At 64.2% G+C, this 54,487-nt stretch carries 57 protein-coding genes (1 of these 57 running past the window's edge); 33 read left to right on the forward strand and 24 right to left on the reverse strand.

Annotation, left to right across the window (positions count from 1 at the left end):
• Both ACVIIW_RS11310 and ACVIIW_RS11315 read right to left on the reverse strand, forming a co-directional pair.
• Positions 1-611, reverse strand: the 5' portion of a protein-coding gene (locus tag ACVIIW_RS11310) for a LysR family transcriptional regulator (protein WP_456700813.1). 328 nt of this gene lie to the left of the window's left edge; 611 of the gene's 939 nt are visible here — the first part of the coding sequence; the start codon lies at positions 609-611; its stop codon lies off the left edge, out of view.
• A 197-nt stretch (positions 612-808) separates the two neighbouring features.
• On the reverse strand, positions 809-985 hold the full coding sequence (locus ACVIIW_RS11315; protein WP_456700814.1) for a hypothetical protein: 177 nt from the start codon (positions 983-985) through the stop codon (positions 809-811).
• 167 nt (positions 986-1,152) lie between these two features.
• Between ACVIIW_RS11315 and ACVIIW_RS11320 the strand changes: the two genes are divergently transcribed.
• The 7 genes from ACVIIW_RS11320 to ACVIIW_RS11350 all read left to right on the forward strand — a co-directional run bounded on the left by ACVIIW_RS11320 (position 1,153) and on the right by ACVIIW_RS11350 (position 6,463).
• Positions 1,153-1,881: a LuxR family transcriptional regulator gene (locus ACVIIW_RS11320; RefSeq protein ID WP_456700815.1), complete on the forward strand. Its 729-nt coding sequence runs from the start codon at positions 1,153-1,155 to the stop codon at positions 1,879-1,881.
• A gap of 88 nt (positions 1,882-1,969) precedes the next feature.
• Positions 1,970-2,629 (forward strand): acyl-homoserine-lactone synthase, encoded by a 660-nt coding sequence (locus ACVIIW_RS11325; RefSeq protein ID WP_456700816.1) that lies wholly within the window; start codon positions 1,970-1,972, stop codon positions 2,627-2,629.
• A gap of 1 nt (position 2,630) precedes the next feature.
• On the forward strand, positions 2,631-2,849 hold the full coding sequence (locus ACVIIW_RS11330; protein WP_456700817.1) for a hypothetical protein: 219 nt from the start codon (positions 2,631-2,633) through the stop codon (positions 2,847-2,849).
• A 289-nt stretch (positions 2,850-3,138) separates the two neighbouring features.
• Complete coding sequence (locus tag ACVIIW_RS11335; RefSeq protein WP_456700818.1) at positions 3,139-4,056, forward strand: branched-chain amino acid ABC transporter permease; 918 nt, start codon at positions 3,139-3,141, stop codon at positions 4,054-4,056.
• On the forward strand, positions 4,053-4,997 hold the full coding sequence (locus tag ACVIIW_RS11340) for a branched-chain amino acid ABC transporter permease (protein ID WP_456700819.1): 945 nt from the start codon (positions 4,053-4,055) through the stop codon (positions 4,995-4,997). The genes ACVIIW_RS11335 and ACVIIW_RS11340 overlap by 4 nt, the downstream gene beginning before the upstream one ends.
• Positions 4,990-5,757 carry an ABC transporter ATP-binding protein gene (locus ACVIIW_RS11345; protein WP_456700820.1) on the forward strand — a complete coding sequence of 256 codons (768 nt, stop codon included), beginning with the start codon at positions 4,990-4,992 and terminating at the stop codon, positions 5,755-5,757. The genes ACVIIW_RS11340 and ACVIIW_RS11345 overlap by 8 nt, the downstream gene beginning before the upstream one ends.
• Positions 5,750-6,463: an ABC transporter ATP-binding protein gene (locus ACVIIW_RS11350; RefSeq protein WP_456700821.1), complete on the forward strand. Its 714-nt coding sequence runs from the start codon at positions 5,750-5,752 to the stop codon at positions 6,461-6,463. The genes ACVIIW_RS11345 and ACVIIW_RS11350 overlap by 8 nt, the downstream gene beginning before the upstream one ends.
• A gap of 118 nt (positions 6,464-6,581) precedes the next feature.
• Here the strand turns inward: ACVIIW_RS11350 and ACVIIW_RS11355 are convergent, their stop codons facing one another.
• Both ACVIIW_RS11355 and ACVIIW_RS11360 read right to left on the reverse strand, forming a co-directional pair.
• Positions 6,582-8,018 carry a glutamine synthetase family protein gene (locus tag ACVIIW_RS11355; protein WP_456700822.1) on the reverse strand — a complete coding sequence of 479 codons (1,437 nt, stop codon included), beginning with the start codon at positions 8,016-8,018 and terminating at the stop codon, positions 6,582-6,584.
• 74 nt (positions 8,019-8,092) lie between these two features.
• Positions 8,093-9,451 (reverse strand): aromatic ring-hydroxylating dioxygenase subunit alpha, encoded by a 1,359-nt coding sequence (locus tag ACVIIW_RS11360; RefSeq protein ID WP_456700823.1) that lies wholly within the window; start codon positions 9,449-9,451, stop codon positions 8,093-8,095.
• Between the two features lie 112 nt (positions 9,452-9,563).
• Between ACVIIW_RS11360 and ACVIIW_RS11365 the strand changes: the two genes are divergently transcribed.
• A complete protein-coding gene (locus tag ACVIIW_RS11365; protein ID WP_456700824.1) occupies positions 9,564-10,349 on the forward strand; it encodes an IclR family transcriptional regulator domain-containing protein in 786 nt (261 codons plus the stop codon).
• A gap of 228 nt (positions 10,350-10,577) precedes the next feature.
• Positions 10,578-11,717 (forward strand): amidohydrolase/deacetylase family metallohydrolase, encoded by a 1,140-nt coding sequence (locus ACVIIW_RS11370; RefSeq protein WP_456700825.1) that lies wholly within the window; start codon positions 10,578-10,580, stop codon positions 11,715-11,717.
• 6 nt (positions 11,718-11,723) lie between these two features.
• Here ACVIIW_RS11370 and ACVIIW_RS11375 read toward each other — a convergent pair whose 3' ends face one another.
• The 3 genes from ACVIIW_RS11375 to ACVIIW_RS11385 are packed head-to-tail and all read right to left on the reverse strand — an operon-like array spanning position 11,724 to position 13,204.
• On the reverse strand, positions 11,724-12,308 hold the full coding sequence (locus tag ACVIIW_RS11375) for a TlpA family protein disulfide reductase (protein ID WP_456700826.1): 585 nt from the start codon (positions 12,306-12,308) through the stop codon (positions 11,724-11,726).
• A complete protein-coding gene (locus tag ACVIIW_RS11380; protein ID WP_456700827.1) occupies positions 12,301-12,762 on the reverse strand; it encodes a DsrE family protein in 462 nt (153 codons plus the stop codon). Before ACVIIW_RS11380 ends, ACVIIW_RS11375 begins: the two co-directional genes overlap by 8 nt.
• 16 nt (positions 12,763-12,778) lie before the next feature.
• The gene (locus ACVIIW_RS11385) at positions 12,779-13,204 is read right to left on the reverse strand and encodes a DoxX family protein (protein WP_456700828.1); all 426 of its coding nucleotides are present in this window, start codon (positions 13,202-13,204) and stop codon (positions 12,779-12,781) included.
• A 103-nt stretch (positions 13,205-13,307) separates the two neighbouring features.
• On the opposite strand from ACVIIW_RS11385, the gene ACVIIW_RS11390 reads away from it, so the two are divergent.
• A complete protein-coding gene (locus ACVIIW_RS11390) occupies positions 13,308-14,189 on the forward strand; it encodes a LysR family transcriptional regulator (RefSeq protein ID WP_456700829.1) in 882 nt (293 codons plus the stop codon).
• Positions 14,190-14,296: 107 nt separating this feature from the next.
• On the opposite strand, the gene ACVIIW_RS11395 is transcribed toward ACVIIW_RS11390, so the two are convergent.
• Positions 14,297-15,022 carry an alpha/beta fold hydrolase gene (locus tag ACVIIW_RS11395; RefSeq protein ID WP_456700830.1) on the reverse strand — a complete coding sequence of 242 codons (726 nt, stop codon included), beginning with the start codon at positions 15,020-15,022 and terminating at the stop codon, positions 14,297-14,299.
• Positions 15,023-15,148: 126 nt separating this feature from the next.
• On the opposite strand from ACVIIW_RS11395, the gene ACVIIW_RS11400 reads away from it, so the two are divergent.
• The gene (locus ACVIIW_RS11400; protein WP_456700831.1) at positions 15,149-16,129 is read left to right on the forward strand and encodes a helix-turn-helix domain-containing protein; all 981 of its coding nucleotides are present in this window, start codon (positions 15,149-15,151) and stop codon (positions 16,127-16,129) included.
• 6 nt (positions 16,130-16,135) lie between these two features.
• Here ACVIIW_RS11400 and ACVIIW_RS11405 read toward each other — a convergent pair whose 3' ends face one another.
• Positions 16,136-17,281 (reverse strand): acyl-CoA dehydrogenase family protein, encoded by a 1,146-nt coding sequence (locus tag ACVIIW_RS11405; protein WP_456700832.1) that lies wholly within the window; start codon positions 17,279-17,281, stop codon positions 16,136-16,138.
• Between the two features lie 138 nt (positions 17,282-17,419).
• On the reverse strand, positions 17,420-18,364 hold the full coding sequence (locus ACVIIW_RS11410) for an SDR family NAD(P)-dependent oxidoreductase (RefSeq protein WP_456700833.1): 945 nt from the start codon (positions 18,362-18,364) through the stop codon (positions 17,420-17,422).
• A 72-nt stretch (positions 18,365-18,436) separates the two neighbouring features.
• On the opposite strand from ACVIIW_RS11410, the gene ACVIIW_RS11415 reads away from it, so the two are divergent.
• Together ACVIIW_RS11415 and ACVIIW_RS11420 are read left to right on the forward strand one after the other, a co-directional pair.
• Positions 18,437-19,093, forward strand: a complete 657-nt coding sequence (locus tag ACVIIW_RS11415) for a TetR/AcrR family transcriptional regulator (RefSeq protein WP_456700834.1) — start codon at positions 18,437-18,439, stop codon at positions 19,091-19,093.
• Between the two features lie 64 nt (positions 19,094-19,157).
• Positions 19,158-19,835, forward strand: a complete 678-nt coding sequence (locus ACVIIW_RS11420) for an alpha/beta hydrolase family protein (RefSeq protein WP_456700835.1) — start codon at positions 19,158-19,160, stop codon at positions 19,833-19,835.
• A gap of 3 nt (positions 19,836-19,838) precedes the next feature.
• On the opposite strand, the gene ACVIIW_RS11425 is transcribed toward ACVIIW_RS11420, so the two are convergent.
• Positions 19,839-20,813, reverse strand: a complete 975-nt coding sequence (locus ACVIIW_RS11425; RefSeq protein WP_456700836.1) for a ketopantoate reductase family protein — start codon at positions 20,811-20,813, stop codon at positions 19,839-19,841.
• Positions 20,814-20,964: 151 nt separating this feature from the next.
• Between ACVIIW_RS11425 and ACVIIW_RS11430 the strand changes: the two genes are divergently transcribed.
• Positions 20,965-21,768, forward strand: a complete 804-nt coding sequence (locus tag ACVIIW_RS11430) for an enoyl-CoA hydratase-related protein (RefSeq protein WP_456700837.1) — start codon at positions 20,965-20,967, stop codon at positions 21,766-21,768.
• Positions 21,769-21,799: 31 nt separating this feature from the next.
• On the opposite strand, the gene ACVIIW_RS11435 is transcribed toward ACVIIW_RS11430, so the two are convergent.
• On the reverse strand, positions 21,800-22,684 hold the full coding sequence (locus ACVIIW_RS11435; protein ID WP_456700838.1) for a LysR family transcriptional regulator: 885 nt from the start codon (positions 22,682-22,684) through the stop codon (positions 21,800-21,802).
• A gap of 110 nt (positions 22,685-22,794) precedes the next feature.
• Between ACVIIW_RS11435 and ACVIIW_RS11440 the strand changes: the two genes are divergently transcribed.
• From ACVIIW_RS11440 to ACVIIW_RS11455, 4 genes are read left to right on the forward strand one after another with little or no spacing between them, the layout of a single operon-like run.
• Complete coding sequence (locus tag ACVIIW_RS11440) at positions 22,795-24,159, forward strand: FAD-dependent oxidoreductase (protein ID WP_456700839.1); 1,365 nt, start codon at positions 22,795-22,797, stop codon at positions 24,157-24,159.
• Positions 24,160-24,192: 33 nt separating this feature from the next.
• Positions 24,193-25,197, forward strand: coding sequence for an ABC transporter substrate-binding protein (locus ACVIIW_RS11445; protein ID WP_456700840.1), 1,005 nt, complete (start codon positions 24,193-24,195; stop codon positions 25,195-25,197).
• 11 nt (positions 25,198-25,208) lie between these two features.
• Entirely contained in the window at positions 25,209-25,982 is a 774-nt protein-coding gene (locus tag ACVIIW_RS11450) for an ABC transporter ATP-binding protein (RefSeq protein ID WP_456705134.1), read from the forward strand.
• Positions 25,975-26,796 (forward strand): ABC transporter permease, encoded by an 822-nt coding sequence (locus tag ACVIIW_RS11455; RefSeq protein WP_456700841.1) that lies wholly within the window; start codon positions 25,975-25,977, stop codon positions 26,794-26,796. The genes ACVIIW_RS11450 and ACVIIW_RS11455 overlap by 8 nt, the downstream gene beginning before the upstream one ends.
• 124 nt (positions 26,797-26,920) lie before the next feature.
• Here the strand turns inward: ACVIIW_RS11455 and gtdA are convergent, their stop codons facing one another.
• Positions 26,921-27,961, reverse strand: a complete 1,041-nt coding sequence (gene gtdA, locus ACVIIW_RS11460; protein WP_456700842.1) for a gentisate 1,2-dioxygenase — start codon at positions 27,959-27,961, stop codon at positions 26,921-26,923.
• Between the two features lie 169 nt (positions 27,962-28,130).
• On the opposite strand from gtdA, the gene maiA reads away from it, so the two are divergent.
• Together maiA and ACVIIW_RS11470 are read left to right on the forward strand one after the other, a co-directional pair.
• On the forward strand, positions 28,131-28,763 hold the full coding sequence (gene maiA / locus ACVIIW_RS11465; RefSeq protein ID WP_456700843.1) for a maleylacetoacetate isomerase: 633 nt from the start codon (positions 28,131-28,133) through the stop codon (positions 28,761-28,763).
• Positions 28,753-29,265: a MarR family winged helix-turn-helix transcriptional regulator gene (locus ACVIIW_RS11470; protein ID WP_456700844.1), complete on the forward strand. Its 513-nt coding sequence runs from the start codon at positions 28,753-28,755 to the stop codon at positions 29,263-29,265. Before maiA ends, ACVIIW_RS11470 begins: the two co-directional genes overlap by 11 nt.
• Before the next feature lie 24 nt (positions 29,266-29,289).
• Here the strand turns inward: ACVIIW_RS11470 and ACVIIW_RS11475 are convergent, their stop codons facing one another.
• The 3 genes from ACVIIW_RS11475 to ACVIIW_RS11485 all read right to left on the reverse strand — a co-directional run bounded on the left by ACVIIW_RS11475 (position 29,290) and on the right by ACVIIW_RS11485 (position 31,757).
• Positions 29,290-30,447, reverse strand: coding sequence for an FAD-dependent monooxygenase (locus tag ACVIIW_RS11475; RefSeq protein WP_456700845.1), 1,158 nt, complete (start codon positions 30,445-30,447; stop codon positions 29,290-29,292).
• 194 nt (positions 30,448-30,641) lie between these two features.
• A complete protein-coding gene (locus ACVIIW_RS11480) occupies positions 30,642-30,851 on the reverse strand; it encodes a hypothetical protein (RefSeq protein ID WP_456700846.1) in 210 nt (69 codons plus the stop codon).
• A 90-nt stretch (positions 30,852-30,941) separates the two neighbouring features.
• Complete coding sequence (locus ACVIIW_RS11485) at positions 30,942-31,757, reverse strand: cysteine rich repeat-containing protein (protein ID WP_456705135.1); 816 nt, start codon at positions 31,755-31,757, stop codon at positions 30,942-30,944.
• On the opposite strand from ACVIIW_RS11485, the gene ACVIIW_RS11490 reads away from it, so the two are divergent.
• Complete coding sequence (locus ACVIIW_RS11490; RefSeq protein ID WP_456705360.1) at positions 31,654-31,938, forward strand: hypothetical protein; 285 nt, start codon at positions 31,654-31,656, stop codon at positions 31,936-31,938. The genes ACVIIW_RS11485 and ACVIIW_RS11490 overlap by 104 nt on opposite strands.
• An 8-nt stretch (positions 31,939-31,946) precedes the next feature.
• Here ACVIIW_RS11490 and ACVIIW_RS11495 read toward each other — a convergent pair whose 3' ends face one another.
• Positions 31,947-32,948 carry an NADP-dependent oxidoreductase gene (locus tag ACVIIW_RS11495; RefSeq protein WP_456700847.1) on the reverse strand — a complete coding sequence of 334 codons (1,002 nt, stop codon included), beginning with the start codon at positions 32,946-32,948 and terminating at the stop codon, positions 31,947-31,949.
• A 211-nt stretch (positions 32,949-33,159) separates the two neighbouring features.
• Between ACVIIW_RS11495 and ACVIIW_RS11500 the strand changes: the two genes are divergently transcribed.
• Both ACVIIW_RS11500 and ACVIIW_RS11505 read left to right on the forward strand, forming a co-directional pair.
• Entirely contained in the window at positions 33,160-34,455 is a 1,296-nt protein-coding gene (locus ACVIIW_RS11500) for a dicarboxylate/amino acid:cation symporter (RefSeq protein WP_456700848.1), read from the forward strand.
• A 12-nt stretch (positions 34,456-34,467) separates the two neighbouring features.
• Positions 34,468-35,382, forward strand: coding sequence for an amino acid ABC transporter substrate-binding protein (locus tag ACVIIW_RS11505; protein ID WP_456700849.1), 915 nt, complete (start codon positions 34,468-34,470; stop codon positions 35,380-35,382).
• Between the two features lie 46 nt (positions 35,383-35,428).
• Here ACVIIW_RS11505 and ACVIIW_RS11510 read toward each other — a convergent pair whose 3' ends face one another.
• On the reverse strand, positions 35,429-36,229 hold the full coding sequence (locus ACVIIW_RS11510) for an ATP-grasp domain-containing protein (RefSeq protein ID WP_456700850.1): 801 nt from the start codon (positions 36,227-36,229) through the stop codon (positions 35,429-35,431).
• Between the two features lie 371 nt (positions 36,230-36,600).
• Here ACVIIW_RS11510 and ACVIIW_RS11515 point away from each other — a divergent pair, with 371 nt between their 5' ends.
• Complete coding sequence (locus ACVIIW_RS11515) at positions 36,601-37,374, forward strand: ferredoxin--NADP reductase (RefSeq protein ID WP_456700851.1); 774 nt, start codon at positions 36,601-36,603, stop codon at positions 37,372-37,374.
• A 205-nt stretch (positions 37,375-37,579) separates the two neighbouring features.
• On the forward strand, positions 37,580-39,289 hold the full coding sequence (locus ACVIIW_RS11520; protein ID WP_456700852.1) for an FMN-binding glutamate synthase family protein: 1,710 nt from the start codon (positions 37,580-37,582) through the stop codon (positions 39,287-39,289).
• A 113-nt stretch (positions 39,290-39,402) separates the two neighbouring features.
• On the opposite strand, the gene ACVIIW_RS11525 is transcribed toward ACVIIW_RS11520, so the two are convergent.
• From ACVIIW_RS11525 to ACVIIW_RS11550, 6 genes are all read right to left on the reverse strand, one after another.
• Positions 39,403-40,701, reverse strand: a complete 1,299-nt coding sequence (locus ACVIIW_RS11525; protein ID WP_456700853.1) for a hemolysin family protein — start codon at positions 40,699-40,701, stop codon at positions 39,403-39,405.
• 102 nt (positions 40,702-40,803) lie between these two features.
• Entirely contained in the window at positions 40,804-42,117 is a 1,314-nt protein-coding gene (locus tag ACVIIW_RS11530) for an ABC transporter ATP-binding protein (RefSeq protein WP_456700854.1), read from the reverse strand.
• A 13-nt stretch (positions 42,118-42,130) separates the two neighbouring features.
• Entirely contained in the window at positions 42,131-43,864 is a 1,734-nt protein-coding gene (locus tag ACVIIW_RS11535) for an ABC transporter permease (protein ID WP_456700855.1), read from the reverse strand.
• 29 nt (positions 43,865-43,893) lie between these two features.
• Entirely contained in the window at positions 43,894-45,849 is a 1,956-nt protein-coding gene (locus ACVIIW_RS11540) for a carbohydrate porin (protein WP_456700856.1), read from the reverse strand.
• Between the two features lie 434 nt (positions 45,850-46,283).
• Positions 46,284-46,547, reverse strand: a complete 264-nt coding sequence (locus ACVIIW_RS11545; RefSeq protein WP_456700857.1) for a hypothetical protein — start codon at positions 46,545-46,547, stop codon at positions 46,284-46,286.
• Positions 46,548-46,686: 139 nt separating this feature from the next.
• Positions 46,687-47,493, reverse strand: a complete 807-nt coding sequence (locus tag ACVIIW_RS11550) for a creatininase family protein (protein ID WP_456700858.1) — start codon at positions 47,491-47,493, stop codon at positions 46,687-46,689.
• Positions 47,494-47,624: 131 nt separating this feature from the next.
• Here ACVIIW_RS11550 and ACVIIW_RS11555 point away from each other — a divergent pair, with 131 nt between their 5' ends.
• From ACVIIW_RS11555 to ACVIIW_RS11590, 8 genes are all read left to right on the forward strand, one after another.
• Positions 47,625-48,647: an ABC transporter substrate-binding protein gene (locus ACVIIW_RS11555; RefSeq protein ID WP_456700859.1), complete on the forward strand. Its 1,023-nt coding sequence runs from the start codon at positions 47,625-47,627 to the stop codon at positions 48,645-48,647.
• 11 nt (positions 48,648-48,658) lie between these two features.
• Positions 48,659-49,474, forward strand: coding sequence for an ABC transporter ATP-binding protein (locus tag ACVIIW_RS11560; RefSeq protein WP_456700860.1), 816 nt, complete (start codon positions 48,659-48,661; stop codon positions 49,472-49,474).
• On the forward strand, positions 49,471-50,289 hold the full coding sequence (locus ACVIIW_RS11565; RefSeq protein WP_456700861.1) for an ABC transporter permease: 819 nt from the start codon (positions 49,471-49,473) through the stop codon (positions 50,287-50,289). The genes ACVIIW_RS11560 and ACVIIW_RS11565 overlap by 4 nt, the downstream gene beginning before the upstream one ends.
• Complete coding sequence (locus ACVIIW_RS11570; protein ID WP_456700862.1) at positions 50,289-51,278, forward strand: 2-hydroxyacid dehydrogenase; 990 nt, start codon at positions 50,289-50,291, stop codon at positions 51,276-51,278. The genes ACVIIW_RS11565 and ACVIIW_RS11570 overlap by 1 nt, the downstream gene beginning before the upstream one ends.
• Entirely contained in the window at positions 51,278-51,970 is a 693-nt protein-coding gene (locus tag ACVIIW_RS11575) for an AprI/Inh family metalloprotease inhibitor (RefSeq protein WP_456700863.1), read from the forward strand. The genes ACVIIW_RS11570 and ACVIIW_RS11575 overlap by 1 nt, the downstream gene beginning before the upstream one ends.
• Positions 51,971-52,133: 163 nt before the next feature.
• On the forward strand, positions 52,134-52,541 hold the full coding sequence (locus ACVIIW_RS11580) for a YciI family protein (protein ID WP_092233222.1): 408 nt from the start codon (positions 52,134-52,136) through the stop codon (positions 52,539-52,541).
• 31 nt (positions 52,542-52,572) lie between these two features.
• The gene (locus tag ACVIIW_RS11585; protein WP_456700864.1) at positions 52,573-53,853 is read left to right on the forward strand and encodes an RNA polymerase sigma factor; all 1,281 of its coding nucleotides are present in this window, start codon (positions 52,573-52,575) and stop codon (positions 53,851-53,853) included.
• Between the two features lie 228 nt (positions 53,854-54,081).
• Positions 54,082-54,387, forward strand: a complete 306-nt coding sequence (locus ACVIIW_RS11590) for a YMGG-like glycine zipper-containing protein (RefSeq protein WP_092233215.1) — start codon at positions 54,082-54,084, stop codon at positions 54,385-54,387.
• Positions 54,388-54,487: the final 100 nt, after the last annotated feature.

Below are 54,487 nucleotides of genomic sequence, written 5' to 3' on the forward strand. Positions count from 1 at the left end.
ATCCGGCCGTAAGGGTCGTTGGGATCGATGCCGATCAGAGGGTAGCGGGTGATCTCGGCAGCCGAGACCTGCTTGCGCCCCGCCAGCTCGTGGCCCGGCGGCACGACGCAATAGAGCTCGCCCGAAGCGAGCGGCATGAAGTCGAGCCCGGAATGGTCCAGCCGGTAGCTCATGGCGACGCACTCGCCGCGGCCGAGCATGAGATAGTCGATTGCTTCCTCAAGCTTCAGGATGTTGATGTCGATGCCCAAATCAGGATAGCGGCGGCGCACGCGTTCGATCGCGCGGGGCACCATCACCTGCGAGATGCTCGGCACCGAGCCGATGCGCAATTCCGACAATCCGCCGCGGCCGATCTTGGAGATGAGCTCGGAGAGGTCGTCGACCTTCTTGTAGACGCCGTTGATCTGCTCAAAGATGTTCTCGGCTTCCGGCGTCGGGAAGTAGCGGCCGTTCCGGCGCTGGAAGAAGCGGATGCCGAGTGAGCGCTCGGTGTATTTGACCAGCCGGCTGATCCCCGGCGCCGACACGTTCAACAGTTTCGCCGCGCCGCCAATGGTGCCCGTCACCATCACGGCACGGATCACTTCAACCTGGCGCAGCGTCATCATGGTCTTGGCATCCGAGAGAGCTCGTGGCGACGATCATCTCACGAGAGCCGGGATGTCATCCAGCGGCAAAGTGAGGCTGGGGCGGAGCAGGGCGAGAAGTTTCGCGGCGGGGGTGTTTCGACCAAAATCGGCGCGTTCACAGGGAAGGGCATCGTCGGGCGGTCCATTGCATCGGGCCGTCTGCCGCAGCCTGGGTCTCAGCTCGAAGGTCCTTCCGGCGAAACGCTGCCGGGCCGCTCCGCACGCTCGCTTTGCAGCACGTCGCGCCCGTACTCGATGATTTTCTGCTTGTTCGCGATATCGCGGACGGCGAAAAACACGCGGTTCAATTCCAGGCCGAGCACGCTGTTGAGGGCGATGTTCTCGTCTTCCATCGTAGCTTCTCGCTCTTGACGCCTCAGGCGTAACTGGACGTTAGTTCCTCCACAAGTAGATTAAATCTTCGATGCCAGCGCCACACCGGGGAATTACAGAGGGCAGTGAATTGAGGCACCCCCCTAAGACGTGCTATATCGAGCCGCGAGTGGCAGGGAATGCACAAATGTCCGCCGTAGACTATGGCCGGGAAGCGCTGGACTTCATTGAAGGGCTGGGAGCCTATGACAGGGTCCCGGACACAATGGATGCGCTCGCAATCGCGTTCGGCCGCTACGGCTTCGAGCACATCATCGTCACCGGTTTGCCGAATCACGATCAGCGCTTTTCCCAGATGGTGCTGGCCAAGAAATGGCCGGCTGAATGGTTCAGCCTCTATACCGAAAAGAGCTATGACCGCGTCGATCCCGTGATCCGGAAGTGCCGGCACACGGTCAATCCGTTCGAATGGTCGGAAGCGCCTTATGACGTGAAACTCGAGCCAGGCGCGGTGGAGGTGATGCGCCGCGCCGCCGATTTCCGCATGTCGCGCGGTTTTGTCGTGCCAATCCATGGCCTGACCGGCTATGAAGCCGGCGTCTCGCTCGCCGGCGTTCATCTCGATCTCAACGTCCGCAGCAAGCCCGCACTGCATCTGGTCGCGATGTACGGCTTCGATCACATTCGCCGCTTGCTTGCGCCCTCGCCGCATCCGTCGGCGCGCCTGACCCCGCGCGAGCGCGAGGTGATCGCCTGGGCGTCGCAGGGCAAGTCTGCCTGGGAGATCGGCGAGATACTGAACATCACGCAGCGAACGGCGGAAGAGCATCTGGCTACCGCTGCGCGCAAGCTCGGCGCCGTCAACCGGACGCATGCGGTCGCGATCGCGATCCGCCAAAAAATCATCACCCCCTGAAAACTTCGCCTACTGGGAAATTTCCCAATAGTCGATTTGGCCTTTTTCGCTGACGTTCCCCCGCATTTGCACACGATGGGGGAGTTTCATGATTCACGTTATTTCTGCTGTTAACCGGCACCTCTACGAAGACGTGCTCGACCAGCATTTTCGGATACGCCACGAGATTTTCGTCGAAGAACGGAAATGGGAGGAACTGCGCAAGCCCGACAGCCGCGAGATCGACGCCTACGACAATGAGGACGCGATCTACCTACTCGCTCTCGAGAACCGCCGCGTGCTGGGCGGCTCTCGCCTGTATCCGACCACCAAGCCGACCATGATCAGCGAGGTGTTTCCTTATCTCGCCGCGGTGCGGGGTTGTCCTGTCGACCCGCAAATCTGGGAGTGGTCCCGCTTCTTCGTGACGCGCGAGCGCCGCGATGGCGCATTCAATCTGCAACTGATGGCGGCGGCGCAGGAGTTCTGCCTCGATCAGGGCATCGAACGCCTCTGCCTGGTGATGGAGACGTGGTGGCTGCCGCGTTTCCACGACATCGGCTTCGTCGTCAAGCCGCTGGGATTGCCTGCGCTGATTGCGGATTCCTGGACTATGGCCGCGACCATCGAGGTCCGCCAGGAATCGCTCGACATCGTACGCGACCGTATCGGGACGAAGAATGTCGTCCATCAGGACGGACCGCGTCTCGATTGCATCGCCCGTGCCAACACCTGCGGCCTCGCTGCCGCGCAACGAAAGACCGCCTGACATGTCGAACATGATGCGAGACGGCCAGATCATGGCGCAGACCAAGGACGAAAATCTCGGCTACATGTCGGACATGGCGCTCGAACTCGCGCAGATGGCGGACGATGCCGGATTGGTGACGCTCGCCTATTTGTTCCGGATGGCCGCGCTGGAGGCCTCGACCGCCAACAGCGAGCTCAACGAGCCGAACGATCTTCCCCGTCACATCACGTCACATTAGACGTCGCTTCCTCATCCCGGCCTCAACAGCTCCCTCTTCCCGGCAACGGGGAGGGTTTTCGCTTGGGTGCGGCAGGCTGCCCCATCCAGCGCGGCCTCCTTGCATGACCGGCTCTGGTCGCATGCACCGGCATGCAACAAAGTGCATGTCTGGTGTGGAATCGCTCTTGCTTCGGAACGATACTGCCATTACCCATTTTTCTGCCTTGAAGAGGCAGGGGGAGCTCTTTCACTGATGGCGACTGTGTTCGAACATCGGCGCACGTCTGCGTGCGCCTGAAAGAGCGTTGATGCTGCTCGTCGTCGAACAGTTCTTGAACGGATTGCAGTTCGGCCTGCTGCTGTTCCTGCTCGCCGCCGGCCTGACGCTGGTGTTCGGGATCATGGATCTCGTCAACCTGGCGCACGGCTCGCTCTACATGATGGGCGCCTATTTCGCCGCGACCTTCGCGGCCTGGACCGGGAGCTTCCTGCTGGGGGCGCTGCTGGCGTTAGGGGCGACGCTGGCGCTCGGCATCGTTCTCGAGGTGAGTGCGCTGCGGCATCTCTACGGGCGCGATCATCTCGACCATGTGCTCGCAACCTTCGGGCTGATCCTGTTCTTCAATGAAGCCGTACGGCTGATCTGGGGGCCGGCGGGCCTCGCGCTGCCACTGCCGGCCTGGCTCACCGTGCCGGTGCCGATCCTGCCAGGCATTCACTATCCCGCCTACCGCCTCGCCATCATCGTGGTCGCGCTGCTGGTTGCGCTGCTGCTCTATCTCGGCGTGATGCGCACGCGCATCGGCATGCTGATCCGCGCCGGTGCCTCCAACCGCGAGATGATCGGCGCGCTCGGCATCAACATCAAGCTGCTCTACACGCTGGTGTTCGGCCTGGGCGCCGCGCTCGCCGGCCTCGCAGGGCTGATGCAGGCGCCGATCCTCACCGTGCAGATCGGCATGGGCGAGAACATCCTGATCCTTGCCTTCGTCATCATCGTGATCGGCGGCATCGGCTCGATCCGCGGCGCATTCCTCGCCGCGATCTTCGTCGGCATGATCGATACGCTCGGCCGCGCGTTCCTGCCCAATCTGTTGCGGCAGGTGCTGAGCGGCGCGGCTGCCTCCACCGCTGCGCCTGCGCTGTCCTCCATGCTGATCTATCTGCTGATGGCGATGGTGCTGGTGGTGCGGCCGGAGGGGCTGTTTCCGGCCAACCGTCGATGAAGGGTTTCTCGGTGAGCAAGGCCGTCACGGCCCTGATGCTGGCGGGCCTCCTGCTGCTGCCGCTCTATTCGTATCTGTCCGGCAACATCTTCATCCTGACGCTGTTCACGCGCATCGTCATCCTGGCGCTGGCGGCCGCCAGCCTCAACCTCATCATGGGCTTCGGCGGCATGATGAGCTTCGGCCACGCCGCCTATCTCGGCATCGGCGGCTACGCGGTCGGCATGCTCGCGCAGGAAGGTGTTGGAAGCGGCTTCATCCAGTTTCCGGTCGCGCTGGCGGCATCCGCCGTCTATGCGCTGGTGATCGGCGCGCTGTCGCTGCGAACGCGCGGCGTCTATTTCATCATGATCACGCTGGCCTTCGCCCAGATGGCCTATTACGTCGCCTCGGGGCTCGCGCGCTACGGCGGCGATGATGGCCTCACCGTCTACAAGCGCAGCGATTTCTCCGGCCTGATCAACCTGTCGAACCGCACGCAGTTCTATTATCTCTGCCTCGCCTGCCTGTTCGGCGTGATCTTCCTGATCTGGCGCATCGTCAATTCCCGCTTCGGCCTCGTCGTGCAGGGGCTGCGCTCCAACGAGCAGCGCATGCAGGCGATCGGCTTCCCGGCAAAACGCTATCAGCTCGTCTGCTTCGTCATCTCGGGCACGATGTGCGGCCTCGCCGGCGCGCTGCTCGCCAACAACACCGATTTCGTCAGTCCGGCCGTGATGTACTGGACGCGCTCCGGCGATCTCATGGTGATGGTGATCCTGGGCGGCATGGGCACGCTGTTCGGCCCTGTGGTGGGGGCGGTGATCTATCTCCTGCTGGAAGAGTTCCTGTCGCAGATTACCGAATATTGGGCGCTGATCATGGGCCCGCTGCTGCTGTTGATCGTGCTGTTCGGCCGCGGCGGTATCATGGGTCTGCTGGGGAGGCTCAATCGTGGCTGAACCGCTGCTCCGCGTCGAAAAGCTGGTGCGCCGCTTCGGCGGCATTACCGCAACCGACAACGTCTCGCTCGACGTCGCGGCAGGCGAACTGCACGCCATCATCGGGCCGAACGGCGCCGGCAAGACCACACTGATCAGTCAGCTCACCGGACACCTCGAGCCGCATTCAGGCAGCGTCTCGCTCGGGGGCCGCGACATCACCTATCTGCCGGCCTATCGCCGCTGCGCGTTGGGTCTCGCGCGTTCGTTCCAGATCACCTCGCTGCTGCTCGACTTCACTGCCGCAGACAACGTCGCGCTGGCCGCGCAAGCGCATGCCGGCCACTCGTTCCGCTTCTTCGCCGATGCACGCAAGGAAAGGGGTTTGCGCGATGCCGCCCGTGCGGCGCTCGATCGTGTCGGCCTGCTCGATCGCGCCGACGTCGTGGTGAGCAGGCTCAGCCATGGCGAGCGCCGTCAGATCGAGCTCGCGGTCGCGCTGGCGAGCAAGCCAAAACTGCTGCTGCTGGACGAGCCTATGGCAGGTCTCGGCGTCACCGAATCCCAGGGCATGGTGAAGCTGCTCCAGGAGCTGCGCAAAGAGGTCTCGATCGTGCTGGTGGAACACGACATGCCGGCGGTGTTCGCGCTGGCCGACCGCATCTCGGTGCTGGTCTATGGCCGTGTCATCGCCTCCGGCGATCCCGCCGCCATCCGCGCCAACGAGGACGTCAAGCGCGCCTATCTCGGCGACCAGCACGTGGTGACGCGCCATGGCTGATACGCTGCTCGAGGTCGACGGCATCGAGACCTGCTATGGCCTCAGCCAGGTGCTGTTCGGCCTGTCGCTGTCGATCAAGCCGGGCGAGATGGTTTCGCTGATGGGCCGCAACGGCATGGGCAAGACCACGACGATCCGCTCGATCATGGGCCTGACGCCGGCGCGATCGGGCAGCATCCGCTTTGCGGGTGCGGAGGTGCGGCAGCTGCCTTCGTACCGCATCGCCAAGCTTGGCATCGGCCTCGTGCCCGAGGGTCGCCAGATCTTTCCGAACCTCACGGTGCGCGAGAATCTCGTTGCCGCCGCCGCCGATCGCTTTGGCAGCGCCAATCCCTGGACGCTCGCTGCGATCTACGTGCTGTTTCCACGGCTCGCCGAACGCGCCGCCAACATGGGCAACCAACTCTCCGGCGGTGAACAGCAGATGCTCGCCATCGGCCGTGCGCTGATGACGAACCCAAAACTCCTGATCCTGGATGAAGCGACCGAAGGACTTGCGCCGCTGATCCGCGAGGAGATCTGGAACTGCCTGTCGATGCTGAAGCGCCGGGGCCAGTCGATCCTGGTCGTCGACAAGAACGTCGATCACCTCGCCCGCATCTGCGACCGCCATTACATCATCGAGCGCGGCAAGACGGTGTGGAGCGGGACATCGGACCAGCTGATGGCTGAGCCGGATCTGCAGCATAAATATCTGGGTATTTGAGCCGACGCATTCTCCACGTCATTGCGAGCGCAGCGAAGCAATCCAGAATTTCTCTGCGGAGGGATCCTGGATTGCTCCGTCGCTCCGCTCCTCGCAATGACGGAAGCGAGAGCGCAGCTCAAAACACCTCGAAATATTCGCGATGCTCCCAGTCGGTCACCTCCGCTAGGAAGCGGTCGATCTCGGCGTTCTTGATGTGGGTGTAATAGTCGACGAACTCCGTGCCGAATTTTTCGCGGAAGAACGGATCGTCCTTCAGCGCGCTGACCGCATCCCGCAGGGACTTCGGCAACGACGGCGCCTTGGTCTCGTAGGGCGTGTCGGCCGAGGGGCCCGGATCGAGCTTGCGGTCCACGCCGTCGAGGCCGGCGAGAATTTGCGAGGCCATGTAGAGATAGGGATTGGCCGCGGGCTCGCCGACGCGGTTTTCCAGGCGTGTGGCGGCATCGTTCGCGCCGCCCAGCACGCGGATCATCACGCCCCTGTTGTCGCGGCCCCAGATCGCCCGGTCCGGCGCCAGCGAATAGGAGCGGTAACGCTTGTAGCCGTTGATAGTCGGCGTCGTGAATACGGTGGCGGCACGGGCGTGATCGAGCAGGCCGGCGAGAAACGCCTTGCCGAACGCGCTGAGCGCCTCTCCGCCGTCCTTCGCCATGAACAGGTTTTCGCCGCTCGCGCGCGAGACCACCGACTGGTGCAGGTGCCAGCCGCTCGCAAACAAATTCGGCAGTTTCGGCCGGCACATGAAGGTGGCGTGACAGCCGTGCCGGCGCGCAATCTGCTTCACGGCGCTGCGGAACAGCACCATGTTGTCGGCGGGCTCCAGGCCCTTCTTCGGCGCGAAGGTGAACTCACATTGGCTCGGCCCGAACTCGACTTCGACGGAGCGCAACGGCAGACCGAGCGCGACGATGTCACGGCGCAGGATCTCCAGCACCGGCTCCATCTGATCGAAGCGCTGTTCGGTGAGGTATTGATAGCCGTGGGAGAGCAGGCTCACCGAGGGCGGCGTGCCGGGCTGTCCGGCGTCCTCCGCGCGCATATGCGGGTCGTCGAGCCTGAAAATGTGGAATTCGACCTCGAGCCCCGCGACGAAATCATGCCCGCGGCGGCCGAGCTCGTCGAGGACCTTGCGATAAAGCCCGCGCGTCGCGAACGGAACGGGACGGCCGTCATTGAAATGGAGGTCGCACAACACCCAGCCCGTCGCCGGCGCCCATGGCAGCACGCGAAACGTGGTGGGGTCGGCGACCATCAGCACATCGGCCGCGCCTTCCATTTCCTTCATGCCGAAGCCGCCGCCTGACGTGAACACCGGAAAAACCGTGCGGTGCGAGGTGTCCTTGGCGAGCATCGTCGTGGTGATGGAGCAGCCGCTCTCCAACGAGGCGAGGGCTTCCGAGGCAATAATGGTCTTGCCCCGCAAAATGCCGTGCTGATCGGGGAAGGCGAGGCGGATGACTTCGAGGTTCTGCTCCTCGACGATGCGGCGCATGCGCGCTGCAGCGTCCTTCTGCTCATCCGACCACAGCGCGTGACGCGCGACGAAAGTCACGTTGCAATTCCTCCAGTCGTGAGGCGCGAAGCATGCGCCACATTCTCCTGCGCTCGCAATGACGCGGATAGACCTCACTCCGCTGCCGTCAGCCGATGCACCTGGCCTTCGCTTTCCTTCGGCACCGGCGCAGTCCATGGCGCGCCGCGGCGGCGCTTGACGTCGATTTCCATCCAGTAGGTCTCCCAGCCACGCGTCGGCCCGATGCCGTCCATCGTCGCCGGCCCCTGAATGCTGCGTGCGTTGGCCTCATCCAGGAACAGCATCGGCTTCTCGCCGCCTCCGACCTTCTCGATCTCCTGCCGCAGCAGGCGGCGATACTGCACGATCGCCTTGTCGCTGGTGCCGAGATGCTCCTTGGTGCGGTCCTGGATCGCGCCCATCGATTCCACCGCCCACTGGTCGTGGACGTTGATGTCGCTGCCCATCCCGGTATAGGTCGCGGTCTGCTGCTCGTGCGGATCGAAACCGTATTCGTTGCTGCGATTCTTCCGCGAGACGTAATCCGGCAGCTCATAGAGTTCGAGCCGCTGGTCGCGCATTTTCTTCTTGTCGACAGGGTTCGCATAGCTGGTGAAGATCGCGTACCAGTAGCAGTTCTCGTCATCGACAGGCACATGCCACTGCGTGATCGTCATCTCCGTGCTCATGGGAATGACGAAGCCGTGCGGAAACAGCTGGTTGGTGACGCGCACATGCGTGCGCTCCTCGTCGATCTCGCGCAGCGCGATCAGCCGGAGCCCATACTCGGTGTGCTCGACGTTGATGATGGGGCGGTCATATTCGCGCAGGATCTTCGTCATCGGCAAATCGCTTCCCGCGGAGGCGCCGCGGAATTGCTTGCCATAGGCGGTCGAGGTGTCCTCGTCCTGGAAGAAGCGGTGCAGATAGGAGGCGTGCGCGGGATCGATGCCGACCTCGAGCGCCTGCAGCCAGTTGCAGGCCATGTGGCCCTTGAATGCGAACGTATGGGTGCCGGGTGCGACGAAGCAGTCGAGTTCCGGAAATGCCGGCGGCTCGCCTTCGCCCAGCCAGGCCCACAGGATGCCGCTCTTCTCCACCACCGGATAGGAGCGCTGGCGGATGTTCTGGCAGAGCCTTGAATCCCTGGGCTCGGCCGGCGTCTCGATGCACTGGCCAGTCGCGTCGAACAGCCAGCCATGAAAGGCGCAGCGCAGGCCGCCATGCTCGAGCCGCCCGAAGGCGAGGTCGGCGCCGCGATGGGCGCAGTGGCGGTCGATCAGGCCGTAGCGCCCGGTCTCGTCGCGGAACAGCACCAGGTTTTCGCCGAGCAGCTTGACGGGGCGGATCGGCCGCTGGCCCTCGAGCTCATCGACCAGCGCCGCCGGCTGCCAATAGCTCCGCATCAGCTTTCCGCACGGATCCTTCGGACCGGTGCGCGTGATCAGGTCGTTCTGCTCCTGGCTCATCATGGCGGGTGCATCCCTTGTGGAGTGGCGATTGTTCGCCTATTGAACGAATGGGCGAATTATGACATGCCTTGGATCGGCAGCAAGCACTATTTTGCAGGACTATCCGGAAGCCATGCCCAAGCTGAAGCGTAGCGAGACTGACGAGCGCGCGACGGATTTCGTCGAGGCGCTCGATCGCGGCCTGCGCCTGCTGCAATGCTTCGGCACCAACGCCGGCCCGATGACGCTGAGCGATCTTGCCCGCGCTGCCGACCTGCCGCGGGCCACCGCGCGGCGCATGCTGTTCACGCTCCAGCGCGGCGGCTTTGCTGCCGGCGACGGCAAGCTCTTCACGCTGACGCCGCATGTGCTGACGCTGGCGGCGTCCTATCTGCGCTCCAACCAGCTCGTCACGGTGCTGCAGCCGGTGCTCGATCGCGTCGCGACGGCGGCGAACGAAATCTCCTCGCTTGCGGTGCTCGACGGCGACGAAGTGGTGTTCATCGCCCGCAGCAGTCCGGCGCGGATGTTCTCCGGCGGTTTGGAGATCGGCTATCGTCTGCCGGCGTTCTGCACCTCCGTCGGCCGCGCCATGCTGGGCGGGCTCGATGATGTCGCGTGTCTCGCGCGCCTCAAGGCGATGAAGCGCGAGGCGCTGACGCCGCAGACGGTGACTGATCCGAAGAGGCTGCTGGCGCTTGTCGCGGCCGACCGCGCGCAAAACTATTCGCTGGTCGATCGCGAGGCCGAACCGCATTTCCGCTCGATTTCGGTGCCGGTGCGCCGCTACGACGACGTGATCGTCGCCGCCATCAACATGGGCGCCCATGTCGACCGCGTGCCGGTGCAGGAGTTGATCGATCGATTCCTGCCGCTGTTGCGCGAGGGGGCGGAGTCGGTGCGGTCGCAATTGTTGTAACTGCAGCGCCCCGGAGCAATTGAGCAGCGGCCCCTGTGAAGTCGATGATGATGGATTCGATGGGATGCGCCGGAGCGGCTGAAAGAGGCGCCGAAGGCGGCCCGCAGGCGAATCGGCATTGAGCTCGGTTGATTTGCTTCGTCAGCGTGAAAATTGCTAACACATGCGGCCGGGCTGGAAGCGCAGCTTCCGGCCCGGTCCAAGCGTTGCTGATGCCCGGAGACGATGATGCCCTTCGATTTGATCCTGCGCGGCGGACGGGTCGTCGACCCCTCGCAGAAGCTCGACGCCGTGACCGATCTGGCATTTTCCGGAGGCAAGGTGGCTGCGATCGGCGCCGGACTCAAGGTGGATGCCGGCACCGAGGTCCGTGACGTCTCGCAGTTCATCGTGACGCCTGGGCTGATCGATCTCCACACCCATGTTTATTGGGGCGGCACCTCGCTGGGCATCGATGCCGAGGAATTCTGCCGCGCCTCCGGCGTCACCACTTCTGTCGACACCGGCAGCGCCGGCCCCGGCAATTTCGCCGGCTTTCGCAAGCACGTGATCGAGCGGAGCCAGGTCCGCATCCTCGCTTATCTGCACGTTTCCCATGCCGGCATTTTCGGCTTCTCGCAGCGGATCATGGTCGGCGAGAGCGAGGAATTGCGGCTGATGAATCCGATCGAAGCGGCCAGGGTGGCGGACGCCAACCGCGACATCATCGTCGGCATCAAGGTGCGGGTCGGGCTGCACTCCTCGGGCACCTCGGGCGCCGTGCCGCTCGATATCGCGCTTCAGGTTGCCGATGAGGTCGGCATGCCCCTGATGGCACATATCGACCATCCGCCGCCGACCTATGAAGAGGTGCTGGCGCGCCTGCGGCCGGGCGACGTGCTGACCCATGCGTTCCGTCCCTTTCCGAATTCGCCGGCCAACGCGCAGGGAACGGTGAAGCAGGCTGTGCTGGACGCGCGCGAGCGCGGCGTGCTGTTCGACATCGGTCACGGCAAAGGCTCGTTCGCGTTCAAGACCGCGCGCGCCATGCTGGCCAACGGCTTCCATCCGGATACCATCTCCTCCGACATCCACCAGCTCTGCATCGACGGCCCGGCCTTCGACCAGGTGACAACGATGTCGAAATTCCTCTGCATGGGCATGTCGCTGTCGGATGTGATCGCAGCCTCGACGGAGAACGCCGCGATGGCGCTGCGGCGGCCGGAGCTCGGTAGCCTCAAGCCGGGCAGCGTCGGCGATGCGACGCTGATCTCGGTAAAACAAGGCCAGTTCGACTATGAGGACGTCGTCGGCGAGCATCTCATCGGCGACAGGAAGATCGTCTCGGAGGGTGTCGTCATCGGCGGCCGCTGGTGGCATCCGAACTGATCGAGGTTATCCCTGCTCGCGATAGAATCGCAGGAGACGCGCGCCTGCCGGTGAAAGCCAGTCGGGGGCGCCAGCGATGTAGCCCGCGAGATGGCCGCTCGTCCCGACGAGATAGGTGATGGGCATGCCGAGGAGGGGAAGCATCTCCCTCGACGCTTGCGCCGCTGCTCCATAGGCATCGATGTAGCAGCCGAGGTTTTTCGCGGCGAGACCGTCGAGGAACGCGGTGATCTTTCGCAAGTCCTTCGTGTCGGTGCAGACGGCAATGACATCCAATTGGTCGCGTTGCGATCCCGCGAGGCTTGCCAGCACAGGGAGATCGAGCCGGCAGGCCGCGCACCACGTCGCCCAGAAATTGACGAGGGTGATGCGACCCGGCTTCGCCGTCACCACCACGTCTTTTCCATGCAGGTCCTGAAGCCGCAGCGGCGGCATCGCGGCGCGCGGCCGCACCACCGTGAACTGGCTGCGGCCGGCTTCGAACACCGGCGGCCAGTCGTGCTGCGCACGAGCCGTGCGCAGCACAGCGAGACAGGCCGGCGCGGCGATCAGAAGCGATCGCCGCGACAATGTGCAAGGCCTCTCACGCATGGATATAGGCCCAGCCCCTGAGTTGCAGATCAACGACGCGTCCGATACCGAACGGCACGAGATTCGCGCCCGGAATCAGCGCGATCGAGACCTGCTCCTTGGCTTCCGCAATCGCCTTCGATGAAGCGCACATGCTATAAGTGAGATCAGGCAGCGACTGGCGCAACGTTGCCAGCGGCTCGACCAGCGGGGTCTTGTCCGCCCTGAAGACGTCGATGCCCTTGCCATTGGCGACGACCTCGACCAGCAGCCGCGCGCCCTTGTCGGCAAAGTGTTTTGCGAGATTGGCCGAGTAGCTGATCGCGTGTCCCATGACATAAGGCTCGTTGCTGTCGACCAGGATCACGACGCCATCGGCGAGACGATCCTCCTTGGCCGCGGCGGCGCCGCAGGCCGTGAGGATCGACGCGCCTGCGAGCAGGCCCCTGCGGGACCATCCGTTGCCAGAGATCATGGCAGCAGCCTGCCGGTTAGAACCGGGGCGTGATCGGCGCCTTGCTGTTGCGCCCCCACAGCACGAACAGGCTGAGCGCGAGCAGGACAGCGTTGAGCGGCGTCACCTCGGCCTCGCCGCGCGAGAGGTGAAAGACCAGTGCAAACACTTGCAGGACCGAACAGCCCAGCGCGGCCAGCACGGTCAGCCGCGGCAGGATCCGCGTCAGGGCCGGCAGCAGGATGCCGATCCCGCCGGCGAGATCGACCAGCGCGATCGAACGAACGAAGGTTTCGGAATACTGGCCGGCAAAGGGCATCGCCGCGGCAAGCTGCGGAATGGGGGTCAGCAGCTTGTATAGCCCTGCCGAGATGAAGACGAAGGCAACGAGAGCCTGTGCAGCCCAGAGGCCGATGCGAAGGGCGCGCCCGGGGGTAGCGGTCGCGAAGGTGGTGGCGGACATGGTGGTGCTCCAAAATGTGAGGGTTGCCACCATTTGATAGTTTCTCCATTTTTGATCATTATCGGTTCCGGGATTAGTTTGTTTCCTGGTTGTTGATGATCTGATGGATACGCTGATCAGCATGCGGGTGTTTTGCCTCGTCGCGGAGCTGAAGAGCTTTGCGGCCGCGGCCGAGCGCCTGCGCATCTCGCCCGCCATGGCGAGCAAGCACGTGATGCAGCTCGAGAAGCGGCTGGGCACGCGGCTGCTCAACAGGACCAGCCGCCGCGTCAGCCTGAGCGAGAGCGGCACGCTCTACTTCGAGCAGGCGCGCCAGATGCTGGATTCGCTCGACGAGGTCGAAGCCGCCGTCAGCAAGGCGACCGTCGTTCCGCGCGGCACCCTGCGGCTGACTGCGCCGGTGTGGATGGCCAACACGATCTTCGTGGGCGTGCTGGCGGACTACCAGGCGCGTTATCCGGAGGTGCGCCTCGACGTCGATCTCAGCGGACGGCTGGTCAACCTGGTCGAGGAGGGATTCGATCTCGCCTTGCGCGCGACCGGCGAGCCCGACGAAGCGCTGATCGCGCGTCCCATCACGCGCGTCCCGTTCCACATAGTGGCCGCTCCCGCCTTCCTCAAACGCGCGGGCCGCCCGGCGACCTTCGCCGATCTCGCCGGCCAGGCCCTGTTGCACTACGCGCTCTATCCCGGCGAAAGCTTCTCCTACACCGGCGAGCAGGGTCCCGAGACCGTCAAGCTCAATCCGGTGCTGCGCAGCGCCAACGAAACGCTGCTGCATGCGGCGGCTCTGGAAGGCATGGGCCTTGCGATCCTGCCGAAATGGCTGGTGGCCGAGGACATCGCCGCCGGACGGCTCGAGCACGTTTTGCCCGAGCACATCGGGTCCGTAAAGCTGTTTGCGGTCTATCCCAGCCGCAAATATCTCTCCGCGAAGGTGCGGACCTTCATCGACTTCATCGCCGCTGACAAGCGGATGAAATAGCGCGCGCGAGAGCATGATCCGGACGAATGTGCAGCGGTTTTCCGCAAAGGTCATGCTCAAACACCAATCTAAAGCGCGATGGGGATTCATCCCAATCTCATCGCGCTTTAGTCGCGTCCCGCCTCCATGATCGCCTTGGCGAGGCGCGCCGGATCGGAGAAGCACAGCTCGTGGCTGCCCCGCACCTGCACGAGGCGGAACAGGCCGAGCTTTTCCGATAGCCGCGGATGCCAACCATGGCTGTGCGGCAGCGCGGTGTCCTCGGTGCAGTTGATGTAGGACTTTGCCAGCGGCATCTCGGCCGGATTGCTCTTCAGCGCGATCTTGTCGCTGAAGGTTGCGAGCGGGTGCGGATTGAGAACGTCATAGGCCTTCTGCGCAAGCTCGAGGTCGGCATCGTTGATGAAAGCCTCGCGCCAGATCGGGAAAGGCAGCACCACCGAGCCATCGCCGCGCTCGGCCGCGATCGCATCGAACAGCCCGACATAGTGCGGCGGCACCATGTCATTGAGGCTCTCGCCGTTGTCGGGCACGAAGGCGTTCCAATAGACCAGGCGGCGGATGCGTTCGGGCGCGAGGTCGGCGACACCGGTGATGACCATGCCGCCATAGGAATGGCCAAGCAGGATGACGTCCCTGAGGTTGTTCTCGGCGAGATAGTCCACGATCGACTGGATCGCTTCCTTCAGCCCGGTCGTCTTGGCGTCCCCTGGGCGGTTGCCTTTGATCGTCGGCGTGTGGACCTGATGGCCATGGGCGCGGATCGGGGCCGCGACCGGCTCGAACTCGGCACCAGTGTGCCAGGCACCATGGACGAGAACGTAGGTCGACATGTTGTGGCTCCTCCCGGGGGTGTGGTTAGATCGTTGTTAAGGCGTATGGCCGTGCGGCCCAATCTGGACCGGCAACAGATTTCGCGCTTGGCTGGAAGTGAACCGGATTGGTCTCGGAGTGAACCGATGCAGAAAGTCGCGCGCGCCGCTCCGTCCCGCCGATCGGCCTGGGATACCGCGGAGATCAGACCGGGTGAGCAATTCGCCTATTATCGTGAGGCGATCTGCCAGGCCTTCATGAAGCTCACGCCGGAGCCGGCGGTCGTCTCGGGCTTTCCGGCCGCCGTCGAGCACATCCGTCTCGGCGATGCCGCGATCAACCGCGTCAGCTTTCCCGAGCATGTGGTGCGCCGCTCCGCGGCCGACATTGCGGCGTCTGATCGCAGCTGCTTCTATCTCAACCTGAAGCTGGCCGGCCGGTGCCGCATCAGGCAGGACGACCGCGAGATCAGCCTGTCATCAGGACAGGTCGGCATCTTCGACAGCGATCGGCAATTCGCGCTCCTGCACGACCGTGGTCCGCAATTGAAGGTGGCCTCGTTCTGGGTGCCGGCGGAGGCCTTGCGCGAGCGCTTGCCGGCCTCGTTCGACGTCACAGCAGCCCGCCTCTCCGACGATCCCTTTGTCGGTCACCTCATCGTCGAAACGGCGCGCACGCTCAGCGATGGTGCGCTGCGCATGACCGAGCACGAGGGCGTGCATCTGTTCCGGGCGCTGATCGAGCTGGTCGCCATCAGCCTGTCGCGGCAGAGCCGGGCGCACACCGCGGAGGCCGAGAGCCTGACCGATGCGACCATGCTGGCGCTGAAGCGCGCGATTCACCGCAGGCTGCGCGAGCCCGGCCTCAGCGTGGCCGATGTCGCCGAAGCCGTCGGCATCAGCGAACGCTATGTGCACAAGCTGCTGGCGCGATCGGGCTCCGGCTTCACCGACTATGTGATCGACCGCCGCCTCGACGGCATCGCCAGGGATCTCGCGGATCCCGCGATGGTGGACAGCGCGATCGGCGCCATTGCGTTCGACTGGGGCTTTTCGGACCTGTCCCATTTCACGCGGCGCTTCAAGCAGCGCTTCGGCTGCCGGCCGCGTGATTGGCGGGCGCGGTAGCGTCGATTAGAGCGATCTCGCGATCAACAGCTTCATGATCTCGTTGGTGCCGCCATAGATCTTCTGGATCCGGGAATCGATGAAGATGCGCGAAATCGGATATTCCTGCATGTAGCCGTAGCCGCCGAACAGCTGCAGGCATTCGTCGGCGGTCTGCACCTGCTTCTCCGAGCACCAGTATTTCGCCATCGACGCGGTGACGGTGTCGAGGTCGCCGGCGACCAGGCGCTCGATGCACCAGTCGACGAAGACGCGGGCGATCATCGCTTCGGTCTTGCGTTCGGCGAGCGTGAAGGCAGTGTTCTGGAAATCCATCAGCGGTTTGCCGAACGCCTTCCGCTCCTTGGTGTACTCGGTGGTGAGCCTGACCGCGCGCTCCATCGAGGCCACGGCCCCGACCGCGAGCGCGAGGCGCTCCTGCGGCAGCTGCTGCATCAGCTGGACAAAGCCCTGGCCCTCCTCCTTGCCGAGCAGGTTTTCCGGCGGCACGGTCACGTCGTCGAAGAACAGCTCTGACGTGTCGGAGGCGTGCAGGCCGATCTTGTCGAGGTTGCGCCCGCGCTTGTAACCCTCGGCGCCGTTGGTCTCGACCACGATCAGCGAAATGCCCTTGGCGCCGGCATCACCGGTGCGCGCGACCACAATGACGAGATCGGCAGCCTGGCCGTTGGTGATGAACGTCTTCTGGCCGTTGATGACGTAGGAATTGCCCTGCTTCTTGGCGGTGGTCTTCACCGCCTGCAGGTCCGAACCGGTGCCGGGCTCGGTCATGGCGACCGCGCCGACCATCTCGCCGGAGGCCATCTTCGGCAGCCAGCGCTTCTTCTGCTCCTCCGAGCCGTAATTGAGGATGTAATGCGCGACGATGGCGCTGTGCACGGAGACGCCGGTCGTCAGTTCCGGCACCGTGCTTTCGAGGTCATCAAGCACGGCGGCGTCGTAGGCGAAGGTCGCGCCCAGTCCGCCATATTCCTCCGGCACGCTCGCCAGCAGCGCACCCATCTCACCGAGTCCGCGCCAGGCGAAGCGGTCGACCATCTTCTGCTCGCGCCATTTTTCGGCATGCGGCGCCAGATCCTTGGCGAGATATTTCCGGAACTGGTCGCGGAAGACGTCGAGCTCTTCGGTCATCCAGGAGGAGCGATAGGACATGGTCACCTCGGTCGATCTTCTCGTCAACGGCGCGCATATCACGCGTGCCACAACGGCCAAGGCGGGCGCAAGCCCGCCCGTCGTGGTACGCCAAGCCCGGGTGCCGATAATTGCGTTTTCCGGCTGCTGGCCCCGCCGTTATCCGGCCTGCGCGGTCTTGCCGCCGTCGATGACGAATTGGCCGCCAGTCGTGTAGGGATGATCGTCCGAGGCGAGCACGAGCGCGAAGGCCGCGATCTCCTCCGCCGTTGCAACGCGTTGCAGACCCGGAACATGCGACTTGGCCCATTGCGCGATGGCCACGTGCCAGGCTGCGTCCGGCAGGCTCTCCATGCCGGCGAGACGGCGGATGAAGGGCGTATCGGTCGTGCCCGGGATCAGCGTGTTGATGCGGATGCCGTGTTGGGCATATTCCAGCGCTGCAGCCTGGACCAAGCCGACGAGGCCGCGCTTGGCCGCAGAATAGGCGGAGCGGTTGGGCGAGGTGGCGATGGCGTTGGACGACGAGGTGACGACGATCGATCCGCCTTTCTGCAACATATGCGGGATCTGGTACTTCATCGACAGGAACACGCCGCGCAAGTCGGTGCCGATGACGTCGTCGAACTCCGTTGCGCTCAATTGATGCAGGGGCTTTTCGATGGAGATGCCGGCATTGTTGAAGGCGACGTCGAGGCCGCCGTACAGGCCGATGGTCTCGTCGACCAGCGCCCTGACGTCGGCCTCGTCGCGGACGTCGGCGCGCATGAACGTCGCCTGGCCGCCTGCGGCTCTCGCCTCTGCTTCCACCTGCTGGCCGCGTTCGAGATTGCGTCCGCAGAAAACGACGCGCCCGCCCTCGGCGGCGAACATCAGCGTGGCGGCGCGGCCGATGCCGGAAGTGCCGCCGGTCACGACGATGACCTTATCCGTGAAGCGTTGCCGGCCGCTCGGCTTTTGCCGCGGCAGCGCGGCGCCCTGGCCGAGCGCCACACCGCCGGCGAGACCGCCGATCGCGCTCGCCAGCATGCCGAGTGCGGCGCCGGCGACCAGATGGCGCCGTTTCACCGGAGAGGTTGCGGTGCTATGCTCCGTTTCGGTCATTGCGAATCCTCCGGTTCTCGATCTTAACGGTGTTAAGATCATTAGGCCTCAATCTAAACAGTGTCAAGTTACATGAAGAAAGCCATCGCGCGCGGCAATCTGAAGGGCAAGGCCCCAGGCAAGTCGGATACCGGCTACCATCACGGCGAACTCCAGGAGGCGCTGATCGCCGCGAGCGAAGCGATCCTGGCCGAGCACGGCGCCGACGGATTCACGCTGCGCGAAGCAGCGCGGCGGGCGGGCGTGTCGCCGGCCGCCCCGTCGCACCATTTCGGCAATGCGCAAGGGCTGCTCACCGAGGTCGCGATCCGCGGCTATGAGGCGCTGGCCGCCGCGCTGCTTCAGGCCGCGTCCGGCAAGCGGAACGCGCGCGACAGGCTGCATGCGCAGGGACTTGCCTATGTCGAATTCGCGCTGACCCATCCGGGACGCTTCCAGATGATGTTCGCCAACAAGCGTCTCGTTGCGGACGACGAGCGGCTCAGAGCCGCAATCAAGGCTGCAGGCCGCGAATTCGAGCGCGTCGTCGCGGAGCTCGCCGGCGGTACGCCGAAGCAGACCGGGACCGCCGCGGCGGCCGCCTGGTCGACCGTTCATGGTTTCGCCAAGCTCGCGCTCGAAGGAAAGTTCGGCGCTGGCAATGACGAGGCCGGCCGACGCGAAATCATGCGCATGCTGGTTCAGGTGCTGAACTATCTGTGGCCACGGGATGCGCGGAATACCGCCTGAACACTTGCGTTTCCGCGCGGCTCGATGAATCTAGGCGGGCCAGCAGCAATCGGAACGCCGGGAAATGACCGTCAGCACGCGCGAGCTCAGGCTCGACATTGAACGCATCGGTGCAGTCTCCGCGATTCTGATGGTGCCGGCCGATGCGCGCGCCTGCTGCATCCTGGCGCATGGCGCCGGCGCGGGGATGCGGCATCCATCCATGGACAAGATTGCTGAGGGGCTTGCGAAGCGCGGGATCGCGACGTTCCGCTTCAACTTTCCCTACATGGAAAACAAGCAGGGCCGTCCCGACCAGCCTGTTGTCGCGCACGCCACCATCCGCGCGGCAGTGGAGGAGGCGACGCGACTTTGCCCGGGTGTGAAGCTCGTCGCGGGCGGCAAGTCGTTCGGTGGACGGATGACGTCGCAGGCGCAGGCCAAGGCCGCGCTGCCCGGCGTAAAGGGCCTCGCCTTCCTCGGCTTTCCCCTGCATGCCGACAAGAAGCCATCGACCGAGCGCGCCGAGCACCTTCAAGGCGTCGCCGTTCCCATGTTGTTTCTCCAGGGAACGCGCGACGGGCTGGCCGACCTCGGCCTGCTGAGGCCCGTCGTCGCGGCACTCGGAGCGACGGCGACGCTGCATGAGATCGAAGGCGGCGATCATTCCTTCGCGGTGCTGAAGAAGTCCGGCCGCACCAACGACGAGGCGCTCGCAGAAGCGCTCGATAGGCTCGCGGCATGGATCGATGAACTCGGCTGAGGTTCAGGCGGAGTAAAGCCCCTTGTCCCGCGCCTTCCGAATCGCGAGCGCGGCAATCAGGTCGAGCGTGGGAGTAGACAGGCCGGCAGTTCGCGCGAAAGCGGCCGGCGCCTTGACCAGCACGTCGATCTCCATGGCGCGGCCGAGCTCGTAATCCTGCAGCAGCGATGGCTTGTGGTTGGGCGCGGGACCACTGCGTGTCACGCGCTTGACTTCGGGGATGAAGTGCTGCGCGATGTCGTTGGCCTCATTCAACATCCGCGGGATGAGCTCGGAGAAGGCGGGATCGTCGCGCACGCCGCGCGCGGTCTGGCCTGTCAGCAGGCACAGCACCGACAGCGACATGTTGGTCAGCAGCTTTGACCAGATTGCCTCGCGGATCTCGGCCACCGGCGGCGATTCCAGGCGCGCGTCGTTGAAGACGCCGCGCAGTTTCGTGATGCGCTCGCAATTGCGGTCGTCGCATTCGCCGATCAGGAGGCGATTGCGATCCGGCGTCAGGTTCTGCACCACGCCGGGCGCGACGATCTCGTTGGAGGAGAAGATCACGCCGCCGATGATTCGCTCTTTCGGGATGCAAGCACGCAGGCGCCCTCCTGGATCGAGGAACGAAATATCCGGCGGCGTCGGATGTCGCGGCGGCAGGCCGATCCCATACCACCAGGGAATGCCATTTTGCGCGAACACGATCGCGGTCTCGTCGTGCAGCAGCGGCTTGATGCTGGAGACCAGCCCGGTCAGCGCGGTCGCTTTCAGCGTCGAGACCACGACGTCCTGCTGGCCGAGCTGGGCCGGATCGCCAGAGGCGTTCACCTTGACGCCGACCTCGGAATCGCCGACGCGCAGCTTGATACCATTGGCGCGGACTGCCTCCAGATGCGCGCCCCGCATCACGCAACTGACTTCATGGCCGGCGCGCGCCAGCCGGACCGCGAGATGGCTGCCGACGGCGCCCGCGCCGAAAATGCAGATGCGCATGTGGTGTCTGGTCCCTGATCCCTAGGTGTCGCCTGGCGGCAGCATGACACAAGCCGCCATGCGATAGGCGCGGCCGCCCACGCTGGAAAGATATGGATCAAGACGCACTGCCTCGTCCATTATGCGCCGTCAGAATGACCGGAGATCGCCGATGACTGCCAGCCCCGTCCTGTGGAGCCTTGATGAGCGTGGGGTCGCGACCGTCACGTTGAATCGCCCGGAGGTCAACAACGCCTATGACGGCGCGCTGATCGCGGGCGTGCTCGCGGCCATGGACGAGCTGGCCAAGAAGCCGAACTTGCGCGTCGTCGTGCTCAGGGGCAACGGCAAGCACTTCCAGGCCGGCGCCGACTTGAAATGGATCAACGGCGTGCGGCCGCAATCGCCTGAGGCCAACCAGTCGGCGTCGCGGGCGACGTTCGAAGCCGTGCAGCGGCTCAACACCTTGCCGATCCCGACGCTGGCGCTGGTGCAGGGCGGCTGCTTCGGTGGCGGCACCGGCGTGATTGCGGCCTGCGATGTGGTGATTGCGGCCGACAACGCGCTGTTCTCCATCACCGAGGTGCGCTGGGGCCTCACCGCCGCGATCATCATCCCCCAGCTCTGCGATGCCATCAGTGTACGGCAAGTCCGCCGTTACGCGCTGACAGGTGAACGCTTCGGCGCCGACGACGCCCGCCGCATCGGCCTGGTCCATGAGGTGGTGCCGCTCGCCGATCTCGACGCCGCAGGCAGCAAGGTGGTCGAGCAGCTGCTCGCCAACGGCCCCGAGGCGATGGCCGAGACCAAGCGGCTGGCACTGGAGAGCTCGTTCGGTGGAATGGCGGTGGATGATGCGACCTACGCCCGGCTCGTCCAGCTGCATTCGCTCAAGCGCCAGAGCGCGGAAGCAGCGGAGGGGCTGGCGTCCTTTGCCGAGAAGCGCGCGGCGAAGTGGGGCGGCGGGAAGGGCTGAGTCTCAGCAGCTCGGCTAACAGCGCCGCAATTCACAGCGACGGCGCGAGTGACGCCTTCAGCAAGGTCAGCAGCGCCTGCACCGCGGCCGCATTGCGCCGGCGTTCGGGGATAGCCGCCTTCACCCACAATTCCGGGATCGGAAAGTCGCGGAGCACCGGTTTCAGCGTGCCGTCGCGCAACGAGTCCGCAACGAGATAGTGCGAAATCAGCGTGATGCCGTTGCCGGCGATCGCGCTGCGCACCAGCACATGTCCCTCGTTGGAGGAGAGCAGGGGGCTGACCTGGATGCTGATGCGGCCGCGCGGCCCGTCAAAGACCCATTCGGGGCCCGTCGGCATGAAGCTGAGGCAGCGATGCTGGACGAGATCGCGCGGATGCTTTGGCGTGCCGTGCTGCCTCAGATAAGCCGGCGAGGCGCAGAGCAGGCGCTTCAACGGAACCAGCGGCTCGTCGACCACGCCGCCGAAGGAATGCGGGAAGGCGCCGATCGCGATGTCGAAACCCTCGGTGACGGGATCGACCGGACGGTCGATCAGCACGATCTCGAGCTTCAGCCGTGGATTTTGCGTCTGGAATGCGCTGAAGGCGTCCGCAAGCCGCGCCACCGTCAGCGAGGTCGGCGCCTTGATGCGGAGGTGATCGACGAGATCGTGGCCCTTCTCGCCCATGCGTGAGAGCAGGTCGGTGGCGTCAGTGACGACGCCGCGGGCGCGATGCACGTAGCGCTGTCCGGCCTCGGTCAGCCGCAATTGCCGGGTCGAGCGATGGAACAGCGGCGTACCGATCCGCGCCTCCAGCTGCGTGACGCGCTTGGCCACGACCGAGGTCGAGACATCGAGTTTTCGCGCGGCGGCGGAGAATCCGGCTGCGTCGGCGGTGGCGAGGAAGGCCTGGAGGTTCACGAGGATGTCCATGTCGACTTTTCTCGATTCGCGAAAGCTGATCGCATATTTTGGCGGATTGTAGCCTGCCGCGCGTTAATTCATAGTCGCCTCCAAGCAAAGGATTTTGGGAAGGACGCGCCATGCGGGCCACGACGATCAACGAACCGGCACGGCAAGTGCCGCTCTACGGCGAATACGAGGTCGTCGTGCTCGGCGGCGGCCCGGCCGGTATCGTCGCTGCCGCCTCGGCCGCGCGCGCCGGGCGCAAGACGCTGCTGATCGAGCGCTACGGCTTCCTCGGCGGCATGGGCACCGCGGCCGGCGTCACCAATTTCTGCGGCCTGCACGGCAATGTCCATGGCGAAGCCGTCAGGCTGGTGCAGGGCATGGCGTCCGATCTGCTGGCCCGGATCGATCATCTCGACGGCCTGAACGCGCCGCATCTGATCCTCGGCAAGGTCTTCGCCCAGGCCTATGACACTGCGGCGTACAAGATCGCAGCCGACGAGCTGCTCGCCAGCCACAAGGTGCACATCCTCTTCCACGCCCTCGGCGCCGGCGTCGTGATGGGCGATAACAGCCGCATCGACGCGCTGATGGTCGAGACCAAGGCCGGCCGCCAGGCGGTGCGGTCGGAGATATTCATCGATTGCTCCGGCGACGGCGATCTCGCCGTCTGGGCCGGTGCGCCGTTCGAGATCGGCGACGAGCACGGTCATCCAATGTACCCGTCGATGATGTTGCGCCTCAACGGCATCGACCCTGCAAGGGCGGGCGATGCCTGGCGGACGATCCCGCAATTGATGGAACAAGCCACGGCCGCCGGCACCCACAAATTCCCGCGCAAGAGCGCGATCGTGCGGCCGCAAAAATCCGGCATCGAGTGGCGGGTGAATTTCACGCAAGTCGCGCGAGAGGACGGCCATGCCATCAACGGCGTCGAGCCTGACGATCTCACCCGCGGCGAGATCGAAGGCCGCAAGCAGGCGCTCGCCGCCTTCGAGTTCCTGCGCACGGTGCCGGGCTTCGAAAAGTCCTATATCGTCGATTTGCCGCCGCAGCTCGGCATCCGCGAGACCCGGCGCATCAAGGGCGGCTACCAGCTCAGCGGCAGGGATGTGCTCGGCTGTGCCTCCTTCGAAGACTCGATCGGCGTCAATGGCTGGCCGATCGAAGCCCATGTCGCCGGTGATGTCATCTTCACCTTCCCGCCGATCCCGGAATCGCGCGGCTATAACGAGCTGCCGTACCGGATGCTGGTGCCCGAGGGCGTCGACAACCTCCTGGTCGCGGGCCGCTGTGCCTCGATGACCCATGAGGGTCAATCTGCGGCGCGCGTCTCCGGTGCCTGTTTCGCGATGGGGGAAGCCGCGGGTTCCGCAGCCGCGCTCGCGCTCTCCGGAAACCGGATTCCACGCGAAATCCCCATTGAAAAATTGCAGGAAAGGTTGAAACAACAGGGCGCCTTCATCGGGCGGGATCAGCCCGTGCCGAAAGGCCTGTAATGAACTGCAAGAAGAACCATTGGAGGAAGCGGGATGATCGGGATTGCGCGGGTCGCGGCACTTAGCCTTTTGGCTATGATGGCGATGGGCACGGCCCAGGCCGAGGACGCACTGAAGGCCAAGATCGGCGTGCTCCGCCTGTCATCCTCCGCGCCCGTCTTCATTGCGCAGGACAAGGGCTATTTCCGCGAGGCCGGCCTCGATGTCGACCTTAAATTCTTCGACGCGGCGCAGCCGATCGCGGTCGCCACCACCTCGGGCGATGTCGATTTCGGCGTCACCGCCTTCACGGCCGGGCTCTACAATCTCGCCGGCAAGGGCGTGCTGAAGGTGATCGGCGGCATGAGCCGCGAGACATCAGGCTATCCCCTGATCGGCTATTTCGCCAGCAACAACGCCTATGCCGCCGGACTGAAAACGCCGAAGGACCTCGCCGGCAAGCGCATCGCGGTCACGCAGGTCGGGTCATCCTTCCATTATTCGCTCGGCCTGCTCGCGGACAAATACGGTTTCAAGCTTTCCGACGTGAAGATCGTGCCGTTGCAGTCGTTGTCCAACGCAGCCGCGGCGCTGAAGGGAGAGACCGTCGATGCGGCGCTGCTCCCGATCTCCACCGCGCGAAAGCTGATGGACGAGGGCGGTGCGAAGTTTTTGGGCTGGGTCGGCGACGAGACTCCCTGGCAGCTCGGCGCGGTCTTCGCTTCGCCGAAGACGCTGACCAACAAGGCGCTGGTGACGAAATTCCTTGGCGTCCTCGCGAAAGCCGACCGCGAATATCACGATGTGATCCTCGCTTCGATGAAGGACGGCGTTGCGCCGATCAACGACCGGACAAAACCGCTGCTGGAGATCATCGCGAAATACACCAACCTGCCGGTCGAGCAGGTGGTCGGGAACTGCGCCTATATCGATCCCGACGGCAAGCTCGACGTCAAGAACGTCGACAACCAGATCAAATGGCTCCAGGAGCAGGGTTTCGTCGACAAGGGCTTTGACGCCGATGCGATCATCGCCAAGGATTACGTGAAGGCGGATTGAAAGAGCAGCTCGTGGACCTGATCGCCAACCGGATCTCCCATCATTTCGGCGATCTCGCCGTGCTCGACGACATCTCCTTCACGGTGGGCGCCGGCGAGGTGGTGGCGATCGTGGGTCCATCCGGCTGCGGCAAGAGCACGCTGCTGTCGATCCTCGGCGGGTTGCTGCAGCCGACCTCGGGCGCGCCCGAGTTGCGTGGGGCGCCGCCGGCGGACAGTCTCAATCCGTTGACCTTCGTGTTCCAGGATTTTGCGCTGCTGCCCTGGGCGACGGTGGAGGAGAACGTCGAATTCCCGTTGCTGCACACCCAGCTTTCGGCCATGCAGCGCCGCGCGCTGGTCGAAGACGCCCTGCGCCGCACCGGTCTGACCGATTTCCGCAAGACCTATCCAAAGCAGCTTTCCGGCGGCATGCGTCAGCGCGTCGGCATTTCGCGTGCGCTGGCGGTGAAGCCGGCGATTCTGTTGATGGACGAGCCGCTCTCGGCGTTGGATTCGCAGACGCGCGAGCTCTTGATGGAAGATTTCGTCCGGCTGCTCGCCGACGGCGGCATGGGCGCGGCCTATGTCACGCACAATCTCGAAGAGGCCGCGCGGCTGGCCGATCGCATCGTGGTGCTGTCCCGGCGGCCGGGTCGCATTCGCGAGGTCGTGACGGTACCGATGACGCGCGCTGAGCGCGGCGAGACTGCCGCGCGGGAGAAGCTGCTGGCGCTGCAGAACCAGATCTGGTCGCTGATCCGCAACGAGGCGATCGATGCCGAGCGCGAGGTCCAGCATGCTTGATCGCGCGACTGATACATCGGCCAAGGACGACACGACGCGGCGCGTCCGCTTTCGCGGCGCGGGCTTCGTGCCGGCGTCCAGCCGTTTTGGTGGTTGGATCGCGCTCGCACTGGTCATCGCGATCTGGCAGGCTGCCGGCAGCGCCGGTATCGTCAATCCCTTGTTCCTGCCGGCACCCTCGGCGATCGTGCGCGCGATTTACGAGCTCGCGATGTCCGGTGCGCTCTGGCAGCATCTCTCGGCCTCGCTGCTGCGCATCGGCGTCGGCTGGCTGCTCGGCACCGCGGCCGGCGTCGTCGTCGGCTTTGCCATCGGCCTGTCCAGGCTCGCGCGTAGCGTCGGCATCACCTTCATCTCGGCGCTGTTCCCGATCCCGAAGATCGCACTGCTGCCGCTTCTGATCCTCTGGCTCGGCATCGGCGAAGAGCCGAAGATCGCGACCATAGCGCTCGGGGTGTTCTTCTCGACCGCGATCTCGGTCTATAGCGGCGTCGACGCCGTGCCGCGCAACCTGATCCGCATGGCGCAGAGTTTCAACGTCCCCTTCGCGACCATCGTCCGCAAGGTGGTCTGGCCCGGCGCGCTGCCGGCGATCCTCGCCGGCTTCCGCATCACGGCTTCTGTTGCGCTGCTGCTTGTCGTCAGTGCCGAGATGATCGGCGCGCAATACGGCATCGGCGCCTTCGTGCTCCAGGCCGGCAATCTGATGCAGACCGATCAGCTGCTCGCAGGCGTTGTGATCCTGTCGGTGTTCGGACTGGTGGTGGGGAAGGTGATCGGCTGGCTCGAGACGCGGTTGTTGCACTGGCGGTAGCCAAACTCACCGCTGCCGTAGGGTGGGGTAGCGAAGCGTAACCCACCACGTCCTTCGACGCGGAGGGACCGTGGTGGATTACGCCTTCGGCTCATCCACCCAACGAGCCCACGCCACGGGCCCCTCACGCGTTGCCGCGATCCTCGCGAAACAGATCCAGCTTCTGCTGCACCGGCCGATCCGAGAAGCTGAACAGCACGGCGTCGTCATCCGCCTCGTGCGTCACCCAGTGCCAGCTCGGCACCACGAACAGATCGCGAGGCCCCCATTCGAAAACGGCGTCACCAATGCGGCTGCGGCCACGGCCCTCGATCGGGCAGAATACGGTCGCATCGGTCGCGCGATAGCGCGCGGTCTTGAATGCCTTCGGCAGCAGCTGGATGAACGTGCCGATGGTGGGCATCGCGAAATCGCCGGTCTCGGGGTTGCTGAATTTGAGCTTCAGCCCGTGGCAGGCGTCCCACTCCTGGCTCGTCCTGGCTTTCTCCAGCGCCTCGCGGGTGTAGGCGTAGGGGTAGCTGAAGATCGGCGAGGTCTTCGATGACCGCTTCACGTCGACCGGGAGCAGATTATGGCCATAGCGGGCAAAGCTGGCGCCGGCGGGCTTTGTGATTTTCTGCTGGTCCTCTTTCGAGCCCTCCGCGAAGGAGCAGTCGAAGAACTGCACCAGGGGAATGTCGAGTCCGTCGAGCCAGAACATCGGCTCATCGGTTTCGTTGGAGTGATCGTGCCAGGTCATCGACGGCGTGATGATGAAGTCGCCTTGCTCCATCGCAGTGCGCTCGCCGTCTACGGCGGTGTGGGCCCCCCTGCCTTCGAGCACGAAGCGCAGTGCCGACTGGCTGTGGCGATGGGCGGGGGCGACGTCGCCCGGCACCACCATCTGCACGCCCGCATAGAGCGAAGTCGTGATCTTGGACTGACCGCGCAAGCCGGGATTCTCGAGCACCAGCACGCGCCGCTCGGCTTCTTTCGCCGTGATCAGCTTGCCGGCCTCGGTCATGTAGTCGCGGATGATGTCGAATTTCCACAGATGCGGCCGGCAGGCGCTCTTCGGCTCCGGTGTGATCAGGTCGCTCATCACTGTCCAGAGCGCGGTGAGATTCTCGCCGTCGATCTTCTTGTAGAACGCCTCGCGTTCCGGCGTCCTGGTCGCGGCTTCCATATGAGCCTCCCGTTCGTTTTGTTGATTGACAGTATACTGACGATCTGGGTAGCGTCAATGCATGGGAACGTCATTCCGGGGCGCCCGAAGGGCGAACCCGGAATCTCGACAGTCCGGGTTCGATGCTGACGCATCGCGCCGGAACGACAAAGCAACAGGGAGGGTTCCGATGAAGCTGCACGGCTATTTCCGCTCCAGTGCCGCCTATCGCGTCCGGATCGCGCTCAATCTCAAGGGTCTCGGCGCCGAGCACCTGCCGCATCATCTACGCAAGGGCGAGCAATGCGCGCCTGCCTATCTCGCCATCAACCCGCAAGGCCTGGTGCCGGCGCTGGAGAACGATGCCGGCGCGGTGCTGACCCAATCGGTCGCGATCATCGAATGGCTCGATGAGACCCACCCCAATCCGCCGCTGTTGCCGAAGGATTCGCTGCAACGCGCCAAGGTGCGGGCCTTCGCATTGGCGATCGCCTGTGACACCCATCCCGTGCAAAATCTGAAAGTGCTGGCGCGGCTGCGCGAGCTCGGCCTCGCCGAGGAGAAGGTTCAGGACTGGGCTGCCTGGGTCAATCGCGAGGGCCTGTCGGCCTGCGAGACATTGATCAAGGACGGGCCGGGCCCGTTCTGCTTCGGCGACGCGCCGACGCTCGCCGATCTCTGTCTGGTGCCGCAGCTAGCCAATGCGCGCCGCTTCGGCGTCGACGTCTCGACCTATCCGCGCCTGCTGAAGGCGGAAGCCGCGGCCAAGGCGCTGCCGGCCTTCGCCAATGCCGCGCCGGAGAAGCAGCCCGATGCCGAGTAAGGCGCTTCCTTCGATCACAATAGACGCGATCTATGCCGCGCCCGGTTATCTGTTCCGGCGCATGCAGCAGATCGCGGTCTCGATCTTCATGGAGGAGTGCAAGGCGTTCGACCTCACGCCGGTGCAATATGCGGCGTTGGTTGCGATCCACACCCATCCCGGCATCGATGCGACACGACTGTCTGCCGTGATCGCCTTCGACCGCTCCACCCTCGGCAGCGTGATCGAGCGGCTCCAGGCCAAGGATTTTGTCGAGCGTAAGCCGGCCGCGGAGGACAAGCGGATCAAGCTGCTCTATCTGACCAGGCAAGGAACCGCGACCCTGCGCGAGATCATCCCCGCCGTCGACCGCGCCCAGGCGAGGATGCTGGACCCACTCAAGCCCGCCGAGCGCAAGGCGCTGATGCGGTTGATGTCGCGGCTCGTCGATCTCAACAACGAGGCCTCGCGCGTGCCGCTGCGGGCCGAGGATGCGCTGGAGCATTTGGGCAAGGCGGGGTGAGGTCGCCGGATGACCGGCTCTGGCTCATGCCGAGGCCTCACCGAGCGCTTCTCCGCCGCCGTTCTTGCCGGCCTCGTAGCGGGCCATGAAGGCCGGCGACATCGCACGCAGCCGGGAATCATCGATGCGGCCGGAGCGGGTGATGTAGCTATAGGCGAAGTCGAGCAGGTCGAGCTGCATGTGCTGGGCGAAGTGCTCGTACCAGAACGCGCTGGTGCGCGCGGCATTGACGAGCTTCTGCACCACCGGCTTGCGGGCCGCTTGATAGCGATGCAGCGCAGTCGACAGATGGGCATCCGATTCCAGCGCCTTGACCAGCGCGATCGCGTCCTCGATCGCGAGCCGCGTCCCCGAACCGATCGAGAAATGCGCCGAGTGCAGCGCGTCCCCGATCAGCACGATGTTCTTGAACGACCAGTGCTCGTTCCAGACCCAGGGGAAATTACGCCACACCGATTTATTCGAGACCAGACAATGGCCGCCGAGCGTGTCGGCAAACACCTCCTCGCAGACGCCCTTGGACTGCTCGACGTCCTTGTAGGCGAAGCCATAGGCCTGCCACGTAGCATGGTCGCACTCGACCAGGAACGTGCTCATCGTCGGCGAATAGCGGTAGTGATGGGCGTTGAAGGCGCCGCGATCGGTCTTCACGAAGGTCTGGGACAGCGTGTCGAAGCGCTTCGAGGTGCCGTACCAGACGAACTTGTTGGACGAATAGGACAGCGAGGTGCCGAAATCGCCTTCATAGGCGCGGCGCACCAGCGAGTTCAACCCGTCGGCGGCGACGATCAGGTCGTGGCCGTTGAGCTGGTCGATCGCCTGGATCTGGGTGTCGAAGCGGGGGGTCACGCCGGCATCGAGCGCACGCTGCTGCAGGAACTGCAGGAGCTCGAGCCGTCCGATCGAGGAGAAACCGACACCGTCAATGACGACGCTGTCGCCGCCGTGGTTCAGCGTGATGTTTTCCCAGCTCTCCATATGCGGCGCGATCGCATCAACGGTCTCGGGGTCGTCGGCGCGCAGGAACTCCAAAGCCTGATCGGAAAACACCACGCCAAAGCCCCAGGTCGCGTCGGCCGGGTTCTGTTCGAACAGGTCGACTTGATCCTCGGGGTGACGCTTCTTCCAGAGATAGGCAAAGTAGAGCCCGCCGGGGCCCCCGCCAATCACGCCGATCCGCAAAGTCATCCTCCTGAATTGACAGTATACTTACTATCTCAGGGCAGACTCATCTCATCAGCTGCGGTCGCCTACGCCGGCGGAACCATCCGCAGGCGTAGCGCACCGCAACACCACTGCGGGCACCCGTCATGCGCATGCCCGAAATCGTCAGTTACGAATCATAGCCAAACCATGTCGGCTTGACCACCCGTGCCTCAGACGCAGCGCTTCACGTAGACGCCGTTCACCAGCACTCTGGTACAGCGGACCGCAGGATGGCGGACCACGACCGCACCTCGCGCTCCGGCGCAACCGGCGCGGTAGACGCCGCGGGCGCACACCACCGCGTTGGCGTCGGATGGTTCGAACGTCATGGTTGCCACCAAGGCGAGCAGCGCGGAACCGATAAGCGGGACTGAACGCATGTCTTCCTCCCGGTCTTGTCGTCACTGAAATCGCTGATCGGCAGAAGATTGATCATCGCGGGCGCAGGAAAATTCAACAGCACGCGGCGCCTATCGCGCCGCGAATGGTGCAAGCACGTCCTTGCAGGCGGGCGACAGCGATGCCGCATTGCCGGCGATACACTGCACCACGCGTCCATCACCGGGCTGGACACCCGCGCAGAGCGAGCGGATGTCTGCGCCGCAGGCAGAGCGGATGACGAACAACTCCTCGCGCGGCCGCAGCGGGCGCAGAACTATCGCAGCTGGTGCGGCCGCCGGTGCTGCTCCGGCCGCCGGTGCTGCAGCACCAGTCGCCGGTGCTGCTGTTGTCGCTGCGGCACTGCCGCCGGCCACAGCGGCCACTGCCTTCTCGCAAGCCGGCGATACCTTGGCCTTGTTCCTCTCGAGACATTCCAGCGCGGGGGCGCCGCCCGGCGGGACGCTGGCGCAAACCCTGGGGTAATCCGCGCGGCACGCGCTCTTGACCGCGGCAATTTGCGCGCTGCCTGGCTTCTTGGCTGCGGCAGCCTTCGGAGCGGCTTCTGCCGCCGGCCTCGCCGCGGGTTCGGCGGCGGGGGCCGCCTCAGTTTCTGCCGGTTCGGATTTGGCCGGTTCAGATTTGGCCGGTTCGGACTTCGCCGGCGCAGCTTCGGTCTTCGGCGCAGCCGCCGGCTCAACCGCACGAACCGCGGTCTGGCAGCCCGCTGACAGGCTCGACATGTGGCTTTGGAGGCATTGATACGCTTCCACGCCGCCAGGCGTTACGCTCGAGCAATGCGCGATGAAATCCGAGCGGCATGCGGAGCGGATGGCACTCTTCTGTGCCTCGGTCGGCGCTTGCGCGAATGCGCTTGTTGCAGATGCGAAGAGTGCTGCGGCGAACAACGCGCGACGCGTTGATGCATGTTTCAAGACGTTGAACATTTGGATCAATTCCTGCCCTGCCGGCAACGCCGACGCTCAATTAAAGCTGATGCAAACAATCATCGCGGGCGATGCCGCGCGTATATCTTGGCCGCATTGGCCGCCACCGCGAGCAAATATTATCAGTTTAATTGCGACGTAACTACGTCGTCACAGCTTCACCATCCGCTTGCCGCGGTTTTCGCCGGCGAGCAATCCGATCAGCGCCTGCGGCGTGTTCTGCAAGCCGTCGATGACGTCTTCCTGTACCTTCAGCCTGCCTGATTTGACCCAGGCCTGGAGGTCGGCGAGCGCACGCCCGCTCTCCGTCATGTAGTCCATCACGATGAAGCCCTGCATCACGAGCCGCTTCACCACGATCAGGCCGGGCACGCCGCGCGGGCCGTGCGCGGAAGGCGCGCCGTCATACTGCGAGATCGCACCGCAGCAGGCGATGCGGCCGTAATTGTTCATCTGTGGAATGCAGGCTTCGAGAATGTCGCCGCCGACGTTGTCGAAATAGACGTCGATGCCCTTTGGCGCGGCCGCGCGCAGTGCCTTGAACACCGCGCCGTCCTTGTAGTCGACCGCCGCATCGAATCCGAGCTCGGATGTCAGCCAGTGGCACTTGTCCGCTCCGCCGGCGATGCCGATGACGCGGCATCCCTTGATCCTGGCAATCTGTCCGACGATCGAGCCGACCGAGCCCGCGGCGGCCGAGACCACGACGGTCTCGCCTTCCCTGGGCTTGCCGATCTCGAGCAGGCCGAAATAGGCGGTGAGGCCGGCGATGCCGAACACGCTCAGCAGATGCGTCATCGGCTCGAGCTTCGGCATTTTCGTCAAATGCTTTGCCGCGACTGCGGCAAATTCCTGCCAGCCGGTGTCGCCGAACACGATGTCGCCGGCCGCAAGCCCCTCGGCCTTCGAGCTCACGACCTCGGCAATGGCACCGCCGGCCATCACGCTGTTGGCTTCGACGGCCGAGCGATAGGTTGCGCCGTGCATCCAGGCGCGGTTGGCGGCATCGAGCGAGATGTAGCGCACGCGCAGCAAGGCCTCGCCATCCTTCGGCTCGGGCCTCGCGCCCTCGACCATCTTGAAGTGCTCGAGACCGAGCTTGCCGCTGGGCTTCTCCACCAGAAGAATTTGGCGATTGACGCTTCCCGTCATGGCGTTCCCCCTTTTGATTGTTTGACGATTATTGATGCACTTGCCGCAAACAAAACATGCAGGCCGCATCCGTTGTGCGCTGCATGAAAGCTAGATCGGCGCGCTCGGTTTCGCAACCGGAACATCGACCTCGATCGGCCGCACGCAAAGCGTGTTGCGTCGCTGTCATATCTGCGACATCATGAAGCGGCCGGAGCAGTGGGGATTGTCAATGTCGAACAGGTTTACGCAATACATTTTGGCGGCGATGGTGCTCGGCATCATCATGGGCTCGGCGATCTACAATTTCATGCCGGAGACGCGCGGCGACTGGGCCGCCTCCATCAACCTGATCGCCGTGATCTTCCTGCGCCTGATCAAGATGATCATCGCGCCGCTGGTGTTTGCGACCTTGGTCGGCGGCATCGCCCATATGGGTTCGGGCGCGAAGCTCGGGCGTATTTTCGCCAAGACCATGGGCTGGTTCGTCAGCGCGTCCTTTGTCTCGCTGATGCTCGGCCTCATCATGGTCAACCTGCTTCAGCCCGGCGCGAATTTTCCCGGTACGCTGCCGGACAAGGCGCAATCGACCGGCCTGCCGGTGTCCGCCTTCTCGATCGAAAAATTCCTGACCCATCTGATCCCGACCTCGATCGCGGACGCGATGGCGCAGAACGAGATCCTCCAGATCGTGATCTTCGCCGTGTTCTTCTCGGTGGCGATGGGCGCGCTGCCGGAGCGCTCCAAGCAGATCCTGTCCCTGATCGACGATCTCGGCCACATCATGCTGAAGGTGACGAGCTATGTGATGATGTTCGCGCCGTTCGCGGTGTGGGCTGCGATCACGGCGACCGTCGCCAAGAACGGTCTGCTGGTGCTCTGGAAGCTCATCGTATTCATGGGCGGCTTCTATCTTTCGCTCTTCCTGCTCTGGGGTATCCTGGTGATCGTCGGCTTCATCGTGATCGGGCCGCGCTACAGCCATCTCCTGAGACTGATCCGTGAGCCGCTGATGATCGCGTTCTCCACGGCGAGCTCGGAAGCGGCCTACCCGAAGACGCTCGAAGGCCTCAACCGCTTCGGCGCCTCGTCGCGGATCTCGAGCTTCGTGCTGCCGCTCGGCTATTCCTTCAACCTCGACGGCACGATGATGTACTGCACTTTCGCCAGTATCTTCATTGCGCAGAGCTACCACATCGACATGCCGCTCGGTACACAGCTCGCGATGCTGGCGACCCTGATGATCACGTCGAAGGGCGTTGCCGGCGTGCCGCGTGCCTCCCTCGTCGTGATCGCCTCGACGCTGTCGCAGTTCAACATTCCCGAAGCGGGCCTGTTGATGATCATGGGCATCGACACCTTCCTCGACATGGGTCGCAGCGCCACCAATGTGATCGGCAACACGCTGGCAACCTCGGTGGTTGCGAAGTGGGAAGGCGAGCTCGGGCCCGAGCACGCGATGGGACCAGGCGATGCCGTACCCGGCGACATGGTGCCGGGCGAAGTGCCTGCGATGGCCGGCCACTGACGGGAGTGCGTCATGCGCCCTTTGACGGCGATTTCGAGCGGCCTGTTGCTGGCGGCCTGCCTGCTGACGGCAGCCTCCGCCCAGACCGGCAGCGAAGGGCTTAGCCCGACGCTGCTTGCCATCAAGAATGCGCATACCGTGCGGCTCGGCTATCGCGAAAGCTCGCCGCCGTTCTCCTTCCTCGACCAGGCGGGCCGGCCGATCGGCTATAGCCTCGAATTGTGCGAGGCCATCGTCGAGGAGATCGGGGTCGAGGTCGACGACCCCGATCTGAAGATCGAGTACGTCAAGGTCACCTCGGATGATCGCATCGATGCGGTGCTCCAGAACAAGATCGATCTGGAATGCGGGTCGACCACCGCCAATTCCGAGCGCGGCAGGCGCGTCGCCTTCTCGCCGCTGATGTTCGTGGCCGGCACCAAGCTGATGGTGCCGAAGGCCTCCAGCGTCCAACAGCTGACCGATCTGAAGGGCAAGACCATCGTGGTGACCAAGGGCACCACCAACGAGCAGGCGATCCGGGCGGCCGAGAAGAAGTCCGCGCTGGGGCTGAACATCGTCGTCGGCGCCGATCACGAGCAGTCATATCAGATGCTCGCCGACGGCAAGGCCGATGCGTTCGCGACCGACGACATCCTGCTCTCGGGCCTGATCGTGCGCCACAAGTCGCAGGACAAGTTCCGCGTCACCGGCGACTATTTGTCCTACGACCCCTACGGCATCATGTTCCGCAAGGGCGAGCCGCAGCTCGCCGCCGTGGTCGAGCGCACATTCCGCAAGCTCGGATCCAACCACGATCTCGTGCCGCTCTACAACAAATGGTTCATCGCGCGCATGCCCACCGGCGAGAAAATGAACGTGCCGATCTCGCTGCAGCTCGAGGAAGCGTTCAAGGCGATGGACGATTCCGCGAGCGCGAATAATTAGCCACAGTCTTCCTTGCCCTCCAGGGGAGGGTAAGGCTCCGCGGTCGCTAGCTTCCCCCAAACACCCGATCCAGCGCCGCATCATACGTCGCCTGCACAAGCTCTGGATGCAGCTTGCCCAGCGCCTCCATCATCACGCCGGAATTGATTTCCAGCACGCGCCAGGAGCCGTCCACACGCACGACGTCGATTGACGCAAAGGTGATGCCGATGGAGCGCGCGGCATCGATCGCGAGCTTCACGCACGCGGTTCGAACCTCGCCATCCTCCAGCAACACCGGCTTTGCGCCGGCATCGAGATTGTGCCGCCAATCCGCACCACGGTGCTTGCTGTACACCACGAGGGGCACATCACCGAGCAGGATCACACGGATCTCTTCCGCGATCGCGAGGTAGGGCGAGATCACGAGGCCGACGCTCATCGAAAAAACCTCGCTCGCAGCGTGGTCGAGTTCGGCCTCCGTCGTGACCTTGAACACTGAGCGCCCCGATGTTCCTTCATTCGGCTTCACGACCACGCCCTGTGGGTGGGCGCGGAGCAGCTCAAGCATTGCATTTCGCCAGTCAGGCCCGACAACATCCTTGCCCAGCTTCGGGTTGAGGAAGAGATGATGCGGAATTGAGGACACGCCCTCAAGCCACAGCGCCTCTGCCGTCGCCGATTTGTCGTTGGCGAGGCGGTGTGCAATCGCGCTGTTGAGGCCGATGTCATAGCCGAAGGCGAAGCGGCGGATCTCGCCGCGACGCATCGCGATCAGCCAGCCGCCGGCGCGGACATCGACGTCGATGCCGTGGCGCGCACCATAGGCCTTGATGGCCTGGACGAAGATCCGCTCGCTGGTTGCCATGTCGTCGTCGTCCCAGGCGCCAAAAGCCGCGGAAATGCGGGAAATGGCGCCAAGCCGGGTGAAAATCAGAGCTATTCTTAATGAAATTCTCGCGAGCGCGAGGGAAATTAAGTGCTGCAATTGCACCCGCAAGGGAAAAGAAATTGCCCTCTGCGGGCCCCCGACAGCAGATCCGTTAATGCTGTGACCAATTCCGCCGCAAATGCATGATGGCGCGGCATCAATTGCACCCGGAACGAGGTTGATTATTGGTCTCGATGGCGTAGATCAAACACGCGAAATCCTCCGCCATGGCAATGGTGTCCGCCCCGTTCTCGGGGCCGGGCAACGCTTTTGCCCTAAAACCGCAGTCATTCGGAATATCGAAAATCATGAGCGCGTTTTACCGAGAGAAAGTTGTTTCCGTCCAGCACTGGACCGACACGTTGTTCAGCTTCCGCGCGACGCGTGACACCGGCTTCCGCTTCCAGAACGGCCAGTTCGCGATGATCGGTCTCGAGGTCGACGGCCGTCCGCTGTTGCGCGCCTACAGCATGGCCAGTGCCAATCACGAGGAAGAGCTCGAGTTCTTCTCGATCAAGGTGCAGGACGGTCCGCTGACCTCGCGCCTGCAGAAGATCAAGGAAGGCGACACCATCCTGGTCGGCCGCAAGGCGACCGGCACGCTGATCACCGACAATCTCATCCCCGGCAAGCGTCTGATGCTGCTCTCGACGGGCACGGGCCTTGCGCCGTTCGCCAGCCTGATCAAGGACCCCGAGGTCTATGATCAGTTCGAGAGCATCGTGCTGGTGCACGGCTGCCGCCAGGTCTCCGAGCTCGCTTATGGCGAGAAGCTCGTGGCGAGTTTGCGCGAGGACGAGCTGTTCGGCGAGCTGCTCGCGGACAAGCTGATCTACTATCCGACCGTGACCCGCGAGCCGTTCCGCAACCGCGGCCGCATCACCGACCTCATCAGCTCCGAGCAGATCTTCAACGACATTGGGCAGGGCCCGCTCGACATCGAGACCGACCGCATCATGATGTGCGGCAGCCCGGCGATGCTGGAAGAGCTGAAGGTGATGTTCGAAGGTCGCGACTTCGTCGAAGGAAGCGGCAACAAGCCTGGCCATTTCGTGATCGAGAAGGCGTTCGTCGAGCGCTAAGCCACGCCTGGTCCTCTCCGCGTCGTCCTGGCTTTCGCCGGGACGACCGCGTAGCCCTCCCCATCCCGGTCCTGCTGCACTGCAAAAGGCCCGCCCATCGGGCTGATTGATTTGTCCCGGCCGAATTCGCTAGCCTGAAACAAGCGCTGCGTCATATCCGTATGACAGGGGTAGGCGTATCGTATCGCCTCATGCTGGCGAGAGGATGGCAATCGTGGCCGACAACAACACGCAGGAAGCGTCCAACTCCCCCTCACCCAAGCGCCTGCCGCTGGCGCAAGAGGGGATCATGGAAACCCTGCTGCTTCCATTCTCGCCTCGCTTCATCATCCTGACGATCTGCGCGGTGGTCACCGCGCTGTTGATCGGGATCGCCATCGCGGACCGCCGGATCTTCGACATCCTGCTGGTCCCGATCGCGATCTTCGGCGCCCTGACGCTGCTCGGCGTCCGCGACCTCATGCAGAAGGGCCATGCGGTTCTGCGCAACTATCCGATCTCGGCGCACATCCGCTTCCTGCTGGAAGAAATCCGGCCGGAGATGCGGCAGTATTTTTTCGAGAGCGAAAAAGACGGCATGCCGTTCTCGCGCGACATTCGCGCGGTGGTCTATCAGCGCGCCAAGATGCAGCTCGACAAGCGTCCGTTCGGGACGCAGGAGGACGTCTATCGCCAGGGGTACGAGTGGATGCATCACTCGGTGTCGCCGAAGGCGCATGCCGAGGAGAAGTTTCGCGTCACGATCGGCGGGCCGGATTGCGCAAAGCCCTATTCGGCATCGGTCTTCAACATCTCGGCGATGAGCTTCGGCGCGCTCAGCCCGAATGCGGTGCGAGCGCTGAATGCCGGCGCGAAGAAGGGCGGCTTCGCCCACGACACCGGCGAGGGCGGCTTCAGCCCCTATCACGCCGAGATGGGGGGCGACATCATCTGGGAGATCGGCTCCGGCTATTTCGGCTGCCGTCATCGCGACGGCACCTTCGATCCGGATGCATTCGCGCGCGTCGCGAGCCAGGACCAGATCAAGATGGTGGAGCTCAAGATCAGCCAGGGCGCCAAGCCCGGCCATGGCGGCGTGCTGCCGGCGGCGAAGGTCTCGGAAGAAATCTCCAAGATCCGCGGCGTAGCGATGGGCGAGGATTGCATCTCGCCGGCCTCGCATCGTGCCTTCTCCACGCCATCGGGCATGATGGAGTTCATCGCCGAGATGCGGAGGCTCTCCGGGGGCAAGCCGGCGGGCTTCAAGCTCTGCATCGGCCATCCCTGGGAGTTTCTGGCGATCTGCAAGGCGATGCTTCAGACCGGGATCTATCCCGACTTCATCGTCGTCGACGGCAATGAAGGCGGCACCGGAGCGGCGCCGCTGGAATTCATGGACCATCTGGGCATGCCGATGCGCGAGGGCGTCAATTTCGTCCACAACGCGCTTGTCGGCATCAATGCGCGCGACCGCATCAAGATCGGCGCGTCAGGCAAGATCGCGACCGCCTTCGACATGGCGCGCGCCATGGCGATCGGCGCCGACTATTGCAATTCGGCGCGCGGCTTCATGTTCTCGCTCGGCTGTATCCAGTCGCTGAGCTGCCACACCGACCGTTGTCCGACCGGGGTCGCGACCCAGGATCCGACGCGGGCGCGCGCGCTCTACGTACCGCTGAAGATCGACCGCGTGCACAATTATCACCACGCCACGCTGCATTCGCTGACCGAGCTGATCGCCGCGGCCGGCCTGGAGCATCCGCAGCAATTGCGCCCGATCCATTTCACCCAGCGCACCTCGACGACAGACGTGCGGTCCTTCGCCCAGCTTTATCCGGCGCTCCGCCCGGGCGAACTGCTCGAAGGCACCGAAGACCCGCGGTTCCGCGACGCCTGGCGGATGGCGCAGGCGTCGTCGTTTCAGCCGGCGCTCTGAGGGAGGATAGTCCACCGCATGAAACCGCCCGATCCCGACGTCAACCAGACGCGAGCCGGCTGCACCTTAAAAGCGGATCGGCGTGAAGTTCGGGTGAGGCGGCGCGAGCTCGCTTACCCCGTCTCCAGCTCATTCACCCGGCTCGCCAAAATCTTGTCGATCCTCCTGCCGTCGAGATCGACCACCTCGATTTGCCAGCCGGCGAACTCGAATGCGTCGCCGACGTCGGGCAGCACGGTGAACTGCTGCAGCACGAGGCCAGCCACCGTGTTGTAACGGTGATGGGGCGGCAGCTCGACGCCGAGCAGGTCGCCGAACTCGTCGACTGGCATCCAGCCGGAGACGAGCAGCGAGCCGTCCGCGCGCCTGACATAGGCGGGCTCCGGCGGCCCTTCCTCGGAGTGGAAGGCGCCGACGATCGACTCCAGAATATCCGCTGCCGTCACCACGCCTTCGAACGCGCCGTACTCGTCATGGACGAGGCCGATATGCACGGGCGCCGCCTTCAGGATCGCGAGCACGTCGCGCGCATCCGCCGACGCCGGGATGATCGGGGTCTCGCGCACGAGCGCTCGCAGATCGGGCGCACGCTCGCGCATGTAGGCAATCAGCAGATCTTTGGCCTGGAGCACGCCGATCGGCTTGTCGCGATCGCCGTCGCAAACGGGGAAGCGCGAATGCGGACTCTTGGCGATCATCGTCTGGATCGCTGCCCGATCGTCGTTCAGGTCGATCTCGTCGACCTCCGTGCGCGGCGTCATCACCGCGCCCACCGGGCGGTCGCCAAGCCGCATCACGCCGGCGATCATCTCCTTCTCGCCGGGCTCGAGCACGCCCGCGCTCTCGGCCTCGCTGACGAGATGATGGATCTCGTCCTCCGACACCTTCTCCTCGGCCTTGCCGGCGCGGCCGAGCAGCTTCAGGATCAGCTTGCCGGAGACGTCGAGCAGGAACACCAGCGGCAGCGAGACCCGCGCCAGCACGTGCATCGCCGGCGCGACCTTGACCGCGATGCTTTCGGGGTCGCGGAGCGCGACCTGCTTCGGCACCAGTTCGCCGACGATCAGGGTCGCATAGGTGATGATGGTGACGACGATGCCGACGCCGACGATATCGGCAATGCCCGGGGACAGGCCGAGCTCGAGCAGCCATTGTGTCAGCCGCTGTCCGAGCGTCGCGCCGGAGAAGGCGCCGGAGAGCACGCCGACCAGCGTGATGCCGATCTGCACGGTCGAAAGGAACTTTCCGGGGTCCGCAGCCAATGTCAGTGCGCGCTCGGCACCGCGCACGCCCTTGGCCGCGAGCAGCGACAACCGCGCCGGGCGCGATGAGACCACGGCCAGCTCCGACATGGAGAGCAGGCCGTTGATGACGATCAGGACGACGACGATGATGAGTTCGACAGACAACATTGCGCGCAGGGGAGAGGGGACATCCGGTCGACCGGGCCAAGCCCGTTATATATGAATCCGAAGCGCGCCTGCCCGGTTCCGACGAAATTGTCGCAGGTGGGCTCAGGAGCTTTCGCCGGGGTTTTCGAGGCTGAATGTCTCCGACTGCTCGTCATAGGCGAACAGCTCGGCATAGCGCCCCCACGACACCACCGTCTTCAGCGTCTCGTCGGCATAATCCTCCGACATGTAGTCTTCGAGCTCGTTGCGGAACCGGGCCGCGGGCGCGGTATGCGAGGGCCGTTCGTCGAGCACGCGACGGATCAATCCCATCACCGGCACATAGGTGACGAGATGCTCGGCGAACAGCGTCTTGCGCGCGTCGGTCTCGAGATGGGCGAAGCGCTTGCCCGCGTCGGTGAGCATCAAATCGCCTTCGCTGAGCTGGGCGAAGCGCAACAATTGCAGCGACTCGCCGAGATGAAGGATTTCGTCGGCCTCGAGCCGAAGCTGGCTCGCCAGCACCGGCAGGTCGGCATGTCCGTTGTAGGGCGCGCCCGCCAACGTCTCGATCAGGCCGGACAGGACGTTGGACGATACATGGTGCAGGGTCATGCCGACGCCGGTGCCGGGGATGCCTTCGATTGTCGGCGCCTTGGGTTCGGCGCGCTGGGTCATGCGGGCATAAATGCTGTCGACGAGCTGGCGGAAATGCGGATCAAGCCGCTTACGCGGATGCGCGAGCTCGACCTTGATCTCCACGGCGACACGTCCCGGGTTCGACGAAAACACCAGGATGCGGTCGCACATCAGGACCGCCTCCTCGATGTTGTGTGTCACCATGAGGATCGATTTGATCGGCAGGCGCCCTTCCACCCAGAGATCGATCAGGTCGGTACGCAGCGTTTCGGCGGTGAGCACGTCGAGCGCCGAGAATGGTTCGTCCATCAGGAGCAGATCCGGATGCACGACCAGCGCGCGGGCAAAGCCGACGCGCTGACGCATGCCGCCCGACAATTCCTTGGGAAAGGCCGACTCGAATCCGTCGAGGCCGATCAGGTCGATCGCCGCCAGCGCGCGCTTGCGCCGTTCGGCAGCATCGACGCCAAGCGCCTCCAGCCCAAGCTCGACGTTTTGCAGCACCGTCAGCCAGGGAAACAGCGCGAACGACTGGAACACCATGGCGACGCCGTTCGGCGGTCCCGCGATGACCTCGCCCCGGCAGGTCGCGTGTCCCGTGGACGGAGCGATCAGGCCGGCGATGATCCGCAGCAGCGTGGATTTGCCGGAGCCCGAGCGGCCGAGCAGGCCGACGATCTCGCCGGAGCGGATCGTCAGGTCGACCTTCTCCAGAACCAGCAGCTGCTCGCCGCTGCCCTTCGGAAAAGACCGGCAGACACCGCGGATGTCGATGAGCGCAGGGGGGTGATCGAGCATGATGAACTCCTCGTCAGCCGAGCCGCAGGCGGCGCTCGCCGAAGGCGTAGAGCGGTCGCCAGACCAGACGATTGAACAACGTCACCAGGATGCACATCGCGGCTATCCCGAGAACGACACGCGGGAAATCGCCCGCTTCAGTCGCAGATGCAATATAAGCGCCGAGCCCGCTGGCGTTCAGATGCGTGTCGCCCCAGCTGGCGACTTCGGCGACGATCGATGCGTTCCAGGACCCGCCGGAAGCGGTGATCGCGCCGGTGACGTAGTATGGGAAGATGCCTGGCAGGATCACCTTCAGCCACCAGCGCCATCCGCCGAGATGAAGGCTGCTCGCGGCCTCGCGCAGATCGCTCGGAAAAGCGCTGGCGCCGGCGATGACGTTGAACAGGATGTACCATTGCGTGCCCAGGATCATCAGTGGGCTCAGCCAGACGTTCGGGTTGAGCTTGAAGCTGACGATGGCAACGACGAAGACCGGAAAGGCAAGGTTGGCGGGAAACGCGGCGAGAAATTGTGCCAATGGTTGGATGCGCTCGGCCAGTTTCGGACGCAAGCCGATCCAGACGCCGATCGGCACCCAGATCAAGGTCGCAAGGCTGATCAGGACAACGACGCGCAGCAGGGTTATCAGCCCGTCGCGGATCACGACGAGCACGTCGCCGAGGCCAAGACTGGCCGAAAGATAGCGGTAGGTCAGCCACGCCGCGTAGGCTGTGCCGGCGAGGATGACGGCAAGCCAGAGCCCGTCGATCAGTCGAGACGGCTGGCTTTTGCTCTTCGTCGATCCCCCCGGTCTGGGCAGCGAGATGCGCAAATTCGAAACGAAGCGATTGATGGCGGAGAAGGGCAGCGTCACCGCACGCAGAGCGCGGGTCCGGCGAAACAGGTCCAGCATCCATGAGGTGGGTGGCTCGCCAGACGCGGTCTGCTCAAAGCGGAATTTGTCGGCCCAGGCGATGATGGGGCGGAACAGCAATTGATCATAGGCGATGATGACGAGCAGCATCGCCAGGATCGCGTAGAAGATCGCCGGCAAATCGCGCTGCTGGATCGCGAGCGCGACATAGGATCCGACGCCCGGCAGGGTCACGGTGGTATTGCCGACGGTGATCGCCTCCGATGCGACGACGAAGAACCAGCCGCCCGACATCGACATCATCGCATTCCAGATCAGTCCCGGCATCGCGAAGGGCACGTCAAGGCGCCAGAAGCGCTGCCACCCGGACAGATGAAAGCTCTGCGTGGCCTCTTCCAGGTCCTTCGGTACGTTGCGCATCGACTGGTACATGCTGAACGTCATGTTCCAGGCCTGGCTCGTGAAGATCGCGAACACCGAGGCCAGTTCAGCGCCGAGCACCTGGCTCGGAAATAGATTCATGAAGAAGACGACAGTGAAGGTCAGGAAGCCCAGGATCGGCACGGACTGGAGGATGTCCAGCACCGGGATCATCACCATCTCCGCGCGCCGGCTCTTGGCCGCGATCGCCGCGTAGATGAAGGTGAAGACCGTCGAGCAGACGATCGCAAGCAGCATGCGCAGCACCGTGCGCAGCGCGTAGAGCGGCAGGTTCGCCGGATCGAGCGAAACAGGCGTGCGCTCAAGCTCGGACAGCGGCGCGGTGGTCTGCTCGCCGCCATAGACGATCAGTACCATGGCGCCGATCACGAGGATCAGTGCGACCACATCCCAGATATTGGGGCGCAGCGCCCGGCCGAGCGCGGCCGTGCGGATATCTCTCGGCTTCATGGGCCCGCCTCTGGGCAACAATCCTGGGGCTAAAACTCGGCGTGGAGCCGGCCCGAGAAGATCGAGACCGGTCCGCGATCGGCGTTATAGGCCGGGTTTGTGATCAATTGATAGTCGGCGGTCATCGTCACGCCCTTGATCACCTGATAATTGTAGTAGGCCTCGAGGATGCGTTCGGGGCTGTAGTTGAGCCGGCCGTCGCCGATCAACAGACCGGTGCCGCCCGCCGCGAGGAAGTCGCGATGTGCGGATGACAGGCCGTTGATGGCACCGCCGATGCCGATCGTGTCGTCGGGACGTCCCCAGCTTCTGCCCTTGATCGACAAACCGCCCGACAGGCTGCGGTCGATGTCGGTGAAGGACAGGATCTGGTTCTGTCCGTCGTTCCAGCTCGCCCGCGCGAACAGTCCGACGTCCTTGACGATCTGCTGCTCGAGATTGACGTAGAATCCGTATTTGAGCCGGTCGCGCTGATCTGCGTTGGCAATCGCGTTGATATCGAGTCCCGGGTTCGCTGCCGCCAGATCGAGGACCTCGCGGTAGTTGGCGGTATTGCCGCTGTTGGCGAAGACGCCGACGCGCAATTTGCCGGGCTGCTCGAGGATCGTGTGACGCTCCTCGAATTCGACGACCGAGCCGCCGGTCTTGAACGTCAGCACGTCGCTGTTGGGCGCGGACGGCACCTGGAACAGGCCGGCGCGGATGGCCCAATCCTTGCGGTTGAGCTCGACCACCGCGCCGCGGGTATAGCCGGGCAGGTCGGCCGGGAAGTCGTAGGCTCCTGACGACCACATCGCCCAGTTCATGAAGTCGGCGCGCGGGTCTTTCGCATAAGAATTGCCGTCGAAGAAATCGCCGACGGCAAAGCGGCCGACGATCAAGGTGACGCGGTCGACATCGTGCTTGCCGGCAAGCTGGTTCGGCCCGTCCTCGACCGTTTCCTGCTCGCCGCCGAGCCCGAAGGTCTGCTTGAGGTAGTAGCGCTGCGCGCGGATCTTGGGGAATGCCGCGCCGGCCTTCTGCGCTTCGCCATTGGAGAAGCCGGCGAGGCCGAGCGTGCCGTTGAGACCAAAGCCCTGCGCGAGCTCGGGGTTGAAATAGAATTCGCCGCCGTCCCAGAGCCGCGCGCCAAGGAAGGCCGTGGTCGTCCAGGTCTCCTGGAATTGGCCGCCGCCCGGCAGGCTCTGCGGGCTCGCATAGGGCGAATGAATCGGCCCATAGCCTTGCGGCAGCACGGTCGTCTGCGCGTGGACGTTCCAGTCGTCGGATTCCGGAACTTTGGGCTTGCCGGCCGCCGGCATCCACGGCGTATCGCCGACCTGATAGTTCAGGCCGAGCTTGAACAGGTGAGTGCGCGGATCGACGTTGACGGTGCCGAGACCGAAGCCGCTGAGGTCGTAAGTTTTGCGCGAGAGGTCCACATATTCGTATTCCGCCTTGGCGGTCCAGTTGCCGCTGATGGCGTATTCGAGACCGAGGCCCGCAGTCCATCCGGCCTGGTAGTGACCGACCGGGAAGAGCGGCGAGACACCGTCGGTGTCGTTGACGTTGATGTGCGTGTGGCCCCAGGCAACGCCGCCGGTGACGTAGGGCATGAAGCGGTCGAAGGCATAGCCGACGCGGCCACGCACGGTGCCGACATAGTCCATCGTGGTGTTGAACGGCACCGGTGAACGCGCCAGTGCCGGACCATCCGTCGGGCTTGTGAACGTCGCATCCGCCTCGATGCCGAGCACCACGCGATTGGAAAGTTGCCTGTTGTAGCCCAGCTGGTAGCCGCCGCTGAATCCGGTCGCGCTATGAGGCAGCAGCGCGCCCTGCTCGGGCAGGGGATTGGAGCCGGGCCCGAAACTCGCGTCGCCGTAGGCGACATGACCGCCGACATAGAAGCCGGTCCAGTCGTAGACGGTTTTCGCGGCGCGCGCCTTCAACGGCAGGTCGGCGGCGTGGCTGGCAGTCGGCAAAGCGAGCACGCCCGAAGCCATCGCCGCCGCCGTCCGCAAAGACCTGTAACGGTGACCTCTCAACGTCAAAATCTGCGCCCCCAGTCGCGACCGTGCCCCAACCGCCCCGCCCGACATCCCTGCCAACTCGCGGCGATGCTGTCATCAGGGTCTTGGCCGTTTACGCGACCTGACGAGATGAGCTCGTGCCGGAGCGATTTCACCCCAGGATCGTGCCAAGTCCCTGCGCTTGTTGCGAACCTTATTGCTAATAATTCGCAATAGCAACTAATGCGCGATGTCGCGAAGGATGGTTCGCATCATTGTGTGACGGGACTGCAACAAATTCCCGGACGTCAAAAAAGGATGACCCCGCCCGGGGGGACAGCCGGGCGGGGTCGGGGCGCGACACGGGGTGGATGAGGCGCCCGTGTCGGACGCAGGATCCACGTCAGATCGGCCTCAAATACTCAGAGTCAGTAGCAAGTACGAACGCGGCCGACGTACTGGCCGAAGGCGTTGTACTGGGCGACCCAGCCGCAGCGGTGATAACCGTAGTAATAGGGTTCGTTGCTGGCGGCGATCGCGGTGCCGACAATGGCGGCGGTGGCGATGCCGGCGCCGACACCCCAGCCCCAGCCGAGCGGCTTGGCTTCGGCCTGCGACGTGGTGGCGGCGATGCTGCCGGTCACGGCGAGGGCAGCGAGCGCGAGTGCGGCAATTCTGGTCTTGATCGACATCTGAAACTCCATCCGGGTTGAAGGCGGTCCGTTGTGGTCCGCGTGCCCAGTTGGACGGAGCCTTGCCGTATCAGGTTCGAAGCCGCCTCAGGCGGTTCCGGACTTTGTCATTTGTCGAATGATTACAGCTGGATATGAGTTAGCCGAGAGGACCCTTGGCGAGCCTGGTCACGTCGAAGTTATCGACCTCGTCAAGCAGCTCGCAAAACGCGCGTGCGCCCTGGTCGAGGAGCTGTTCGCCTTTCTCGGCGACGGCCAGAGTCGCATTGCCGACGGCGCCGCTGGCGTTGAGATCCTGCGCCTGCCAGGCAAACGGCGCAGGCCGCTGCGTCGACAGCCAACGATATTGTTTTTCCATCGCGATGCTGCTCGCGGGAAAATCCGCGATCGCACGGGCGCGCACCTGGTCTGGATAGCGCGACAGCATGATCGAGGTCTCGACCGCGCCGCCGTGAATGCCGTGGCGCACTTCATCTGCCGGGAACAGTTTGTCCGCACCCGACAGCCGCGACCACGACGTCGTCACCACGAATAGTTTTCGATGCGCGCGAAGATCCTGCGCCACCAGCATCATCGCCGCGCTGTTGCCGCCATGGCTGGTGATGATGACGAGCTTTTTCACGCCGCGTCGAGCAACCTCCTCCCCGATCCCTGTCCATCGCTTCAGCGCCACCTCTGTCGGCAGCGTTTGCGTGCCCGGATAATCGATATGCTCGGTGGAGATGCCGACGGGTTCAACGGGCAGGAATGTCACGGGGGCAGTCGCAGGCAGCACCTCCCGCACGCGCGCAAGATAGGCCTCGGCAATCAGCACGTCGGTCTCAACAGGCAGATGCGGGCCATGCTGCTCGGTTGCCGCCAGCGGCAGCACCGCGATCCAACGCGAAATATCCGTGCGGCTGGCATCGGCCCAGCGGATCTCCGTCCAGTCGCGGGAAGGCGTCATCGAGGTTTCTTTGCCCGAATTTGTCACGTAGTTTGGGGTATCAGGGGACGCGGGCCCGGCCGGCCAGCGTCCCCTTGCGGTTCTATCGCGTTGCTTTCACATCGGCCAGACACGATCGACGGAGTGCATTCATGAGCCCCTCCCACCTGCGGCGAGCGTTAACGGCGGGCTTGCTGGCCACTGTCGTATCGGTCCTGCCGGCGCGCAGCGAGACCCTGGACAAGGTCAGCTTCGGCACCAATTGGGTCGCCGAGGCCGAGCATGGTGGTTTCTTCCAGGCGGTCGCCGATGGCACCTACAAGAAGTACGGGCTCGACGTCTCCATCGTTCCGGGCGGACCGAACGAGAACAACCGGATGCTGCTGATCGCCGGGAAGATCGATTTCTTCATGGCCGCGAACACGCTGATGTCGTTCGACGCGGTCGCCAACAACGTCCCCGTGGTGACGATCGCTGCGATGTTCCAGAAGGATCCGCAAGTGCTGCTGTCGCAGCCGGACGCGAAGGTCACCAGGATCCAGGACCTCAAGCCGCTGACGCTGTTCGTCTCCAAGGAGGGCATGAGCAGCTACTTCCAATGGCTGAAGTCCGAATACGGCTTCAGCGAGAAGAACGTCCGTCCCTACAATTTCAACCCGCAGCCCTTCATCGCCAATCCCAGGAGCGCGATGCAGGGCTATGTGACGTCAGAGCCGTTTGCGGTCGAGAAGGCCGCCGGCTTCAAACCGAACGTGATCCTGCTCGCCGATGCCGGCTTCAACACCTATTCGACCTTGATCGAGACCCGCCGCGACGTGGTCGAGAAGAAGCCTGATATGGTGCAGCGCTTCGTCGATGCCTCGATCGTCGGCTGGTACAATTACATCTACGGCGATAATTCCGCCGGCAACGCCATGATCAAGAAGCTCAACCCGGAGATGACCGACGATCTGCTCGCTTATTCCGTCGCCAAGATGAAGGAATACGGCATCGTCGATTCCGGCGACAGCCTGAACGCCGGCATCGGCGCGATGAGCGACGACCGCTACACCTCCTTCTTCAACAAGATGGTGAAGGCGGGCGTCGTCAAAGGCGATCTCGACTTCCGCAAGTCCTACACCCTGCGTTTCGTCAACAAGGGCGTCGGGGTCGAGCTGCGCCCCGCCAAGCCGTAACGCGAGCGTTGATGTCGTCACCCAAACCTTCGTCAGGCGTCGAGGCGAGCCTGACGGCGCTCGCCGTCAGCCTGCGCGGCGTGACGAAGGTCTATGACAACGGCGTCATGGCGCTCGGTCCGCTCGATCTCGCCGTGCGCAAGGGCGAGTTCATCTCGCTGCTCGGACCCTCCGGCTGCGGCAAGTCGACGGTGTTGAGGCTGATTGCGGGTCTCACTGCGCAGTCATCGGGCACGGTACGAATGTCGCGCCATGAAGGCCCGCCGCAGCCCGGCCATGGCATCGGCTTCGTGTTTCAGGAGCCGACCCTGATGCCCTGGACCAGCGTGCGCGAGAACGTCCGGCTGCCGCTTAGGCTTGGCGGCGTCTCGAATCCCGAAGGGCGGGCGCGGGCCGACGCTGCGCTGGCGAGCGTCGGGCTTGCCGATTTCGCCGACGCCGTCCCGCGTGAATTGTCCGGCGGCATGAAGATGCGGGTGTCGCTCGCGCGCGCGCTCGTCACCGATCCAGACATTCTTCTCATGGATGAGCCGTTCGCGGCGCTCGACGAGATCACGCGCTTCCGCCTCAACAATGATCTGCTCGCGTTGTGGCGCAGCCTTGGCAAGACCATCATCTTCGTCACCCATTCGGTGTTCGAATCCGTCTATCTCTCGCAGCGCGTCGTGGTCATGACGGCGCGGCCGGGCCGCATCCAGGCGGACATCCGCATCGAGACCGTCGAACCGCGCAGCGAGGAGTTTCGCACCTCGGCGGCCTATTCCGATTATTGCCGGAAAGTCTCGGCCGCGCTGGCGCCGTCGTATCAGGGACAGTCGATGCTATGAACGCGCAAGCCGCCATTCCCGCAAAGCCATCAGGCGGGCAAGCCGCGATGCGCTTCGTACTTCCGATCGCCGTATTCGCCGCCGGCGTCGCGGCCTGGGAGCTCGTGGTTCGCATCAGGGATATCCCGCCTTACGTCCTGCCGGCGCCGTCGCTCGTTTTCCTGACCTTGATCAAGGACTGGGCGGTGCTGTCGCAATCGCTCGCCGTCACGCTGTTGACGACGCTCGAAGGCTTCATCGCTGCGGGCATCGGCGGCGTTGCGCTGGCGTTGCTGTTCAACCAGTCGAAATGGGTCGAATATTCGTTGTTCCCCTATGCCGTCGTGCTCCAGGTGACACCCGTCATCGCGATCGCGCCGTTACTCCTGATTTATCTGGAGCAGCAGACGGCGGTTGTCGTTTGCGCCTTCATCGTCGCCTTCTTCCCGGTGCTGTCGAACACCACGCTCGGGTTGAATTCGGTCGACCGCAATCTCGCCGGCCTGTTCCGGCTTTACGGCGCCTCGCCGCCGCAAACGCTGCGCTTTCTGAAATTGCCGGCGGCGCTGCCCTATATCCTGGGCGGGCTGCGCATTGCCGGCGGGCTCTCGCTGATCGGCGCGGTGGTGGCCGAGATCGCCGCGGGAACTGCAGGTGCGGGCTCCGGCCTTGCCTACAGGATCGCCGAGTCGGGCTATCGATTGAACATACCCCGCATGTTCGCAGCGCTGCTTTTGTTGTCGTTGGCCGGGATTGTCATCTATGGGGTGCTGGCGCTAGTTTCCCACCTCGTTTTACGGCGCTGGCACGAGAGCGCGCTTGGAAAGGAAGCCTGATGTCTACCGGTTCGATTTCGTCCGACAAGATCGACCTTCTGATCTATGGGCCGGTGCGGCCGATCCTCGAGAACGGGTTTTCCGATCAGTTCGTCGTTCACAAGGCCGAGACACGCGGCGACCTGGAGCGGCTGACGCCGGCGATCCGCGACAGGATCCGCGGTGTCGCGGTGACCTATCACACCGTCCGCGCCGACAAGGATTCGCTGTCGCAGCTGCCCAAGATCGAGATGGTGGCAAGCTTCGGCGTCGGCTACGACCATATCGACGCCAAATACGCTGCCGAGCACAACATCATCGTCACCAACACGCCTGACGTGCTGACCGAGGAGGTCGCCGACGTCGCGATGGGCCTGCTGATCGCCACCGTGCGCGAATTCATCAAGGCCGACCGCTACGTGCGCTCGGGCCTCTGGCAGAGCCAGAACTATCCGCTCAGCGTCGGCTCGTTGCGCGACCGCAAGGTCGGCATCGTCGGCATGGGGCGGATCGGCCAGGCCATCGCGCGCCGGCTCGATGCCTCGCTGGTGCCGGTGGTCTATCATTCCCGCAATCCGTCCAAGGAGGTCTCCTACGAGCATTATCCTGATCTGATCGAGATGGCGAAGGCGGTCGACACGTTGATGGTGATCGTGCCTGGCGGCGCTGCTACGGAAAAGATGATCAATGCGGAAGTGCTGAAGGCGCTCGGCCCGCGCGGCGTGCTGGTCAACGTCGCGCGCGGCTCGGTGGTGGACGAACAGGCGCTGGTCCAGGCGCTGAAATCGGGTGCCATCCTCGCCGCCGGCCTCGACGTGTTCGCGGCCGAGCCCAACGTGCCTGATGAGCTCAAGACCATGCAGAACGTCGTGCTGCTGCCGCATATCGGCTCGGCCTCTGTGGTGACGCGCAATGCGATGGACCAGCTCGTGATCGACAACCTCAAGTCGTGGTTCTCCGGCAAGGCGCCGTTGACGCCGGTCGTCGAAACGCCGTTCAAGGGGCGCTGATGTCGGTTCTTCGGGTCATTGCATTCGCCGTCGTGGCCCCTTTGGCCTCGCTCTGCATCGCACATGCGCAGGATGCCAAGGCCCTGAAGAAGGAAATGATCGGGCAGTGGGAGCTTTCGACCACGGAGCGCAGCAAGACCTGCGTCGTCACGATCAAGGGCGATCCCGTGGCGCAGGGCTTCAAGTTGGAGCTGGAGCCGGCCTGCAAGACCGCGCTGCCCTTCACCAAGGACATCGTCGCCTGGAGCATCAAGGGCCTCGACATCGTCCGCTTGCAGGATGCATCGGGCGAATCCGTGATCGACTTCACCGAGGTCGAGGCCGGCATTTTCGAAGGCCTGCGGCAGGGCGAGGGCGTCTACATCCTGCAGGACCTCGCTGCCGCGCGCTCGATGGCCAAGTCGATGGACCAGATGATCGGCGACTGGGCGATGGTGCGCGGCAACGGCCAGCCGATCTGCGGGCTGACGCTGACCAACACGGAAGCCGATCAGGACAATTTCCAGGTCTTCCTCAAGCCGAAATGCGATGCGGCGATCGCCCAGTTCAACCCGACGCAATGGCGTCTCGAGCGCGGCCAGATCATCCTGATGTCGAAATCAGGCGAGGTCTGGCAGTTCGAGGCTGACGACAATGCGCAATGGCGCCGGGTTCCCGATACCGCCGATCCCCTGATCATGCTGCGCCAATAGGCGCCTCTCCGTTCCTTGCTGCCCAATTTTTCTTGCCGCCGATTTTTCTTGCTGCCAATTTTTCTTGCTGCCATGTCGATCCGGTCCCTGCCGGATCGTCATCTCTTGTAGCGAGCTGATCGCGGCCGAACCGGCCGCGTCTCGCCTGATCCAGGAGTTTTTCATGCGCTTCATGTACATCGTCACCTCCAGCCAGCCCATGAAAGGCCCGTCTCCGGCGCTGATGGAGGCCATGCAGAAAATATCCGAGCGGGAAATCAAGGCCGGCCGGATGATCGACAATGGCGGATTGATGCCGCTTGCGACCGGTGCCCGCGTGCGGATCGTCGACGGCGAGCTCAGCGTCATCGATGGTCCCTTCATCGAGGCCAAGGAAGTCGTCGGCGGCTATGCCATTTTCGAGCTGCGTGACAAGGCGGAGGCGCTCGCCATGGCCAAGGAATTCATGCAGTTGCACCTCGATCACATGCCGGGCTGGGACGGTACCTGCGAGCTACGGGCCTTCGCCACGCCGGGCGTCGATGGCGCCTGCGAGGTCGATTCGCGCGCAGGGGTAGCGGCGCACGCCTGATGCCCAGCAACGCGCGTCACGGTCGGCGGCGATGACGGCCGCCGACATCGATCAAACCGTCCGTGACACGATTCACGCAACCTGGCGCGTCGTGCAGCCGCGGCTGATCGCGACGCTGTCGCGGATGCTGCGCGACGTGCCGCTGGCGGAAGAGCTGACCCAGGATGCGCTGGTGGCGGCGCTGGAAGCGTGGCCCGGCAGCGGCGTGCCCGACAATCCCGGGGCATGGCTGATGACGACCGCGAGGCGCCGTGCGCTGGATCATTTGCGCCGCGGCAGGATGCTCGGCGAGAAGCACGACATGCTGGCGCGGGACATGTTGCAGGAGCAGGAGACGGTGCCGGATTTCGATGCCGCGCTCGACGACGACATCGGCGATGAATTGCTGCGGCTGGTCTTCACCGCATGTCATCCGATCCTGTCGCGAGAGGCGCGTTCGGCGCTGGCGCTGCGCATGATCTGCGGCTTGACCACGTCCGAGATCGCGCGCGCCTATCTCGTGCCTGAGGCCACCATCTCCCAGCGCATCGTCCGCGCCAAGCGCACGCTGTCGAATTCCGGCCTCGCCTATGAGACGCCGGGCGGCGAGGCTCTGTCAGAGCGTCTCGCCTCGGTGCTGGAGGTCGTCTATCTGATTTTCAACGAGGGCTATCTCGCGGCGCGCGGCGAGGAATGGCTGCGGCCGCGGCTTTGCGAGGAGGCGTTGCGCATGGGCCGTGTGCTCGCGGGCCTGGCGCCTGATGAGCCCGAGGTTCACGGCCTCCTCGCATTGATGGATCTGAATGCGGCACGGGCCCGCGCGCGCACCGATGCGAATGGTGATCCCGTTCTGCTGATGGACCAGGATCGCACGCTCTGGGACTGGTTGCAGATCCGCCGCGGCCTGCGTTCACTCGAACGTGCCGGCGAGCTCGGCGGCTCCAGGGGATTCTACGCGCTCCAGGCCGCGATCGCGGCATGTCACGCCAGGGCGGAGACCGCTGCAGCGACCAACTGGCAGCACATCGCGCAGCTTTACGACGAATTGGCGAAATTGGTGCGCTCACCGGTCATCGAGCTCAATCGGGCGGTGGCGATCGGCATGGCCGAGGGGCCGCAGGCCGGACTTGACGTGCTGGACGCGGTCGCCGGTGCGCCGGCGCTGGCGGCCTATCACCATCTGCCGGCGGTTCGCGGCGACCTTCTGCAGAAGCTCGGACGGATCGCAGAGGCGCGGCAGGCCTTCGAAGCCGCCGCGCATCTGGCGACCAATGGGCGCGAACGCGCGCTGATGCAGCGCCGTGCCGCGGCGCTCGACGCCCAGAATATCTAGAGTATGATCCGGAAAAGTGTGAAGCGGTTTTCCGAAAAGGTCACGCTCAAGTAAAGAGCCCCGATTGCGATCATTCCCGGAGTGCAGCCGAGTGCCGTCGGTTTGAGACGCAATCATCGGATGCTTGTCGCGACAGGCCCGCCTTGGGGCGCGCCGGGCCAAGACGATTGTTCTGGCCCGGGGGCGCTCGAAACGCTATGACTGCGCCGTCGGTCGGGAGGATTCGGAATGCTTCGACGCCTTGGAATTGCAGCGTGTTTCGCGGTCGCGATGGCCGTCCCGGTCCATGATGCCGTGGCGCAGGACGCCGTCGGCGGCGCCATCATCGGCGGCGTGGGCGGAGCGATTTTGGGTGGCGCGCTTGGCGGTGGCCGTGGCGCGGCCATTGGTGCGGTCGTCGGCGCCGGCACCGGGGCTGCGATCGCCTCCGAAGGCGAGCGGCGCCGCTCCGGCTATTATGCCTATCAGCGCGGCTGCTACATGCAGCGCCGGGACGGCCGTTACGTGCCGGTCGATCCGCGATACTGCTACTGAGCAGCCAACCGGCGCGGGCACGGCCCGCGCAGTCAGCTTCGTCCAGCCGGGACCTCCGGCATGATCTGGCGCAGCGGCTCCGGCGAGGTCGATGAAGCGA

The organism is Bradyrhizobium sp. USDA 4449 (assembly GCF_054056275.1).

Excerpts from the sequence above, each read along its gene's own strand:
- ACVIIW_RS11540 (WP_456700856.1), bottom strand. The coding sequence starts at position 45,849 with ATGGCTTCGGGCGTGCTCGCTTTGCCGACTGCCAGCCACGCCGCCGAC.
- ACVIIW_RS11520 (WP_456700852.1), top strand. The coding sequence starts at position 37,580 with ATGGCAATCGTGGCCGACAACAACACGCAGGAAGCGTCCAACTCCCCC.
- ACVIIW_RS11390 (WP_456700829.1), top strand. The coding sequence starts at position 13,308 with ATGGATACGCTGATCAGCATGCGGGTGTTTTGCCTCGTCGCGGAGCTG.
- ACVIIW_RS11560 (WP_456700860.1), top strand. The coding sequence starts at position 48,659 with ATGTCGTCACCCAAACCTTCGTCAGGCGTCGAGGCGAGCCTGACGGCG.
- ACVIIW_RS11490 (WP_456705360.1), top strand. The coding sequence starts at position 31,654 with ATGAAATCCGAGCGGCATGCGGAGCGGATGGCACTCTTCTGTGCCTCG.
- ACVIIW_RS11425 (WP_456700836.1), bottom strand. The coding sequence starts at position 20,813 with ATGCGCATCTGCATTTTCGGCGCGGGCGCCGTCGGCAGCCATCTCGCG.
- ACVIIW_RS11435 (WP_456700838.1), bottom strand. The coding sequence starts at position 22,684 with ATGGACATCCTCGTGAACCTCCAGGCCTTCCTCGCCACCGCCGACGCA.
- ACVIIW_RS11385 (WP_456700828.1), bottom strand. The coding sequence starts at position 13,204 with ATGTCCGCCACCACCTTCGCGACCGCTACCCCCGGGCGCGCCCTTCGC.
- ACVIIW_RS11395 (WP_456700830.1), bottom strand. The coding sequence starts at position 15,022 with ATGTCGACCTACGTTCTCGTCCATGGTGCCTGGCACACTGGTGCCGAG.
- ACVIIW_RS11535 (WP_456700855.1), bottom strand. The coding sequence starts at position 43,864 with ATGAAGCCGAGAGATATCCGCACGGCCGCGCTCGGCCGGGCGCTGCGC.
- ACVIIW_RS11420 (WP_456700835.1), top strand. The coding sequence starts at position 19,158 with ATGACCGTCAGCACGCGCGAGCTCAGGCTCGACATTGAACGCATCGGT.
- ACVIIW_RS11530 (WP_456700854.1), bottom strand. The coding sequence starts at position 42,117 with ATGCTCGATCACCCCCCTGCGCTCATCGACATCCGCGGTGTCTGCCGG.
- ACVIIW_RS11580 (WP_092233222.1), top strand. The coding sequence starts at position 52,134 with ATGCGCTTCATGTACATCGTCACCTCCAGCCAGCCCATGAAAGGCCCG.
- ACVIIW_RS11410 (WP_456700833.1), bottom strand. The coding sequence starts at position 18,364 with ATGACCGAAACGGAGCATAGCACCGCAACCTCTCCGGTGAAACGGCGC.
- ACVIIW_RS11335 (WP_456700818.1), top strand. The coding sequence starts at position 3,139 with ATGCTGCTCGTCGTCGAACAGTTCTTGAACGGATTGCAGTTCGGCCTG.
- ACVIIW_RS11380 (WP_456700827.1), bottom strand. The coding sequence starts at position 12,762 with ATGATCTCTGGCAACGGATGGTCCCGCAGGGGCCTGCTCGCAGGCGCG.
- ACVIIW_RS11430 (WP_456700837.1), top strand. The coding sequence starts at position 20,965 with ATGACTGCCAGCCCCGTCCTGTGGAGCCTTGATGAGCGTGGGGTCGCG.
- ACVIIW_RS11320 (WP_456700815.1), top strand. The coding sequence starts at position 1,153 with ATGTCCGCCGTAGACTATGGCCGGGAAGCGCTGGACTTCATTGAAGGG.
- ACVIIW_RS11565 (WP_456700861.1), top strand. The coding sequence starts at position 49,471 with ATGAACGCGCAAGCCGCCATTCCCGCAAAGCCATCAGGCGGGCAAGCC.
- ACVIIW_RS11500 (WP_456700848.1), top strand. The coding sequence starts at position 33,160 with ATGTCGAACAGGTTTACGCAATACATTTTGGCGGCGATGGTGCTCGGC.
- ACVIIW_RS11590 (WP_092233215.1), top strand. The coding sequence starts at position 54,082 with ATGCTTCGACGCCTTGGAATTGCAGCGTGTTTCGCGGTCGCGATGGCC.
- ACVIIW_RS11455 (WP_456700841.1), top strand. The coding sequence starts at position 25,975 with ATGCTTGATCGCGCGACTGATACATCGGCCAAGGACGACACGACGCGG.
- gtdA (WP_456700842.1), bottom strand. The coding sequence starts at position 27,961 with ATGGAAGCCGCGACCAGGACGCCGGAACGCGAGGCGTTCTACAAGAAG.
- ACVIIW_RS11330 (WP_456700817.1), top strand. The coding sequence starts at position 2,631 with ATGTCGAACATGATGCGAGACGGCCAGATCATGGCGCAGACCAAGGAC.
- ACVIIW_RS11440 (WP_456700839.1), top strand. The coding sequence starts at position 22,795 with ATGCGGGCCACGACGATCAACGAACCGGCACGGCAAGTGCCGCTCTAC.
- ACVIIW_RS11405 (WP_456700832.1), bottom strand. The coding sequence starts at position 17,281 with ATGTCCTATCGCTCCTCCTGGATGACCGAAGAGCTCGACGTCTTCCGC.
- ACVIIW_RS11575 (WP_456700863.1), top strand. The coding sequence starts at position 51,278 with ATGTCGGTTCTTCGGGTCATTGCATTCGCCGTCGTGGCCCCTTTGGCC.
- ACVIIW_RS11510 (WP_456700850.1), bottom strand. The coding sequence starts at position 36,229 with ATGGCAACCAGCGAGCGGATCTTCGTCCAGGCCATCAAGGCCTATGGT.
- ACVIIW_RS11470 (WP_456700844.1), top strand. The coding sequence starts at position 28,753 with ATGCCGAGTAAGGCGCTTCCTTCGATCACAATAGACGCGATCTATGCC.
- ACVIIW_RS11445 (WP_456700840.1), top strand. The coding sequence starts at position 24,193 with ATGATCGGGATTGCGCGGGTCGCGGCACTTAGCCTTTTGGCTATGATG.
- ACVIIW_RS11550 (WP_456700858.1), bottom strand. The coding sequence starts at position 47,493 with ATGACGCCTTCCCGCGACTGGACGGAGATCCGCTGGGCCGATGCCAGC.
- ACVIIW_RS11585 (WP_456700864.1), top strand. The coding sequence starts at position 52,573 with ATGACGGCCGCCGACATCGATCAAACCGTCCGTGACACGATTCACGCA.
- ACVIIW_RS11340 (WP_456700819.1), top strand. The coding sequence starts at position 4,053 with ATGAAGGGTTTCTCGGTGAGCAAGGCCGTCACGGCCCTGATGCTGGCG.
- ACVIIW_RS11415 (WP_456700834.1), top strand. The coding sequence starts at position 18,437 with ATGAAGAAAGCCATCGCGCGCGGCAATCTGAAGGGCAAGGCCCCAGGC.
- ACVIIW_RS11545 (WP_456700857.1), bottom strand. The coding sequence starts at position 46,547 with ATGTCGATCAAGACCAGAATTGCCGCACTCGCGCTCGCTGCCCTCGCC.
- ACVIIW_RS11495 (WP_456700847.1), bottom strand. The coding sequence starts at position 32,948 with ATGACGGGAAGCGTCAATCGCCAAATTCTTCTGGTGGAGAAGCCCAGC.
- ACVIIW_RS11315 (WP_456700814.1), bottom strand. The coding sequence starts at position 985 with ATGGAAGACGAGAACATCGCCCTCAACAGCGTGCTCGGCCTGGAATTG.
- ACVIIW_RS11365 (WP_456700824.1), top strand. The coding sequence starts at position 9,564 with ATGCCCAAGCTGAAGCGTAGCGAGACTGACGAGCGCGCGACGGATTTC.
- ACVIIW_RS11505 (WP_456700849.1), top strand. The coding sequence starts at position 34,468 with ATGCGCCCTTTGACGGCGATTTCGAGCGGCCTGTTGCTGGCGGCCTGC.
- ACVIIW_RS11350 (WP_456700821.1), top strand. The coding sequence starts at position 5,750 with ATGGCTGATACGCTGCTCGAGGTCGACGGCATCGAGACCTGCTATGGC.
- ACVIIW_RS11370 (WP_456700825.1), top strand. The coding sequence starts at position 10,578 with ATGCCCTTCGATTTGATCCTGCGCGGCGGACGGGTCGTCGACCCCTCG.
- ACVIIW_RS11570 (WP_456700862.1), top strand. The coding sequence starts at position 50,289 with ATGTCTACCGGTTCGATTTCGTCCGACAAGATCGACCTTCTGATCTAT.
- ACVIIW_RS11325 (WP_456700816.1), top strand. The coding sequence starts at position 1,970 with ATGATTCACGTTATTTCTGCTGTTAACCGGCACCTCTACGAAGACGTG.
- ACVIIW_RS11515 (WP_456700851.1), top strand. The coding sequence starts at position 36,601 with ATGAGCGCGTTTTACCGAGAGAAAGTTGTTTCCGTCCAGCACTGGACC.
- ACVIIW_RS11375 (WP_456700826.1), bottom strand. The coding sequence starts at position 12,308 with ATGCGTGAGAGGCCTTGCACATTGTCGCGGCGATCGCTTCTGATCGCC.
- maiA (WP_456700843.1), top strand. The coding sequence starts at position 28,131 with ATGAAGCTGCACGGCTATTTCCGCTCCAGTGCCGCCTATCGCGTCCGG.
- ACVIIW_RS11480 (WP_456700846.1), bottom strand. The coding sequence starts at position 30,851 with ATGCGTTCAGTCCCGCTTATCGGTTCCGCGCTGCTCGCCTTGGTGGCA.
- ACVIIW_RS11525 (WP_456700853.1), bottom strand. The coding sequence starts at position 40,701 with ATGTTGTCTGTCGAACTCATCATCGTCGTCGTCCTGATCGTCATCAAC.
- ACVIIW_RS11555 (WP_456700859.1), top strand. The coding sequence starts at position 47,625 with ATGAGCCCCTCCCACCTGCGGCGAGCGTTAACGGCGGGCTTGCTGGCC.
- ACVIIW_RS11400 (WP_456700831.1), top strand. The coding sequence starts at position 15,149 with ATGCAGAAAGTCGCGCGCGCCGCTCCGTCCCGCCGATCGGCCTGGGAT.
- ACVIIW_RS11360 (WP_456700823.1), bottom strand. The coding sequence starts at position 9,451 with ATGATGAGCCAGGAGCAGAACGACCTGATCACGCGCACCGGTCCGAAG.